The 50406-nt window shown below is 39.5% G+C and carries 39 protein-coding genes and 3 pseudogenes; 21 read left to right on the forward strand and 21 right to left on the reverse strand.

The window, feature by feature from the left end; all coding sequences use genetic code 11:
* Positions 1–1833, reverse strand: a pseudogene (locus CV014_RS17485) (ABC transporter ATP-binding protein); the annotation flags it as partial.
* 73 nt (positions 1834–1906) lie between these two features.
* Between CV014_RS17485 and CV014_RS17490 the strand changes: the two are divergent.
* Positions 1907–2440: a GNAT family N-acetyltransferase gene (locus tag CV014_RS17490; protein ID WP_236143192.1), complete on the forward strand. Its 534-nt coding sequence runs from the start codon at positions 1907–1909 to the stop codon at positions 2438–2440.
* A gap of 350 nt (positions 2441–2790) precedes the next feature.
* Positions 2791–4191, forward strand: a complete 1401-nt coding sequence (locus tag CV014_RS17495) for a hypothetical protein (protein ID WP_236143193.1) — start codon at positions 2791–2793, stop codon at positions 4189–4191.
* A 98-nt stretch (positions 4192–4289) separates the two neighbouring features.
* Here the strand turns inward: CV014_RS17495 and CV014_RS17500 are convergent, their stop codons facing one another.
* Both CV014_RS17500 and CV014_RS17505 read right to left on the reverse strand, forming a co-directional pair.
* Entirely contained in the window at positions 4290–4898 is a 609-nt protein-coding gene (locus CV014_RS17500) for a site-2 protease family protein (RefSeq protein WP_236143194.1), read from the reverse strand.
* 524 nt (positions 4899–5422) lie between these two features.
* The gene (locus tag CV014_RS17505) at positions 5423–5572 is read right to left on the reverse strand and encodes a hypothetical protein (protein WP_236143195.1); all 150 of its coding nucleotides are present in this window, start codon (positions 5570–5572) and stop codon (positions 5423–5425) included.
* Positions 5573–5922: 350 nt separating this feature from the next.
* Here CV014_RS17505 and ntrB point away from each other — a divergent pair, with 350 nt between their 5' ends.
* From ntrB to CV014_RS17525, 4 genes are all read left to right on the forward strand, one after another.
* Complete coding sequence (gene ntrB, locus CV014_RS17510) at positions 5923–6747, forward strand: nitrate ABC transporter permease (protein WP_236143196.1); 825 nt, start codon at positions 5923–5925, stop codon at positions 6745–6747.
* Positions 6748–6888: 141 nt separating this feature from the next.
* Entirely contained in the window at positions 6889–7716 is an 828-nt protein-coding gene (locus CV014_RS17515; RefSeq protein ID WP_236143197.1) for an ABC transporter ATP-binding protein, read from the forward strand.
* A gap of 94 nt (positions 7717–7810) precedes the next feature.
* The gene (locus CV014_RS17520) at positions 7811–9097 is read left to right on the forward strand and encodes a CmpA/NrtA family ABC transporter substrate-binding protein (protein WP_236143198.1); all 1287 of its coding nucleotides are present in this window, start codon (positions 7811–7813) and stop codon (positions 9095–9097) included.
* A gap of 155 nt (positions 9098–9252) precedes the next feature.
* The gene (locus tag CV014_RS17525) at positions 9253–10887 is read left to right on the forward strand and encodes an alpha/beta hydrolase (RefSeq protein WP_236143199.1); all 1635 of its coding nucleotides are present in this window, start codon (positions 9253–9255) and stop codon (positions 10885–10887) included.
* 514 nt (positions 10888–11401) lie between these two features.
* Here CV014_RS17525 and CV014_RS17530 read toward each other — a convergent pair.
* The gene (locus CV014_RS17530; protein WP_236143200.1) at positions 11402–12256 is read right to left on the reverse strand and encodes a GGDEF domain-containing protein; all 855 of its coding nucleotides are present in this window, start codon (positions 12254–12256) and stop codon (positions 11402–11404) included.
* A 940-nt stretch (positions 12257–13196) separates the two neighbouring features.
* On the opposite strand from CV014_RS17530, the gene CV014_RS17535 reads away from it, so the two are divergent.
* Entirely contained in the window at positions 13197–15053 is a 1857-nt protein-coding gene (locus CV014_RS17535) for a GGDEF/EAL domain-containing response regulator (RefSeq protein ID WP_236143201.1), read from the forward strand.
* 17 nt (positions 15054–15070) lie between these two features.
* Here the strand turns inward: CV014_RS17535 and CV014_RS17540 are convergent, their stop codons facing one another.
* The 6 genes from CV014_RS17540 to CV014_RS17565 all read right to left on the reverse strand — a co-directional run bounded on the left by CV014_RS17540 (position 15071) and on the right by CV014_RS17565 (position 26615).
* Positions 15071–18616 (reverse strand): hybrid sensor histidine kinase/response regulator, encoded by a 3546-nt coding sequence (locus CV014_RS17540; protein WP_236143224.1) that lies wholly within the window; start codon positions 18614–18616, stop codon positions 15071–15073.
* Between the two features lie 192 nt (positions 18617–18808).
* Positions 18809–22657, reverse strand: coding sequence for a GAF domain-containing protein (locus CV014_RS17545; protein WP_236143202.1), 3849 nt, complete (start codon positions 22655–22657; stop codon positions 18809–18811).
* Between the two features lie 73 nt (positions 22658–22730).
* Positions 22731–23213, reverse strand: coding sequence for a chemotaxis protein CheW (locus tag CV014_RS17550; protein WP_427159337.1), 483 nt, complete (start codon positions 23211–23213; stop codon positions 22731–22733).
* Positions 23214–23232: 19 nt separating this feature from the next.
* Positions 23233–23595: a response regulator transcription factor gene (locus tag CV014_RS17555; protein WP_236143226.1), complete on the reverse strand. Its 363-nt coding sequence runs from the start codon at positions 23593–23595 to the stop codon at positions 23233–23235.
* Between the two features lie 207 nt (positions 23596–23802).
* Positions 23803–24999: a response regulator gene (locus tag CV014_RS17560; protein WP_236143203.1), complete on the reverse strand. Its 1197-nt coding sequence runs from the start codon at positions 24997–24999 to the stop codon at positions 23803–23805.
* A 1001-nt stretch (positions 25000–26000) separates the two neighbouring features.
* Positions 26001–26615 carry a CPP1-like family protein gene (locus tag CV014_RS17565; RefSeq protein WP_236143204.1) on the reverse strand — a complete coding sequence of 205 codons (615 nt, stop codon included), beginning with the start codon at positions 26613–26615 and terminating at the stop codon, positions 26001–26003.
* A 678-nt stretch (positions 26616–27293) separates the two neighbouring features.
* Here CV014_RS17565 and CV014_RS17570 point away from each other — a divergent pair.
* Positions 27294–28010: a response regulator transcription factor gene (locus tag CV014_RS17570; RefSeq protein WP_103138223.1), complete on the forward strand. Its 717-nt coding sequence runs from the start codon at positions 27294–27296 to the stop codon at positions 28008–28010.
* Positions 28011–28255: 245 nt separating this feature from the next.
* On the opposite strand, the gene CV014_RS17575 is transcribed toward CV014_RS17570, so the two are convergent.
* Positions 28256–28453: a DUF2811 domain-containing protein gene (locus CV014_RS17575; protein ID WP_103138224.1), complete on the reverse strand. Its 198-nt coding sequence runs from the start codon at positions 28451–28453 to the stop codon at positions 28256–28258.
* A 95-nt stretch (positions 28454–28548) separates the two neighbouring features.
* Here CV014_RS17575 and CV014_RS17580 point away from each other — a divergent pair, with 95 nt between their 5' ends.
* The 3 genes from CV014_RS17580 to CV014_RS17590 all read left to right on the forward strand — a co-directional run bounded on the left by CV014_RS17580 (position 28549) and on the right by CV014_RS17590 (position 29769).
* Positions 28549–28839 carry a hypothetical protein gene (locus CV014_RS17580; protein ID WP_236143205.1) on the forward strand — a complete coding sequence of 97 codons (291 nt, stop codon included), beginning with the start codon at positions 28549–28551 and terminating at the stop codon, positions 28837–28839.
* A gap of 144 nt (positions 28840–28983) precedes the next feature.
* Positions 28984–29568, forward strand: a complete 585-nt coding sequence (locus CV014_RS17585) for an MFS transporter (RefSeq protein WP_236143206.1) — start codon at positions 28984–28986, stop codon at positions 29566–29568.
* Between the two features lie 30 nt (positions 29569–29598).
* On the forward strand, positions 29599–29769 hold the full coding sequence (locus tag CV014_RS17590) for a hypothetical protein (RefSeq protein WP_236143207.1): 171 nt from the start codon (positions 29599–29601) through the stop codon (positions 29767–29769).
* Here the strand turns inward: CV014_RS17590 and hisIE are convergent.
* Both hisIE and CV014_RS17600 read right to left on the reverse strand, forming a co-directional pair.
* Positions 29749–30399, reverse strand: a complete 651-nt coding sequence (gene hisIE / locus CV014_RS17595; protein ID WP_236143208.1) for a bifunctional phosphoribosyl-AMP cyclohydrolase/phosphoribosyl-ATP diphosphatase HisIE — start codon at positions 30397–30399, stop codon at positions 29749–29751. The genes CV014_RS17590 and hisIE overlap by 21 nt on opposite strands.
* Positions 30400–30495: 96 nt before the next feature.
* Entirely contained in the window at positions 30496–30690 is a 195-nt protein-coding gene (locus tag CV014_RS17600) for a ChaB family protein (protein WP_236143209.1), read from the reverse strand.
* Between the two features lie 109 nt (positions 30691–30799).
* On the opposite strand from CV014_RS17600, the pseudogene hemL reads away from it, so the two are divergent.
* The 4 genes and pseudogenes from hemL to CV014_RS17620 all read left to right on the forward strand — a co-directional run bounded on the left by hemL (position 30800) and on the right by CV014_RS17620 (position 35492).
* Positions 30800–32097 (forward strand): annotated as a pseudogene (gene hemL / locus CV014_RS17605) (glutamate-1-semialdehyde 2,1-aminomutase).
* Positions 32098–32125: 28 nt separating this feature from the next.
* Positions 32126–32287: a hypothetical protein gene (locus CV014_RS17610; RefSeq protein ID WP_236143210.1), complete on the forward strand. Its 162-nt coding sequence runs from the start codon at positions 32126–32128 to the stop codon at positions 32285–32287.
* Between the two features lie 496 nt (positions 32288–32783).
* Entirely contained in the window at positions 32784–34403 is a 1620-nt protein-coding gene (locus tag CV014_RS17615; RefSeq protein WP_236143211.1) for a serine/threonine-protein kinase, read from the forward strand.
* A gap of 351 nt (positions 34404–34754) precedes the next feature.
* On the forward strand, positions 34755–35492 hold the full coding sequence (locus CV014_RS17620) for an FHA domain-containing protein (RefSeq protein WP_236143212.1): 738 nt from the start codon (positions 34755–34757) through the stop codon (positions 35490–35492).
* A 211-nt stretch (positions 35493–35703) separates the two neighbouring features.
* Here CV014_RS17620 and recA read toward each other — a convergent pair whose 3' ends face one another.
* Both recA and CV014_RS17630 read right to left on the reverse strand, forming a co-directional pair.
* On the reverse strand, positions 35704–36780 hold the full coding sequence (recA, locus tag CV014_RS17625) for a recombinase RecA (RefSeq protein WP_236143213.1): 1077 nt from the start codon (positions 36778–36780) through the stop codon (positions 35704–35706).
* 223 nt (positions 36781–37003) lie between these two features.
* Positions 37004–38023, reverse strand: a complete 1020-nt coding sequence (locus CV014_RS17630; protein WP_236143214.1) for a tRNA dihydrouridine synthase — start codon at positions 38021–38023, stop codon at positions 37004–37006.
* A gap of 286 nt (positions 38024–38309) precedes the next feature.
* Between CV014_RS17630 and CV014_RS17635 the strand changes: the two genes are divergently transcribed.
* Positions 38310–38471 carry a CopG family transcriptional regulator gene (locus CV014_RS17635; protein WP_103138235.1) on the forward strand — a complete coding sequence of 54 codons (162 nt, stop codon included), beginning with the start codon at positions 38310–38312 and terminating at the stop codon, positions 38469–38471.
* 666 nt (positions 38472–39137) lie between these two features.
* Positions 39138–39656, forward strand: coding sequence for an O-acetyl-ADP-ribose deacetylase (locus tag CV014_RS17640; protein WP_236143215.1), 519 nt, complete (start codon positions 39138–39140; stop codon positions 39654–39656).
* Between the two features lie 79 nt (positions 39657–39735).
* On the opposite strand, the gene CV014_RS17645 is transcribed toward CV014_RS17640, so the two are convergent.
* Positions 39736–40110 (reverse strand): DUF4870 domain-containing protein, encoded by a 375-nt coding sequence (locus tag CV014_RS17645; protein ID WP_236143216.1) that lies wholly within the window; start codon positions 40108–40110, stop codon positions 39736–39738.
* A 511-nt stretch (positions 40111–40621) separates the two neighbouring features.
* Between CV014_RS17645 and CV014_RS17650 the strand changes: the two genes are divergently transcribed.
* Positions 40622–41695 carry a transposase gene (locus CV014_RS17650; RefSeq protein ID WP_236143217.1) on the forward strand — a complete coding sequence of 358 codons (1074 nt, stop codon included), beginning with the start codon at positions 40622–40624 and terminating at the stop codon, positions 41693–41695.
* A 122-nt stretch (positions 41696–41817) separates the two neighbouring features.
* Here CV014_RS17650 and mutL read toward each other — a convergent pair whose 3' ends face one another.
* Both mutL and ygfZ read right to left on the reverse strand, forming a co-directional pair.
* Positions 41818–43566, reverse strand: coding sequence for a DNA mismatch repair endonuclease MutL (mutL, locus tag CV014_RS17655; RefSeq protein WP_236143227.1), 1749 nt, complete (start codon positions 43564–43566; stop codon positions 41818–41820).
* An 84-nt stretch (positions 43567–43650) separates the two neighbouring features.
* Entirely contained in the window at positions 43651–44634 is a 984-nt protein-coding gene (gene ygfZ / locus CV014_RS17660; RefSeq protein WP_236143218.1) for a CAF17-like 4Fe-4S cluster assembly/insertion protein YgfZ, read from the reverse strand.
* A gap of 127 nt (positions 44635–44761) precedes the next feature.
* Here ygfZ and CV014_RS17665 point away from each other — a divergent pair, with 127 nt between their 5' ends.
* Both CV014_RS17665 and CV014_RS17670 read left to right on the forward strand, forming a co-directional pair.
* Positions 44762–44968: a type II toxin-antitoxin system HicB family antitoxin gene (locus tag CV014_RS17665; RefSeq protein WP_236143219.1), complete on the forward strand. Its 207-nt coding sequence runs from the start codon at positions 44762–44764 to the stop codon at positions 44966–44968.
* Positions 44969–45030: 62 nt separating this feature from the next.
* On the forward strand, positions 45031–45720 hold the full coding sequence (locus CV014_RS17670) for a hypothetical protein (RefSeq protein WP_236143220.1): 690 nt from the start codon (positions 45031–45033) through the stop codon (positions 45718–45720).
* A gap of 130 nt (positions 45721–45850) precedes the next feature.
* On the opposite strand, the gene CV014_RS17675 is transcribed toward CV014_RS17670, so the two are convergent.
* Entirely contained in the window at positions 45851–46336 is a 486-nt protein-coding gene (locus CV014_RS17675) for a hypothetical protein (protein WP_236143221.1), read from the reverse strand.
* 167 nt (positions 46337–46503) lie between these two features.
* On the opposite strand from CV014_RS17675, the gene CV014_RS17680 reads away from it, so the two are divergent.
* Positions 46504–48441, forward strand: a complete 1938-nt coding sequence (locus CV014_RS17680; protein WP_236143222.1) for a serine/threonine protein kinase — start codon at positions 46504–46506, stop codon at positions 48439–48441.
* 246 nt (positions 48442–48687) lie between these two features.
* Here the strand turns inward: CV014_RS17680 and CV014_RS17685 are convergent, their stop codons facing one another.
* Positions 48688–49338, reverse strand: coding sequence for a heterocyst differentiation related protein (locus tag CV014_RS17685; protein ID WP_236143223.1), 651 nt, complete (start codon positions 49336–49338; stop codon positions 48688–48690).
* A 244-nt stretch (positions 49339–49582) separates the two neighbouring features.
* Positions 49583–50381: pseudogene (gene trpA / locus CV014_RS17690) on the reverse strand (tryptophan synthase subunit alpha).
* Positions 50382–50406: the final 25 nt, after the last annotated feature.

Below are 50406 nucleotides of genomic sequence, written 5' to 3' on the forward strand. Positions count from 1 at the left end.
TGTTTTTAATAGTTCCTCGTGGCTACCTTCTTCAATTAATTCGCCTCGCTTCAACACAAAAATTCTGTCTACATTGCGAATTGTCGATAAACGGTGAGCAATAATAATTGCTGTGCGTCTTTTTAACAACTCATTTAATGCTTGTTGTACTAATGCCTCTGTGCCAACATCTAAACTAGCTGTCGCTTCATCTAAAACTAAGATTTGGGGGGTTACGAATGGCTGCACGGGCAAAGGCTAAAAGTTGCTTTTGTCCGCTAGAAAGATTTGTCCCTCGTTCTCTTAATTGGGTGTTGTAACTAGCTGGTAATTGTTCAATAAATTCGGCAATATTGGTTTTTTCAGCCGCCGCTTGAATTTCTTCAAAGGTGTAGTAATCACCCAACGTAATATTACTTTTGACATCACCCGCAAACAGAAACCCTCTTGTAAAATTACCGCCATATAACGCCGCAGTTCGGCTTGGGGTAACTCTCGAATATCTACACCATCTACCAGAATGCGTCCTTGAGTGGGTTCATAAAGGCGACACAACAGCCGAATGATTGAACTTTTACCTGCACCTGTCGGCCCGACTAGGGCGATTTTTTCACCAGGACGAATGACAAAGTTTAAGTCTCTAATGACGTAATCATCATCTTTGTAGGCAAACCAAACGTGTTCAAACCGAATTTCTCCCAAGTTGGGTTGAGTGTCACTGTCTTGAGATTCTAAATTAGCGATGATTTCATCGATGTAACCAAATTGAGCATCTAAAACAGATATGCGAGGATTAATGCGATCGCTAATTTCTATCGGTTCATCTAAAATATCACTCACACGCTCCATTGCTGTAAATCCAGACTGAATCACGGTGAATTTCTCGGCAAAATCCCGCAAAGGATCAAATAATCGCTGGGCATACAAAACAAATGCAGATAAAGTACCGAAAGTCAAGTTATTTCCTAGCAGTAACCAACCACCCAACCCCAGAACTCCAGCGATCGCAATTAACCCAATCCATTCTAAAGTTGCAGAAACGGCGGAATCGTAAAAAATAGTCTCATCTACTAGTTTGTTATACCGTTGGTTAGTGGCGCGAAATAAATCGGCATTGTATTTCTCTCGCCGAAACAACTGCACCACATTAATCCCCAGTACGTTTTCCTGTAACTGGGAATTCAACATTGATAGTTCTTCCCTAGCTTTGTAATTGGCTTTGCGATATCTTCGTTGGAAGGAAATCGTTAACCAAGTAATGGGGATTAACATCACCAGTAACAAACAAGCCAATTGCCACTGGATAGAAAACATTAAACCCACAATTACCAGCATTGAGAAGATATCAGAAACAATACCTATTGCCCCAGTGGAAAATACATCACCTAAGACTTCTACATCACTAGTGAGTCGAGTGACTAACTTACCTACGGGTGTACGGTCAAAAAACCGCACTGCTAAGGATGTAACGTGATGGAATAAATCTTGACGAATACCTGCGGTGATATTTTGTCCAATCTTCTGAAGTATGTAGCCTTGAACACCAGTGAGAATTAACCGCAGCACAATCATCGCCAATAGTAAGCCTTCCAGAATTTGTAATCCTTGAAGTAAGGGACGATTCCTCAAAAACTCGTAGGTGCTGGGTTCATTGCGAATCAGAGACACAGCCTGTCCAATTAATAAAGGCTGTACTGCATTAGCTAAAGCAATAGGCAATAGTAGCAAAATTGCCACGAACAGCAATTTACTGGTACGGCGCGCGTAAGGTACTAGACGGAGAAATAATCGCCAGTCATTGTTACGCCAACGGTCTTGTCTGTAGGTTTTGGGGGATGGTTGGTAGATGCTCATAGATGAGCATTATATTAATTTTTAGAATTCTGCAAACACTTGTTTAGGGACAACATTATGAGGTTTTGTGACTATGCCTGAGATAGAAACTGCAAGATTAAAATTGAGGCATTTTACGCTGGATGACTTCGGTACCTTATTTCGTCTTTACTCTGATACTGAAGTTATGAGGCATCTATCCCTCAGAACCCAAGAACAAACTCAAGAGAGTCTCATTAAGCATATCCAACATTGGGAAAAACACAATTTTGGGATGTGGGCAGTAGTTCATAAGGATAGCTGTAAGATGATTGGTCGTTGTGGACTCGGTTTTTTAGAGGACACCCCAGAGGTTGAGCTAGGCTATGTATTGGATAAATCCTATTGGAACATTGGCTTAGGTACAGAAGCATCTCAGGCAACATTAAAGTACGGTTTTTTGACAGTCCAGCTAGATCAAATAGTAGCGATCGCCCGTCCCGAAAACATAGCCTCCAGGCGGGTAATTGAAAAATTGGGGATGAGGTATCAAAAACACACTCATCACTACGGTGTCGATGTTGTATATTACAGCCTCGCTAAATCAGAATGGCAACCAGATAATAGCCTTTCATCTGTTGACAGATGATAGAAAGACTAGATGCAAATGACTTTTCGCTGCGTTACTCTGTATTAACATTTCCAAAACTTACACAAAAAAGTATTGTTGCCAGTGTGTAAGTTGACATATTTATGATACAATTGTACTATAAACAGGTGAGCTTGTACGAAAATAAATCTCCCGTTAGTGCTGATAGTCAAAGTTTCGGGAAATAACAGCAGATTGCAAGTACATGAGGCACAGATTTTCACAAAAAAGCAATATATAGAAATCGTGGTTGATTTTTAAATCTGTTCACTATCAACAGACTGACAACCCTGTTCTCTACTGTAACGACCAACTAAAAGTTGATTGTCTTTTATCCGCGAGGAAGCAGTATGACAAATAATGTTCAGATTTCTCTGCTCAAAATTATTGAAATTCTCACAGCTAACAGCAAGCATATCATTATCAATCTCAAACATTTACAAGAACACTATCAAAGAACAGGGGTTAAAAAAATTTATGGTGTCCGAGATATCAACGGAAATCTGATTCAACCTTGGTTGCGAACAGAATATATCGATAATTCTGAATATGTTCGTATGGGTAAGTTTGTATTTAACCGCAATACTGCCACAGTTAATCTGCTAGTAAAACGCCAAGTTAAGCTAGTAAAGTCTGATGATCAAACCCCGATTTTAGAAGTAGCAGGCTTGTTAGTTAATGACTTGCATACATTCAACAATTACACAATTGTTAGCAATGGTAAGATTAATGTGCCATGCTTAAAAATCAAAATCAGCAGCAAAAAAGCTTTTGATTTAACCAAGGAAATATTAGATTCACAGGAATTTGATTGTCATCGAGAATATACTTTACCACTTGATACATTGCCTTTAGTCACCAACGATGTTAAATATCCCAGCATTGATGGCTTATTTGATGAATTAGCAAAAATCAAGGTGATTACTAGCATTATTAATGCTCATCTTAAAGGTGAATCAGATATATTTTTAGATTCACAAATGGATGAGTTGAAAACTCACTATATCTCTAATAATGTCTACCTCAATTTCCCCAAGACTAACGCATACCAAAATCATCAACAAGGGTTAGCTGATGGCTGTATTGATATACAGGATGTCTATCATATTGACATCGGTAGTCAAGACATTTTAAATCTCAGCAAATTTTATTCTGCCAACAAATTCCTCGATAAAATGTATCGGCTTTATGACAAAGATACCGGTGAAATTTTCCCTAAGCCCAACTGCTCAATGACTTGGCAAGACAACATTGCTGTGAGATATAAATTCTTGTCATCGCGTGTCAAAATTACTAAAGTGGATGAATTCATGAAAGTAATTTTTGATGATTTTTTGGGAATCGAAAATTATGGCATAGTTGCGGCGATGCTAGCAAAAGTGGGTGCTAACAGCTTAGGAGAGTGGTTACAAGATAAATATTCTGGTCAGATTGTAAGTAAAGAAATCATGGTGACAGCCTTAACGGAAGCAAAAACCAAATTAGAACAATATGCAGAGAAGATTTATCAAGAAAAAATTTCTCCACTAGTGTTTTATATTGGTGTTACTGGTATGCTTCCTGAAGAAATCTCTGCTCCTGCGATGACGGCGACGGAATTGGCTAGAAAATATCCCCATTTACAGTTTTCTAAATATGAAAAGACTGGTCAATTTTTTGTAGTGGGTGATAATGTGATTAGCATCTATGTTCAACCCGCCTATTATTCTAGACAAACGAATGTCAGTGAGCAAGTTGTGGTTGAGAAATAAATATTTGAGGAAATTTATCTCATTGTTGTTCAATAGATAAAGAAATAGGGTGCATTAGCAAATATGTAACGCACCCTTGATTATAAGAAGATGAATGATTAAACTCCAATGGTTGCAGAAATCATTAAATCTGCAATCATCCCTAAACTCCTACCGACTCCAGGAACTGTAAATAAAAGCATCATGGCGAAGATGCCAAAATTTGTATTTTGTAATGGTTTTAATTGGGGAAATATTTCACTAAAAACATGAAAACCATCCAGAGGAGGAATAGGTAACAGGTTAAATAGAAATAATGTCAAATTAATCCGACAAGCTAAGTAAAGAAACTCAAAGCTGAAAATTCCTTGGCTATCAAAGTTAGCAAACAGTTTGATTAAAATAATAAAGAAAATACCTAAAGCTAAATTAGACAAAGGGCCAGCCGCAGATACGATAATATTGCTCAGTTTAGGAAAGCGGAATTTAGCGGGATTAACTGGCATTTGTCCCCAAGCTATCCCTGTAAAGCAAAGAAAGATCAGGGATTCTACTCCCATATGAACTACAGGGTTAAGAGTGAGGTGTCCTTTTTGCTGTGGTGTATTATCTCCCTGACTGATGGCAGCCCAGCCGTGGGCTAATTCATGTAGGGTAATAGAGAATATGACAATGACAACTATGCGGAAAAAAAGAACTGGGTCTGTGATCAGTGTTTGAATAAACATGATTGTCCTGTAGTTTGATTTTCTTGAGGGGGTGCATCATCAGTCACCCCTAGAGGATAGAAGGGGTAATTTAGCTACAATTAAGTAAACAGTCGATATCGAGTAATTTCCAAATCTACAAGTAAACCATTCTGCGATCGCTTATGCCTTCACTGTTGTCTCATACATAATTACTATATGTCTGGTGATTACCCACATATGCAAAACTGTAAATATTATACAAATATTAAGAAAAATAATACTGAAGCTAACAGAGTATTTTTTGGTATATTTTTATCTTTTTTCTCTGAAAAATAGATTTATCAATAAGATTATTTTGTGGTCTATTTGAGTGTAAATACGCAATATATATACCGATCATACTTAAATAATATACATGAAGAATTAATATCAAAAATATACAGATATCCTTTAGGTAGTAAATAGAGCAATTTATCGATAACAGGACTTACGCAAAAATAACGTAAATTTTTCTTGTTTACTACTCCACCTTACATAAGACGTAATATTTTAAGTATAAACTCTTACGCCAATCCTACAGTATCACCATCATAGGTTTCGGCTTTATATTCTGATGTGTCAGATATTTCGGTAAATGCCGAGATAACTTTTGGGTTGCTGTTAGGAAAAATAACCCACGCTCTTGTAGAAATCCCTAACAGACTAACTGACATAAATTCCGTGACACACAATCATCTGTCAATCACCTGCATATATTACCTAGTAATCTCTGATAAATAAAACGAATCAATTCGTCTCCAAAATAACCACATATAGAAACTATAATTTGATGGATGAAAACACTGATGCAAACTCTGATTTTCTTATTTACACATCCCCTTTTTCTCATTCAGATTTACCTACTTCAGTAAAATCATTATATTTCTCAAATAAGGTTCCTATATCTGATACTTAGAAACTATGAACACTGGCAAGAATATTTATCAAGCATTGCCGTTTGTAGTTAAAAATGCCAAGATTGTTGTTAATTTTAATGGCCAGTAAATTCAGGGAATTTAACCATATGGTAACATCCTCCCCAAGACCACTAGCTCAAAATCAAAAAACCAAACAATTATTGTTGAGAATCTCCCAGCGAATTTTTGCCCCTGTATGCGGTATTACCAGCATTTTAATATTGTGGCATTTAATGAGCCTTGCTCCTGATACGTCTTTACCTTCTCCTTTGGAAGTTGTTAGCAATACGTGGGAGTTAATTATTAATCCTTTTTTTAATAAGGGAGGCTTAAACAAAGGTTTATTCTGGTTGATTTTAGCTAGTCTTAAACGTGTGATGTTTGGCTATTTGATAGCTGTATTAATTGGGATTCCTATTGGCTTTTTGATTAGCCTCAATAAATTTTTAAGAGATGCGATAGACCCCATAATTCAAATTTTGCGTCCCGTTGCGCCTCTAGCGTGGCTACCACTAGCGCAGGCGATATTTCTCAAACCTAATCCATCAGCTATTTTCGTAATCACTATTACTGCCATTTGGCCAATTATTATTAATACCGCCTTGGGAGTCAAGATGGTTCCTAAAGATTACACTAACGTCTCCAAAATATTAGAACTCTCATTCTTTGAGAATTTTTACAAAGTTTTAATTCCAGCAACACTACCATATATTTTCACGGGTTTGAGAATAGCGATTGGTCTTTCGTGGTTAGCTGTAGTTGCAGCCGAAATGCTCCTTTCTGATGATGGACTAGGATTTTTCATTGTGAATGCTTACAACAATTCAAACATCAGTGAGATTATATTAGCGATTATATATTTAGGTGTCGTAGGTTTAATTCTAGACAAAATTATGTCTTACATTGCTTTCAAAGTTACGCCACAGGAATAGTCAATAGTCATTAGTCAATAGTCATTAGTCATCAGTCATTAGTTTCTTCTCCCCTGCTACCTTGTCTCCCCTGCTACCTTGTCTCCCCAATCCCCAATCCCCAGTCCCCAATCCCCAATCCCCAATACTAGGAGAATCCATATGCAGAATTTTGTTGCTATTCACGGTGTCAATAAGGAATATCCTGCACCCAATGGAGAGAAAAATAGTATTCTCAAAGATATTTACTTAGAAATTCAGCAAGGAGATTTTATTTCTCTGATTGGTCATTCTGGCTGTGGTAAGTCTACTTTACTAAATATCATTTCAGGGATGGAAAAGGCTTCTAGTGGTTATGTGGAAGTAGATGGTACACGGGTGAAAAAACCAGGTGCGGAACGTATGATGGTGTTTCAAAACTATTCGCTGTTACCGTGGTTAAGTGCTTGGGATAATGTGGCTTTAGCGGTGGATAAAGTGTTATCGCATAAGCCAAAAGTGGAACGCGATCGCATTGTTTCTACTCACTTAGAAATGGTAGGTTTAAAAGATGCAGTACGGAAAAAACCAGGACAACTTTCCGGGGGAATGAAGCAACGAGTCGCCCTCGCCCGTGCTTTAGCTATTAAACCAAAACTATTACTGTTAGATGAACCTTTTGGGGCTTTAGATGCACTCACCCGCAAATCTTTACAAGCAGAATTGATGCAGATTTGTAATCAAGCTCATATCACAACTATTATGGTGACTCATGATGTGGATGAAGCACTTTTACTTTCTGATCGCGTGGTGATGTTAACTAATGGCCCTGCTGCTCATATTGGTCAAATTGTCGATATCCCCTTTGGTCGTTCTCGCGTTCCTTCGGAGATTATCGATCATCCCCTGTATCATGAACTGCGCCACGAATTACTGAATTTCTTACATCATCAGCAGCAAGTTCAATATCAAGAAGCTGAAAAAATACCCAGTTTGAAGTCTGTGGCTTGAAGCAGACTAAAAAGGCAAAAGGCAAAAGGTAAAAAGTTAACATAAACTTTTACCTTTATTTTCTAGTACCTATATTTTAATTAATTGTTGATGTATGACGAAATTTACTAGAAGAAATTTTCTAGCAGCTAGTAGTGCAGCATTTTTATCTACAACTTTGACACATCGCTCTACTGCTGTTCCATCTCCTACAAGTCTGTATGCTGCTAATGGTGATACACCAGAAGTCAAAGGCGCGAAACTGGGCTTCGTCCCTGTGACTAGTTGTTGTCCTTTAATTGTGGCTAAAGCAAAGGGCTTTTTTGCTAAACATGGAATGCCTAATGTAGAAGTTTTAAGACAACCATCTTGGGCAATTATCCGCGATAAAATGATGTTAGGTTCAGGTAATGAAGGATTAGACGGGGCGCATTTGCTGTTTCCAATGGTGCATTTAATGGCTACTGGAGAAATTAGCTATGGACGCAAAATCCCAATGCACATTTTGGCGCGGATGAATGTTAACGGGCAGGGTATTTCTGTTACTAATGCTTATAAAGATTTAAAACTTGGGCTAGATAGTTCTCCCCTCAAATCGATATTTGCTAAAAAAAGTTTGAGTGGGGAAAATGTGCGTTGTGCAGTACCTTACCGCCGGGTAACTGGTGACTTTTTTATGCGCTGGTGGTTAGCGCATGGGGGTATTGACCCCGATAGAGATGTATCGTTGATTGTAGTTCCACCGCCACAGATGGTAGCTAATATGCGGGGTGGTTCAATGGAAGCTTTTTGTGTGGTAGATCCTTGGCATCATCGTTTAATTAAAAAAGGCATTGGTTATTCTACCGTCACTAGTGGCGAGTTATGGAATAATCATCCAGAAAAAGCCTTTGGCGTGCGTGCAGAATTTGTAGATAAATATCCTAAAGCTGCAAAAGCTTTATTAGCGGCAGTTTTAGAGGCGCAGATGTGGTGCGATCGCCCCGAAAATAAGCCAGAATTATTTGAAATCTTATCACAACGTCAATGGATAGGTATCCCTAGCGAATTTTTGCGCGATCGCCTCATGGGTAAGTTCGACTACGGCACAGGCCGTATAGTCGAAAATAGCCCCCATATGATTAAATTCTGGCGGGAAAATGCCTCCTATCCCTATAAAAGTCATGATTTGTGGTTCTTTATCGAAGATATGCGCTGGGGTAATCGTCCCCAGGATTTTGACCCCCAACCCGTGATCAATGCAGTCAATCGGGAAGACTTATGGCGAGAAGCTGCTACACTCATCGGACAAGCAAACGCTATCCCCCCCAGCACCTCACGGGGTGTAGAAAAATTCTTTAACGGTTTAGAATTCGATCCTCAGAATCCCCAAGCCTACCTCAATGCTCCTAAAATCCAGTAGTTTGAGATAAATTCGGTTTTAGTTCACCATCAGATACCTAAATTTCCATTTAATAATGTAGCTTGAGTGTCGTTCTTGGCATTTTCCTAGTCAACAGTAGCTAAATACACCAATATCCGCTATATTCCCCTTGGTAGCTATTGGTGAGGATGTTTATGGGAAGAAGGGGAAAAAATCTCAGCCTGATTGCTGGTTGCTTGAGCGCGCTGACTCTGAGCCAATTTTTTGGGTTAAACACCTCTGCACAGGCAGCTGATACAGTGGTGGTGCGTTATGGTTTGTTTGCAGAATCTGTTCCCCTAGCGGATTTACAAACCGCCGCTACAACTGGGGAATTCCCTCGCAGTCTAGACTGGTTAACCAAACGATTATCAAAAGAGCAACGTCGCTCCCTTTTGGGGACGCTGAGAATGAGAGTACCTCTGAATGTGGTGACTCTCAGTAGATTACTCAATACCCAAATTGGTACAACTATTCTCAATGACCTCTCTACAGCCTTAGCGCGCAAGGATAAAGCAGGTGCAAATGCTTTGAGAGCAGCTTTAGTTCTAGGTGCAAATTCTCCCCAAGGCTTATCTGTGCTGAGTTTTATTGCAGCTTATCCAAGTCAACGTTTGGAAATTAATTTACCCCAAGCTGTGACTGTCATGGGCAGTTTGAATAATGATTTTTGGCGTACCCAACAATTAATGCTTTCCCTGTCTCCCCAACTTGCGCCTCAAGCTTCCCAAATTAATTTACCCTTTGACCCCAGCCAACCAGGTAAGGCGAATGTACAGGTTGAGAACTGGAATTTAAATGATCAAAAACACAACCGCAAAATCCCTGTTGATATTTATTGGTCAACTGCTGCGGAGTCCACTAAACCACTAATTGTATTTACTCATGGTTTGGGGTCAGTTCGCACAGAGTTACGTTACTTAGCAGAACATCTAGCTTCTCATGGTTATATAGTTGCAGCTATAGAACATCCTGGTAGTAATCAAAATCATGTTAATTTAGCTCTTAAAGGTAAAACCAGAATTGTTGAACCCCAAGAATTTTTAAACCGTCCCCAAGATATTAGTTTTGTTTTAGATGAGTTCACCAAGTACAATCAAACCGCAAAAACTCCTCTAGCTGGCAGAATAGCCACCGATAATGTCATGGTTGTAGGTTATTCTTTTGGTGGCGCGACAGCTCTCGCACTAGCGGGTGGTGAATTTCAAACAGCCGGACTCAAACAAACTTGTCGGAATCAATTAGCGAGTTTGAGTGTTGGGACAACTATCCAATGTATTGCCCAAGAACTACCAGAAAGCAGCTATCAACTGCGGGATAATCGAGTTAAACAAGTTATGGCTTTGAGTCCCACAACTTCACGAATTTTTGGTGAAACGGGTTTAACTAAAGTCCAAGTCCCGACGTTAATTTTGGCGAGTTCCGCAGATAAAAGCACACCAGCTTTAACAGAACAAGTTATAGGATTTAGCAAGATTTCTGCTCCTAAATGGTTAGCAGGTGTGATTGGTGGAACTCATTTAAGTGTCAAAGACCCCAGCACCACTTTAGACCAAGCAGATCAACCCAATACGGCTTTAAGCGGTGGCGAAATTGTCGGTGAACAGGCTGCTGATGTACGAAAATTTGTCAAGGCGATCGCGCTAGCAATGGCAGCACAACTCACCCCAGAAGCTGATACTTATCAGGTTTTCCTGACTCCAGATTATGCTCAGGCTGCTTCCACCCCAGTCTTCCCTTTTCGCATAGTCCGAGATATTCCTCCAGGATTAATTTCAATGGAGAAATGAAAGTTCATAGATGGGGGAAAATCTGATGGTCTTTTCCCCTACTTAAATAACAGCTAAATTTTATACTTTTATGTGTTTTCCTTAAATGTGAAAAGATAACCCCAAATAGACCAATTTATAAGACTTAGACCTATACAAGCACCACCCATAACACCAAACTTTCGTAGAAAAATATAGTAAAAATAATACATATAATAAAAATTTATATTAAATATTTACTTTTTTGTGTCAACAATAGTTGACCAAATCGTTACAAATTTGTTACATTTATTTATATAAGGCAATAAGCTGATCTAACCAACCAAACACTAAGCCTCACTGAATTGCTCATCATGGTTAAACAGTGAGAGACAAAAGGCCGAGTAGAAAGGGTTATCAACTCAGTCTTCATCACTACTAGTAACGTTTTTTGTTTAGTTAGCTCATAAAAGCTGAATTCGGTATCGGTATCTTCCATTGACATTTGGACTTCTCCTAATCACCTCGGTAAAATTGCCGGGGTTTTTTATTAATTTCATATAGCAGGGTGTTTTGATAACTCATGTTGCAATAGGTTTTTACCTTTCTTTTTCGCCACGTACATTAAAGTATCAGCTTGCTCTAGAATTTCGTTCACCGATTGCGGCGGATGATAAAAAGTAATCGCACCGATGCTGACAGTGACTGATAGTCCTTCCTGCTGCATAGACATGACAAGCATTGTTTTTAACCTATGCAACACTACTTCTGATGCTTCATAACCAGTGCGTGGTAATAAAATCGCAAATTCATCGCCGCCAATTCTCGCAATCACATCACTTTTACGCAAAGTTACTGTAGCTTGAGTAGCTACTAATTGTAATAAGCGATCGCCAGCCGTATGTCCATACTGATCATTGATTTTTTTAAAGTCATCTATATCAAAATAAGCCAACGTTAGAGGTTCTTGATATCGCACAGATTTCACAATCTCATTATTAACTATTTCCATAAAAAATCTGCGGTTATTCAAGCCAGTCAAATTATCTTTTTGTGCTAATTCTTCCAACGATTTCAAATTGTTTTTAAACTCCAATAATAGAAAATTAGTAAATAAGAAAAACACCAGCATTGTCAGGGCATTCCAATAATAATTGGCAGGATTTAAATGGTATTTATTCTTCATTTGGCTGAAGATGAGATTAATGAGGTCGCTAGCCAATATAATTAACAAGCTTATGTATTTATCAGTACACCATGTAGAAATCCCAACAGGTATTAAATATAAAAACGACACAGAAATTTCTGTAGATACCAAGTAGTCAATTACACTTATAACTACCAGCATCAACATACTGATGAGAATCGAGGTAAATTTAGGTTGATTTTCTAGCTGTTTTAGTAAATACATATTTCCCTAGCTTAATAGCCGTTTTAGCTACTATTTATACTTTGTTCAAGTCGTTGTTAAGTAATAAATTTACGGCTATCGGTAAAATTTTAAATCAGAGTCATCGCAAAATCTCTTATACAAATAAAACTTTGTCAGTAAATTAAGTAAATACATACTTTTAATTTCTTTGTTTGGAGAAATTAGGGCATCCTAATTAGCGGAAGAGACTGATGAAACTTGATGTTTCTGATGTCTCCCAGAAAATTAGGCATTGAGTTTTACAAAACAACTAGCTCAAAAAATTACTGACAACCCAGTATTTTCCAGTAAATTCAAGGTTAGGAAATGATGGCTTGTTAAAAACCATACATTAAACTTGTGTATTTCCTCTTTAGTAGAATATTTTTTCTGTTTCTTACCCAAAGTTTTAAAGCCTTAATGAAGATTCAGTTTGACGCAAACGATCAGTGATAAGTTATGAAGATTAATAGAGAAATTTACCAATAGTAATTTTTGGTAGAAATACATTCAAGACCTATGATTGTATCGGTCTGATATTTGATATTTGCACAACGTTATTTCCAGTTTTTAGTTCCCTGTTTAAGTGCGTAATTTTAGTAATCATATCGGATGATTATCTTAGTACCGCTTAACTTTTAAATACGGTAAATCTTTAAGTTTTAGAAATATAAATTTTACAATAATTCCTTCGCTACATCTGGAAATGATAATTCTCTTCTTGTAGTATTTATATAGATGTATTGTAAGTAACTGGATCAATCAAATAATCATACTTTTAGGAAAAGCAATGAATATCTCAATCTTGCTCATTATTGTCCTCTTGTTTTAAGTTTGTCCTGATCAGTGCAAAATAATAGTGAAGCCATTATTTATCACTCTGTTAATACGCAAGTCCTAGAAGCGTTGCACAAAAGTTAAGAGTTTTATACATAAATATATGCAAACAGAGCCAGTAGCACTGATTTTAATTGTGGATGATGATCTAGAAAATTTAGGAGTTCTGTCCACTTTATTAACAGACTCAGGATTTCGAGTTGCAACAGCTAATAGTGGACAAGATGCTTGGCAAAAACTTGGTCAAATTACGCCTGACTTAATTTTGGCAGCAGGGATGATGTCTGGAGTGGATGGCTTTGAACTTTGTCGTCGCATTAAAACTCAGCCAGTATTGGATAAAATTCCAGTTATATTAATGATTGCTAGAAACGAAAATCAAAATAGACTAGCACAAGTAAATTTAGAATCAGTTGACTATATTACCAAACCATTTTTACCAATAGAAGTTTTAATTCGTATCCGCTTGAACCTGCGACTGCTAAATTTAACTCGTTCTCTCCATGAAAGTAATACCCAACTACAACAAGAAATTATTGCTCGTCAAACTGTAGAAGCCAAGTTATATCAGCTTAATCAAGATTTAGAGCAGAAGGTAATTGAACGGACTCAAGGACTGACATTGGTACTCAATGAAATACAACTAAGAGAAGAAAAACTTACCTATGAAGCTTTTCATGATTCATTAACAGGCTTATTTAATCGTGCTTGGTTAATGCAGTATTTATCAGAAATATTTGCAAAACAGCAGCCACAAATAGGACAAGCAATTTTATTCTTAGACCTAGACCATTTCAAGAGTGTCAATGACCATCTAGGACATATAGTAGGTGATAAATTACTGCAACAAGTTGCTAAAAGATTGAAGAACTGTATTGCAGTCTCACATAAAATTGTGCGATTGAGTGGTGATGAGTTTTTAATTTTCCTGAACAACCACGATGGAATTCACTCAGTCGAAATCATTGCTAGTGCGATCCTCCAAGAATTACATACACCTTTTGAGATTGACAAGTATCAAATTTCTATCGGTGCAAGTATTGGTATTTTACCTTCTACACTAAATTATCAGCAGCCAACAGATATCCTCAGAGATGCTGATGCTGCAATGTATCAAGCTAAACGTGCTGGTAAAGGTTGCTACATAGTCTTTACCAATGAAATGCAGTTACAAACCTTAAAGCGGATTCAACTAGAAAGTGAACTCCGTCAAAGTATAGAAAAAAGCGAGTTTTGCCTTTACTATCAACCTATATTGTGTTTATCTTCTCAGAAAATAGTCGGTTTAGAAGCATTAATTCAATGGCAACACCCACAAAGAGGACTAATTTCACCAGATAAATTTATTACAATTGCCGAAGAAAGTGGGATAGTACCTTCTCTAGATTTACTAGCATTAAAGTTAGCTTGTCAACAACTACATCAGTGGCAAAAAAAATTTAAATGTGCTGAATCCTTAGTAATTCATATTAATATAGCTGCCGCACAATTACAGCACTTAGATTTAGTAGAAAAAATTCAACAAATTCTAGCAGAATATCATATATCCCCTTCGGCTATTAGATTAGAAGTAACAGAAAATGCTCTGATCAAAGGTTCCCACACTGTTACTCAAGTTATGGACAAAATTCATAATCTAGGGGTCAAACTCTGTATAGATGACTTTGGCACTGGATATTCTTGTTTTAGCCAATTGTATACATTTCCTGTTGATACTCTCAAAATAGATCGTTCATTTACCAAAAATGTCAATGTTAGTGTAGAGTCTGCGGCACTCGTCCAGACTCTAATTAATTTTGCTAATTCTTTAGGGATTACCGTAGTAGCTGAAGGAATTGAAACACAAATCCAATTAGAAGATTTACAGAAATTTGGTTGTGAATTTGGCCAGGGTTACTTATTCTCCCATCCTGTGCCGATCGCAGAAATCACAAATTTTTTACAATTACAAGATGGGTGATTTTTGCAGTTGAGCAATTAAACAGTAGTCAAGTGATTGACATTGGTTATTTCTGCATTTATCAGTCGCTCAACAGTCGCTAGCAATTCATGCTCTAAATATGGTTTAGTTAAGTAACCTTGCGCGCCTAATTCTTGAGCTAGTTGTCGATGTTTCTCTGCACTACGAGAGGTCAGAATAGCTACTGGTAGCTTGGCAAATTTTGGCTGATTACGAATATGAGTTAGCAACTCAAAACCATTCATTCGCGGCATTTCTAAGTCTGAAATTACAACTTGGATTTGGGGATATTTTTGTAATTGCTCTAAAGCTTCTATACCATGTTGAGCTTGTATGACTTGATAACCAGATTTTTGCAGGGTTAAAGAAACAGTTTGCCGTAGACTAATGGCATCATCGACTACTAGAATTAGTCCTTGTGATTTTTTCTGTGCTTCCACATATTGACTAGGTGGCTCTTCTTGATTATTTTTAGGTTGAGAAGCAGTTAATAATGGCGTTGATTTCAGGTTAGAGTCTGATGATGGCAAAGATATATTATTATGAGTATTACTTGCTGGTAATGTCCCTACATCCAATGTAGCCTGCATCTCAACAGACTGTAATAATAAAGCACCATCAATCACTAATATGAGATTTCCATTAGCCAAACTAGTGCAACCATAAATATATTTTGGTGGTGCGATCGCATTTCCTACAGGTCTAATTACTAGTTCTTGTTCACCAATAATTTGGTCAACTTCTAAGGCAAACATTCCATGATGATGTTTAAGTAATAACACAGGATTATTCATAACTTCTGTGTTATCCTCAGCCAATAAATGCTGAATACTAACATTCTGATTTAAGGAACTATTGTAGGACATTAAATCTGATAATTGATAAAGACTCAGAAGAGTTTCATCATCATCTGAGTGCCAATGTAATACTCTTTTATCTTCAAACTCTTGAATTTGTTGTTGTGAAGGAATCACAATTTTCTCGATACTGTCTAATAGTAAAGCGTAAACAATACCACCAGACTGCACTAACATTAATTGGTCAGTAGTCATAGAAAAAGGAATTTTTAAAATGAACGTTGTCCCCTGATTTGGTTGAGATTGTACTGCAATAGATGCGTTCAAGTTTTGTAGTTGAGAACGCACAATATCTAATCCCATTCCTCGTCCAGAGATTTCACTTACCTGATCAGCAGTGGAAAATCCGGGTGTAAACATGACATCTAACAAATCAGACTCATCCCATTGAGCATTTTGTGGACGCAGATTAAGTGCGTCAGCTTTTTTCTGAATTTTCTCTAAATTTAATCCCTGTCCATCATCGCGGACTTCAATCACTGTTTGACTACCTTGATGGTAGGCGCGAATTTCAATGATACCTAGTTCTGGTTTCCCTTTGGCTTGACGAACCTGTGGCGACTCGATACCGTGATCAAAAGCATTACGCACTAATTGTAGTATGGGGTCATAGATTTTTTCTGCGATCGCCTTATCTATGAGTAATCCTGTACCAGTTAATCGCAATTCCACCTGTTTTTGATAGACATTACCCAGTTGCTTCACCATCTGAGGAAAGCGATTCAAGATATTACCAAAAGGTAACATTCTGGCGGTAACTAAATTATCTAGCAAATTTAAAGCTAAACTGTGTTTTTTATCACTAATTTGGCTGGCTTGTTTTAATAGTAAGTCTATTGATTCTGTCGTTTCTTGCAATTGCAGTGTTTCTTCTAACGCCTCATGCAAATTGAGATGAAATTCCGTATAAACATCCATTTCTAATGAATCAAATTTCACAGATGCAAAGTTTTGTGTGTTATGGGATAAAAAACTCTGCATCTGTAAAGGTAAATCACGTAATTGATTTAAGGTTTCTTGGTGTCTACTTAATTGCTCAGATAATCTATCGAGAATCTCTTGTAGTTGTTCATCACTTAAGGTGCGCCGTTTTTGATAAACTAATATTTCTCCAGCCAAATAGTTAATGCGTTGTAATCCTTCGACTCCTACGCGCACAAAAGAATTAGATTGGTTCTTTTTATTATGAGTAATCTGAGATTTTTCTGATGGTGATTCATTGACAGCATCAATTACTCGTTCTGTAATCTCTGTATTGACTTCTTGAATATTAGCTAAGGCTTGATTAATATTTTGTGTTGCTGATGGTGCTTCTTCTTGTTCATCTGCTGGTTCTAGTTTGTTTTCCCCTCCCCAGATTGACTCTAATAGATTAGAGTCTACATTAGTAGTTATTTTTGGTATTTGCTTAACAATTAGTAATCCCTGTAGCTTGGGACTATCAGACCAGTTTTTGGCTTGGGAATTGACAGGGGAATGTTTTTTATATTCTGCGGCTAATATACTAATTTTATTTTGGAGAGCTTTAATAAATGCCAACCGATTCTCAGATTTTTGTTGAAAATATTGAAATTTAGCTACAGCCATAATAATAATTAAAATGATGCCTTGACGATATAGACAAAGGCTATCACTATCATGATCCTCACGAATGAAATCTAAGAATTTATTTAACCAGCTTTCCACATAATTGAGATAGGTTTCATCTTCTTGATTGGAAATTAACATATCCAGATACATTTCTGAAACGGGTATATCTCTTTCATGATTGAACCAACCAAATATATAATGTAAAACCTTTAAATAAAATTTAGCAGTTGCAGGTTGAACACAATTATTAGGTTGATTATTACCTGTAATTAAAAATTGATAAAATTCCTGATCTAAACTCAAAAATTGGAGGTTGAGAGTTTCTGTAGCTGGGGATGTCAGCTTAATTAAATCATGAGAAGGATTACCACCGCGAGAGCGATCGCCTGCCAACACATCTTTTTGTGCTTGCTGTAAATCAGCTAAAGCAATCTTGGCAATTTGATTGGCTTGTTGAGGATTAGCTTGTAATGCTTGCAAAATCGCTTGAGCAATTTCGCCAAAACCTGGTAAGTTTAAAGATTCCCCTAATCCCAGAAAAACTTCAGCTTCACCATTTAAAAAGTCTCTTAATTCTAGACTGTCTGCAATATTGCTAATGGCATTACTAATTTTTTCTAAACGCTGTTTGACTCCGCTTTCAAATATAGATTTAACAATATCAAATCCTAATTCTTGAGAAGTTGGAATATGAGTATTTTCTCCGAATTTATCTCCTAGCTTACTCTGAATTTGAGTAAATATATCAGTAGCTCTTTGTAAAATTTCCTGGTCATTGATTACATGACCATTGATTTCTGAGCTTAACGCTAAATTTAAACATTCATAAGCTTGATATAAAAGTGTATTTAAATCAAAATCTATGATAATATCTGGATTGTATAAAGACTTAAAAACATCTTCTAAATAGTGGGCAATTTTATTAATTAATTCTAAGCCAACAGTAGCTGCTCCCCCTTTAATTGTGTGCGTAGCTCGCATTAGGCTATGCACTTTAGTGGTGCTGTGACTTTCTGATAAATTCAACAGTTCTTGTTCAATAGTTTGTAATAAATCAGGGGCTTCTGCAAGGAAATAAATATACCCCTGTTCACGAATTTCGGCATCTGTAATCATAACTTTAAGGGTGTAATGGTTTAGGGTGTAAGGGGTGGAAAAGTTGAAGTCAAGCATTAAGAGGAGTGATCAATCTCCTCTTAACGGTCTATCCTTCTTGCCTCTTGACCTTGGAATTTTAGATTTGTGATTTTAAAGTTGTATTTTTATTTCCCCATCTCAAATCTAAAATCATTTAGCCTCCTACTGCATTTAACTAACTTTGAACTTACTAGCAGTTGTTAATAAATCTTGTGCCATGTGAGATAAATCCTGGAAAACAGCTGCTATTTCTTGAGATTCACCAAAAGTTTGGGTAGCAATTTCTGCAACATCTTTCATGGAATTAGTTACAGATACTGACTGCCCCATTTGTTTTTGAGTCGCATCAGTAATTTGGTTAATGAGTTGACTAATTTCCGCAGTGGCAGCCACGATCGCATTTAAGTTTTGTCGAGTTTCATTAACGAAATTTGTACCTTCTACCACCTGCTGAATACCAGTTTCCATTGCTACTGCAACTTCCCCAGTTTCCTCTTGAATCTCTTGGACTAACTTTTCAATTTCAATAGTGGCGGCGGCAGATTGGCGAGATAAAGAACGCACTTCATCCGCCACCACCGCAAAGCCTTTACCATACTCTCCAGCGCGTGTAGCTTCAATGGCAGCGTTCAAAGCTAGTACGTTGGTTTGAGTAGCAAAGTTACTAATCAAATTCACCACCTTGGAAATTTTTTGTGAAGACTCACCCAGACGTTTAATCTTCTTGCTAGTTTTAGCCACAGTTTCACGAATTGCTTGAATTGCTTGCACAGTCTGATTCATCGCCGCATCGCCAGCCTCAACAGTTTGGTTGGCTTGTGTGACTGCTACTTGCACCAATTCCGCACTACCTACCACGGCTTGGGTAGCATTCAGCATCTGTTGAATTTCACTCAACGCCAGATTGATTTCGTCAGATTGTTGTTGAGCTAAATGATTCAGTCCTGCGAGGGAAGCATTACTGGTACTGGAAGTTTGGGCAACTTTTTGGGCAGATGTTTGTACTTGCAATACGATTTGCCGTAGTGCTTGCAGAGTATTGTTATAAGCATCGGCAATTGTCCCCAGTTCATCTTCCGTAATAGGCGCGCGTACTGTTAAATCACCGTTGAGGGCTGGTCTAACTGCCGTTAGTAGCTGAATGGAACGTTGTTGCAGTAATTCTTTAGCAGCTTTATCTCGTGCTGCTGCTTCTGCTAGTTGAGCTGATTGGGTTTGGAGTTTTTGCAAATATTCGGTTTGTTGTAAAGCTAATCCTAATTGGTCGCCAATTCTCGCTAACAAACCCACTTCCGATTCTTCCCACTCGCGTGTACCGGAATTCTGATAGGCGGCAAATAGTCCCCACAATTTGTCCCCAAAGAAAATCGGCACTATCACATAGGCTCTAGCTTCAAACTGCTCTAAAATCTCTAGGTGGCAGGGAGCATGGCCTGTTTGATAGATATCATTCACCACAAAACTTTCACCCTTGACATAGCGACCCCCTTGCGTTTCTTGAAGGAAGGTATCTTCCCAAACGGTTTTGATATCAGGGCCGACTAATTTCACCCAATTATGACCAACAGACTCAGCCACAAATAACCCACTCCAGTCAGGATTAAAGCGAAAAACAACTACGCGATCGCATTTCAATAATTGCCTGACATCTTGGGTACTAATTTTGAAAATTTCTTCCAACTCTAAAGCTTGTCGGATACGGTTGACTATCTTAGTAAAGGCTTTTTCCTGTTCTGTAATCTGAGTTAATTTTTCAGTTTTTTGTCTCACCTCTTCTAGATAATCTAACTGCGATTTAGCTAGACTAAATTGTGAGGCAATTTGATTTAAGAAACCGGCTTCCCAGTCTTGCCATTCGCGAGGCCCAGAATTTTGGTAAACTGCCAATAAACCCCACAGTCGGTCACTAAAGAAAATCGGGACTATGATGTAAGCCTTCGCATCAAATGTTTCTAAGATTTCTATATGGCAAGGTTGAAAACCTGCATGATAGATATCATTGACAACAGAATATTCACCCCGGATAAACTTCCCGCCTTGCTGCTCTTGGAGGAAGGTATCGTTAAGAACAGTTTTTACCTCTGAGGTAACTAGCTTTGTCCAACCTTGACTTACAGATTCAGCGATAAATTTGCCTCCCCAACAATCGGCATCAAAATGATAAACCGCAGCGCGATCGCACTTGAGAAATTGGCGAATTTCTTGAGTTGTAGTTCTGAAAATACTTTCTACATCTTTGGCTTGACGGATGCGGTTAACGATTTTGGTGAAGGCTTTTTCTTTTTCTGCAACTTGAGCCAGCTGCTCAGATTTGAACTGTAACTGTTGTAAATACTCTAATTGTGATTTTGCAATACTAAATTGTGAAGAAATCTGGTTTAAAAAGGCGATTTCCCACTCTTGCCACTCACGGGTTCCAGAGTTCTGATAAATTGCTAGTAAACCCCATAATTCCTCTTGCAACATAATCGGAACTATGACGTATGCCCTAGCTTCTAATGAACCCAATAGTTCTAGATGACAAGGATTAAACCCTGCGGTGTAAATATCATTAACAACGCAATTCCTACCTGTAAAATAATCACATGATTCAGTATCTTTAAGGAAAGTATCACTGATTTCCGTGCCGATAAATGGTGTCCAACCGTGACCAACTGACTCAGCGACAAATTTCCCGCCTACTTCTGGAAGGAACTGATAAACACCCATGCGATCGCATTTGAGAAATTGCCGTACTTCCTGGGTAGTAGTTCTAAAAATACTTTCTACATCTTGAGCTTGGCGAATGCGGTTCACTATCTTGGTAAAAGCTTTTTCTTTTTCCGCAATTTGCACTATTTGCTCAGATTGCATCTGCATTTGTTCTAGAGATTCTGCATAAGCAATAGAAACACCCAGTTGCAAACCAATCTGACTTAAAAATCTGACTTCCCAATCTTGCCAATTCCGAGGGCCTGTATTTTGATAAACTGCCAATAAACCCCATAATTTCTCCCCTGTAAATACAGGAATAATTACGTAGGCTTTGACTTCAAATTGTTCTAAAACATCTAAATGGCAAGGCGAATGAGTTGATTTGTAGACATCATGAATTATAGAAGATTCATTATGGCGATAACGTCCACCTTGGGTTTCTTGGAGATAAGTATCTTCCCAAATTGTTCTGATTCCTGGGCCTACTAGTTTTACCCAACCATTACCTACCGACTCAGCTATATATTCCCCACTCCAGTCTGGATGAAATTTATAGAGACTGACGCGATCGCATTTCAATAATTGTCGGACTTCTTGAGTAGCAACTTGAGAAATTTTATCAATGTTTGACAACCGCAGAATTTTATCGATGACTTTGCTTAATGATCTTTTAGAATGTTCCTGGAGTTGGGATTCTTTATGAACTTCAAATACCTGTACTCGATAGGTTAATTCCGTGGTGACTTGAAATAAGAGCGTCGCTTCTACTTCTTGCCAATGTCTAGTATCAGTACAACTATTAACAGCTAGTATGCCCCAGACTTTACCTTCAACAATTATGGGTACGCTTAAGCTAGTCTGAATCTGAAATTTATCTAGCAGTTGCTTTTGATAGTGAGTGAGTTGTATTTGATTGCTCTCGTCAATGGCTACTGGTTCTACATATTCGTGATTACTATGTAAACCAAACATAATTCCTGGAAGAACTTCACCCAAAGTAGGTGTCCAGCCCAAAGCCCTAGATTCTGCTAAAACTGTACCAGCATCCACAGAATTGAATTGATAAATAAAGACGCGATCGCATCTTAGCTTCTCCCGAACTTTCTCCACCGTCGCCTTTAAGACTGCATCTAAGTCATTCGCCTGACGCATATTGACGATGATGTCCTGTAACTGTTGTCGCCAGTCTCTAAAAGCTTGTGCGATCGCTTCTGATGTTTCTTGATTATAATCACCAATTAAATCAACTTCTTTAACTTTTTCTACTGCTTCTACTTTAGAAATTGAATTCCCATGATCGTGATTTTTTTGATATGTAATTGCCATTGGATCACCCTTGATTGAATTATGACCTAAAGAAATGAGTTAGTTTTGCTGACAGTGTTCACCAAGATTTACATTAGTTATGATGAGCATATACTGGAGAATGAATAATAGCCTCAGCATCTAAATTAAAAATCATCTTTTCCTCATCATTAATAAAGTATCCCTGTAAAAAAGGGACTATTGATGGAGAAAATAATTCTGCCGATGATTCCTTCATCTGATGAATATTTAAAGACTCAATATCCATCAGTTGTCTAACTAATAAACCTAAATATTTACCATTCTCTTCCAAGACAATTACCATCATTTTAATCAGCACATTTGCTGTCTGTAACAATGGTGGATAACCAAGCATTTCATCTAAATCTACTAACCACAGCATTTCATCACGCCAGTTATAAACACCCAAAATATAACTAGGCATTTGCGGCACAGCACATATCTCACTTAAAGATACTTGCAAAACCTCTGTAATATGATCTAAAGAAATGACTGCTGTATCTCGAATTCCTAAATGAAAGCTTAAAAATTTACCCTGATTTTCCAAATTCATCATCCTTTTAATGCCAACAATACTATTTAACGAGTTTCTTCAATGTTGATACCAACTCTTCTTGGTTAATTGGTTTAGAAAGATAAGCTTCTGCACCTAGCATATTTCCCCAAATCTTATCTACATCACTATTTTTGGTAGAACAAAAAACTACTGGTATCTTACTAGTATCTGGATTATTTTTTAATTCTCGGCAAATTTCAAATCCACTTTTACCAGGTAAAATCACATCGAGAAAAATTAAATCTGGCTTATTACTGTCTATTTTGCTTTGAGCTTCTTCACTGCTCGTAGCACTAATTACAGAACAACCTGCTTGTTGTAAATAACGACTCAGAACTTCCATATCAGTTAAGCCGTCTTCAATCACTAAAACAGTAGTCATAGTAATTCCTTCTGTTAAACTTTCACCTAGTAATTTGTAGATTTCTGCCATTGACGGCATTTAAAAATAGCTTTCCCATTTTGTTATTATTTTGGTTTGTTAATGCTAAATATGGCTCAGAATAAATACCTATGTTTACTTAGGCTTATGAAAAAATATTGTGTGTCTGATGCTATATTTAGCAGTAATTCAAATCAGACTTTCTTGTTAAGCTATATCTTTAGGGACAGCCTCTAGGCGTGATTCACCGTGAATTGGAGAAGCTATTTTAATGGGTAAATACTTACGTAAAATACTCATTACTTTATCTGTATTCACTGGCTTAGTCAGGAAATCTGTCGAGCCAACAACTTTAGCACGCACTCTATCTAATAACCCGTCATTACCTGTTAAAATAATTACTGGAGTATTGTTAAAAGCTGAAATTCGCCGCAACTGAGTACAAATTTCATAGCCACTGGCAACAGGCATAATCAAATCTAAAAAGATTAAATCTGGTTTCTCTTGAATGAGAATCGGTAATGCTTGTACTGCATCTTGAATCTGGACAAATCTCAATCCATGAGCAGTAATAATCTCTTCCAGCATTTTACAAACCTGGGGACTATCATCTACACAAGCAATTAAGGGTGTGTAAACTTTTTTCGGTTGTGCAGAAATAGAGTTATTTGGTAGCTGTGTGACAACTAAAGGTAAATCTGGTACTTTTACTAATTCAATTATGCCTTTGAGGACATAAGGAAGTAGAGAACGAGATACAGGTAAAACATTCTGCTTCATTTTGGTGGCTAACTCTCGCAGAGTCAGTTTGCCATTAAATAGCGTGACAAAATTTTTATATACTGGTGGACTAACTAGTTCCTGTAACTGTTCTGGTCTTCTAATTATCGGTGCTAAGTCAGGAAAAACATTTGCTAAACCAGCTTGTGTCCAGAGATTCCATGAGTCTTGCATTTGTTTCATAGAAATATCTGCGCTCGTGAAACTCATGGGTGCTTCTAGAATAACTTCTTGATTGCGTTCACACTTAACAGCTATAAAGTTCGTTTGCTGGGCTAAATCAAATAAAAGTTCTGCCAAGGTGTTCTCGACAATTGCATTAATTTGCTCTCTTTGAATTCTTTGTTTTTTATACAGAATTTCTAAAAGTCGGTAATCCCAGTAACTCATTTCTACATCTTGTTGGCGCAACTGTATTTTGTCCACATTAATTTGTGGGCAATACTGAGCCATTAATCGCCGCCATCTCCTAAAAGGATGTGTTCCTCCAGATGCCCAGACTATTCTTCCTAAACGATAGTAGAAAGTCCACTGATGTCCTTTTTGGCTGCTCAAAATTAACTGCCCATTGTATTGCAGCTGCGTACAAGTCCTAAATTCATCAAGAATGTTATTGGATTCCATCTTTTTCAAGCTATTTCTACTTGTTTTATCCCCACAAGCCAGTTTCTTCATCACAAAATCTGAATACTTACTGAGCATTCTTGATTTTGTAAATAGTTATTTCGTTTATTATGTTAGTAATAGCGTTTTTATGGTTTATATTTTGGAATGTAGTCTTCTGAATTGGGAAATCCGCAAAAATATGGTAATCGGCAGATATAATTAAGACAATTTTAATTGAGAGTTTTTTATGTCAAATCTTAATTTTGATTCTCAATTTATGAGTAGAAATACCGTTACTTCTGGATGCTCAAATTAGATAACTACAAATCAATGTACACTCCCATATTCACAGGCTTCTTTTTGATGTAACTATTTTAGAGATTGTCAAATTGATTTATATCCGTGGAAATTCTGATTTTTAATTACACTAAAAATAGTATTGGTCAGGAATTTTTGTGATTCGTATAGAATAATTAACATAAAGTTAAGTTAGTCAGGCTCTATAAACTTAAATTAATGAATATTTCTACTACTTCACAGCCCACATCATATCTGAGTCGGAGATTTATGGGATGATGCCCGTACCATTTTTTTATCAAGCTGTATAGAATTTGATTGCCTTAAAACCATGCCATTTGCTTTCATCGGGTAAACTAAGCAACGTCATAATTTGTGTGGTGGACTACTACGGTTGTTTAATTAGGTATTGCCGATATATCAGGTTTATAGCTGACTGGCTCAACCACAAATCCTTGCGTGAAGTGAAACGGAATTTGGGTACAGTCAATACTACAGCTATTTGCCGCTTCGATATATCCAGTGATTTATTGTTCTTTTAAACCAATTCTTGAGATCATCCTTTTTGAGACGATCCTATTACCTGTGTCTTAGGTTTCAAAGTCGTACTTATCAAAATTCCCAGTCTCAGATTTGAGTATCTTATTTGATGGTTAACCTAAGAAGTAGGTAATGGATCATTCTGTTCAAAAAGGGTTTTAACTAGTTAGCTTGTTAGAGCTTTAGCGGAGAAAACTGCTAATTAACCACAAAAGTACGAAAGTCAGCACAGTGGAAAACTGATTACCGCTTATCATCAATGGTACTTGTGACAAGAGCCAGGCCGCAATTAGCCCTCCAGTAATTAAGCCCACTATCAGTCCTACAAGAGTGAGTAAAACTGATCTGCCAAATCTACCTTCTTTACGATTGAGGAAGAAAACACTAACCCCTATGCCAACCACTAAGACTAACTGCAACAGCTGATCGCCTGTAAAAATGCTGATTGTACTTAAACCCACGTACCAAGCTCCGGGTAAAAGTATATCTGTCATTGTGGGCTGATCCAGGAAATTTTGCAGCCATGCAGGTGATTGCTCACGAGAAGTTGAACTTTCTTTAGGTGGTGATTGTATCCTTAATTCTGGAAAGCGGATACGTTCTGGCACTTTGATTTTTCCTTCCTGGCGCATCCGTAAGCGATCCATTAAAATCGCATCGTAAGCAGCTTCAACGGTTTCTACGCTTTTAGCATCGCCACTACATTGCTCCATCAGGCGATTGCGAGCGTCCTGAATTTCGTCAAAGCTAGCATCTTCTGATACCCCAAGTTTTTCGTAGGGATTTTGATCGCGCATGGGAGTTTATACTTCAGCCTTTATCAGTGGCAATTTTTTGTTAGAGAATAACAATTGTAGATTTTAATTTGATCGAAGACAAACGTATCGACCGAATTTTATGCTCTACCAGGATAGTAGCACGCGTTAGCCCAGTTGACCCAGGAATTTCAACTACTGCAACTTTAACATATTGTTATAACTCCGTGTATACCCCCATGTCGTTGACCAATTCTAGCTCTAACCTAGAATTTGAACCGGGAGTATCTGTCACACTATTTTTTTGTGCTTCAGACTTGGTGATTTATCATAATATGAGGATATCCTAATGATTTAGCTTTCACCTTAAGTAGTGGTATCAATCCACATAAAGATTTAAAATGGAAAACTTTTCCATTCCCATCCAACTATTATACGGAAGTCTCCTGGAAAAATAAATTATTGGATGGCTCACGGACTAGCATTGGGTAGTTAGACACATTAAGTTTCTTATGACGGTATTGCAATTAAACTGTAATAATAGTTATCTAAATTCTCTTAGTGTGTTTGTCCAGCGTTTTGACTTCACTATCCTTGAGATAATCAGGAAATATATTTCTGATGCCTGTAGTTCCTTAAATAATTCATAGGTGGGAACTGCGTTTTACGCAATACTGCTGTTAATCTTGAAGAAATTTATTTTTGTGTAAAGAGATGGTCATGGCTCCTGCCAAGATTCTTGTAGTTGATGACGACCCGGCGGTTCGGAATTTAATCCAACGCTTTTTATTGAAACAAAGCTATCAGGTAGAAGCGGCTGAGGACGGTAAGACTGCCTTGTCCTTGTTTGAGCAATTTAACCCGGATTTGGTCATTCTTGACGTTAATTTGCCAGATGTAATAGGCTTCAACCTCTGTCAAGAGATGCAAAGTCGTAATGGCGTTTTTGTTCTCATGCTGACTAGCCGTGCAGATGAGGCTGACAAGATTCGTGGCTTTGCTAAAGGTGCTGATGACTATCTCACAAAGCCATTTGGCTTGGGAGAACTGGAAGTCAGAGTTGCAGCGATTTTAAGGCGACAGAGAGTGGTGACTAACGCCGAACAAAAACGCTTGCAATTTGAGAAGTTGATGATTGATCCTGTGCGGCGAGAGGTGACACTAAATAGTCAGCCTGTGCCGTTAACGGCTTTAGAATTTGATTTGTTACATTTTTTAGCTAGCCATCCTGGTCGAGTCTGGCGACGTGCAGAGTTGATCCAGGAAGTTTGGGATTATGAATATGTTGGTGATCAGCGAGTTGTAGATGTGCATATAGGTCAAATTCGCAAAAAGATTGAAGTCGATGCTAGTCAACCAGCATTAATTCAGACTGTGCGTGGGGTGGGTTATAAATTTGAATGTCCAACTCATTCCCAATTAGAAACAAATCCTTGATAGCTTTTTAATACTCGCAATTTATTTATTAGTAGTGGGCATGGTATACCATGCCCAAATTTGTAGGAAAAAATTTGCTGTTAATCTCACAATTTTGGCGATCGCTCAACAATTTATGCCAAAATATTGTTAATTGATTTTTAATTTTAAATGATTTTTTCAGACGCAGGAAAGAATTTATGCTGGCCAGTACCAGCACAGCGTCTGGTACATCAAAGCCAATACATACAACACATCATTGCAAATTAGCAATTGTGAAACAAAGTTTCTAAATAAACGCGGGCAGCACGGCGATCGCTATCGCCATTTTGCAGTAAAAACAATGATAGGGCTGCTGTTAATACCCGATTTTGATCCCAATCGGGGTGAGTCTCTAAATAAGTTTTCAGTGATTCATGAAGAGTTTCGGGGATTTCTGTAAAAATACTAACTGTTGCGTTCATGGTATTTTCCTTGTGGGAGTTCAGCTAAAACGAACTATTGCTTGGAGTGAGGCTGCTTTAGGCAACATCTACACTGACCTCTAAGGTAAGTTTTGATGTCAACGGTTGCACAAAATATAAAACCCGGCCGCATCATTGTGCGACAAGAGGGGGTGGGTTTGTCAATGCTGCGAAATGTTAAAAACAATCGTACTAAAAATAAATGTGAACGCAATCATCAATGTTTCAAGCTAATTTTTGTTACATTACTTAATAAAAACTCAGTCCTTGGTACTGAACTAGACTCTAGATCAGAAATCCCCAGCAACCCTGCAAGTGCTGATCCCCTCGTAGAACATCTGTGGAAAACTGGGAAAACTCCTGTGGAAACTCTGTGGAATAAGTGAGGAAAATATCAGCCAATGATAAGAATTACAAAAACGTGATCTTTTAATGACATTGTTACCCATGAAAATTGCTTCCCTATCCCAGTTATCTAGTTTGTTACCCTCGATACATCCTCAAATTAGGGTTTTAGCGATCGCCGTTTCTTGATTTACATTGCAGCCAATATCCTGTTCACCATATATATTCAAATCCACACAATTCTTCCCCTGTATTTAAAAAACTTCATTTCCGTGGGAGAGACAGCCCAAAGTTTTAGCGAATCTACAATTAGCAGATTATTTTCTTGGCACTTAGTCTTAGTAATTATCTGTCAACTACCTCTGACCAACCTGTTAAAACTGTACTCCCACTCAAACGCACTCACAGTTTCGGCTATTTTGTGGGCTATTGGTTTTAGTTTAATTTGGGTGACAGGTAACTTCTCATGCTATCAATTAATTTGGGCGACATTGGCATTAACAGTATTAGCGATGGCATCTGTAGCGTACAATCCATCAGCCGCCTCTCTAGTCACCGATTTAGCCCCCGAATCCCACCGAGGAATATACTTTTCTATTAATTCCCTGTGCTGGGCTTTAGGTGGATTTATCGGCTCACCCTTGGGAGGGTGGGCTTTAGATCAATCACCCCTAATTACTCATCATTTTTGGTTGGGCTTTGTTTTGAGTGTAGCGATCGCCATCACCATTTTGCAGTATTTAAATTGGGTTTTAGTCAATAGTCATTAGTCATTAGTCATTAGTCATTAGTCATTAGGCATGGGGCATGGGGCATTGGGCATGGGGCATTGGGCATGGAACAAGGGAAGAAAACCGATAATTAATAAGTGTTACACTTCCCACTCACTACTCACTACTCAGCATTCACCACTCAGCACTCACCACTCAGCACTCACTACTCAGCACTCTCTACCGTCGCCGTTCTTGTAGCTTACGATAAACTGCTTTTAAATCTACTTGATGATGCGCTAAGGCAACTAGTGTGTGGTAAAGCAAGTCTGCAACTTCACCGGCGATCGCATCGTGTTCATCATCTTTAAATGCCATTACTACTTCGGCTGATTCTTCACCGATTTTCTTTAAAATCTTGTTATCGCCACCAGCTAATAACTTACAAGTGTAGGAACTTTCATTGGGATGATCGCGGCGATCGCATATTACTTGAAACACCTGAGATAAAGTATCCCCAGGTGGTGCAATGATTTGTCCTTCGATTTGATGAAAACAACTACGTTCACCTGTATGACAGGCAATATCTCCTATTTGCTCTACACCAACTAGTAAAGCATCACTATCGCAATCATATCGAATACTTTTTACCTTTTGGGTATGCCCTGAAGTCCCGCCTTTGTGCCACAATTCTTGGCGGGAACGGCTCCAAAACCACGTTTCTTTTGTGTCTAAAGTCTTTTGTAAAGATTCCTGATTCATCCAAGCCATCATCAGTACAGTACCATCCAAATAGTCTTGGACAATTGCTGGTACTAAACCACGTTCATCGTAGCGAATTTTTTCAACGGGAATGGCATTATGTAGTGATGGGGAATCGGGGGAAAACATACCAGCGAATTTATTCTAGTAAAACTAATCATGTCTGGTTTCACGATACCATTATCAATAGTGCAACTGGCATGATTTTTCCACACCCTCTATGAATCATCTTTGTAAAACTACATTCCTTTCCATTGCTGATTGGATTCTGACAGCACTTAACGCCACATGGTGAGCCTTAGTATCTTCACCATACCAATGCAAAGCTGAGTTAAAAGCGGCGCGATACAGGTCTTGGTATGCCTCTGATAATTCAGTACGGATTTCTAAAGGCAAGTCTTGGTTGGACTTGTATAACATATCGTTATTTTTTTGGTTCTGTTAATTTTATACGATATAAGTTCTAGGCGAAATTTAACCCTATCCTAAGATAGAGCTTTTTTTGAATGCCCACTGTTAGGAGAGAACCTTGGTAAACACCACAATTAAAACCACTAAATCACAAGAAATTTTTGCTGCTGCTCAACATCTCATGCCAGGCGGTGTTAGCTCACCAGTTCGTGCTTTTAAATCTGTAGGGGGACAACCTATAGTTTTTGATCGGGTCAAGGGTGCATATATTTGGGATGTAGATGGCAACCAATACATCGACTATGTAGGGACTTGGGGGCCAGCTATTTGTGGTCACGCCCATCCAGAAGTGATTAGCGCACTCCATGAAGCTTTGGAAAAAGGTACTAGCTTTGGTGCGCCTTCGGTGCTAGAAAATGTCCTGGCGGAAATGGTAATTGCTGCCGTTCCTAGCATTGAAATGGTACGATTCGTCAACTCCGGTACAGAAGCTTGTATGGCTGTGCTAAGGCTGATGCGTGCCTTCACTAACCGGGAGAAAATCATCAAGTTTGAAGGCTGCTACCACGGCCACGCTGATATGTTCTTAGTCAAAGCAGGCTCAGGTGTCGCCACCCTTGGCTTACCTGATTCCCCTGGTGTGCCTAAGTCAGCAACCAGCAGCACCCTAACAGCACCTTACAACGACTTAGAAGCTGTCAAAGCTTTATTTGAAGAGAACCGTGATCAGATTGCGGGTGTAATTCTTGAACCTGTTGTGGGTAATGCCGGGTTTATTACCCCCGATGCTGGCTTTTTAGAAGGTCTACGGGAACTGACTCATGAGCATGACGCATTGCTGGTGTTTGATGAAGTCATGACTGGTTTTCGCATTGCTTATGGTGGCGCACAAGAGAAATTTGGCATCACACCAGATTTAACCACTATGGGTAAAGTTATCGGTGGTGGCTTGCCAGTGGGTGCTTATGGCGGTCGCCGCGATATCATGTCTATGATTGCTCCGGCCGGCCCTGTGTATCAGGCTGGAACTCTTTCCGGTAATCCTCTGGCTATGACGGCGGGGATTAAAACCTTGGAATTATTGCAAAAGCCTGGTAATTACGAGTATCTAGAGCGCATTACCAAAAGACTTGCTGATGGTTTACTACAAGCAGCTAAAGAAACTGGTCATGCAGCTTGCGGCGGTTCTATTAGCGCGATGTTCGGCTTATTTTTACCTCTGGCCCTGTGCATAACTATGAAGATGCCAAAAAGTCAGATACAGCGAAATTCGGACGTTTTCATCGCGGTATGTTAGAACGCGGCGTTTATTTAGCACCTTCTCAATTTGAGGCTGGCTTTACTTCTTTAGCTCACACTGAAGCTGATATTGACCAGACGATCGCGATCGCTCGTGAGGTCTTATCTAGTCTGTAAGTGGTGAGTGGTGAGTGCTGAGTTGTGAGTGCTGTTAACAGTAGTGCGGCGTTTAGCCTGTGCTGAGTTAATTCTTGAACTCAGCACTCGTTACTCATCACGGGCGAAACGCCCCGCTTCCGCTAACAGCACTATCAACACCTCAACAGTTACAGCCTTTGTGGTTGCACCCTGGGATAGTTTTATCTAACTTGCTGTGAAGACCCCAAGTGGAAGTAGTCATAATTTTTGCTGCCAATATTACTGTCAATAAAATATAATACATGAACATATATTCATCTATTTTTACGAAATTTTAATGTAGATTTCGTCTCAGTAATTGTGTTTCTGGAATGAATCAACCAGTTCACAAAAGTTAGGGTAGTCCAGAATATCAATCTAGTAAAAATACTGGGTATTACCAATTTTTAGTAATTAAAACTATCATTTTTGTAATTTACTTACGTATAAAAAATTAAATAGCAATCGCTGACGTTATTACAGCAGCAAGACTCGACACTGTTTGCTAGCATAGGTATAATAAGTTGTTTGACATCATAATTGCTTTACGTAAATCAGATCCAACTTTAGCAACTCTTCAAGGGATTTACCGCAAAACTGACCTAGCAGGAGTTGATTTTGGATCTCAATAATTGAAGAAGAGTCTCACTCTCACCGTTACTATTCGTGCAGCGAGTTCACAGTGCATGAGCTATTGCATAAATCCGACCTGTCCTAACCCAGAGAATGTAGCACATAGCCGAAGATGTGAAGCTTGTGGCTCACCATTACAGTTGCGCGATCGCTATCTAGTTTTGAAGCCATTGGGTCAGGGTGGCTTTGGCGCAACCTTTTTAGCCCGCGATGAAATTTTACCAGGCGCGCCTAGCTGTGTCATCAAGCAGCTACGCCCTTCTGGAACATCTCCACAGGTGTTACAAATGGCGCGGGAACTATTCGAGCGAGAAGCCAAAACCCTGGGTACAATCGGGAATCATCCCCAAATACCCCGATTACTTGACTATTTTGAAGCGCAAGAACATTTTTACTTAGTTCAGGAATATATTAGCGGTTCTACACTCCAGCAAGAAGTAAAACTCAACGGAACTTTTAGCGAAGCTGGTGTTAAGCAATTTCTCAGTGAAATTTTGCCTTTACTGCAATATATTCATGATCAAAAAGTTATTCACCGTGACATTAAACCAGCTAACTTAATTCGCCGTTCTCAAGATTCCAGAATGGTGCTGATTGACTTTGGCGCAGTCAAAAACCAAGTTACCCAAGCCACAACTAATCAATCAGGACATACAGCTTTAACCGCCTATGCTATTGGTACTCCTGGTTTTGCACCTCCAGAGCAAATGGCAATGCGTCCTGTTTATGCCAGTGATATTTATGCCTTGGGAGTCACCTGTGTTTATTTATTGACAGGTAAAACGCCCAAAGACATGGAATATAATCCCAGTACAGGGGAAGTCATGTGGGAACACTTAGTACAAATCAGTGACCATATGATTCATGTCCTCCGAAAAATGTTAGAAGTCTCAGTTCGTAGTCGCTACCACTCAGCTAAAGAAGTCCTCAAAGCCTTAGAAATAGAACCATATTTAGAAAGTTTAGCTGGTGGATTGTTAGTCAAATCAGATTCTAATCATAAAGAAGGAACATACAACCGACCAGATGATTCTGCCGTTCTTTGCAGTAACCCTTCGGCTGCGGCTACAGGTTTAGGAGTAGCACAAGTAGCAGCAGCCATTCGCGCTCGACGAGCTAAACTCGGTGATGGTACTCGGTTAGATGCTGGAGGGACGCGACAAGGAGTTTCCGGTGCTAAACCATCAACGACAGCTAACAGTAATGGGAATGGTTCTCATAACTTAAAGTCGAAGGTGGGGCGCAGACTAGATACCCAAAGTTTACTCACCGCCTATGTGAAGGGAAGACGAGATTTTGCTTTACACAATCTCAATTTACTTAATCTTCAAGGTGCGGATTTATCATCTACCAATTTCCACTCATGTCAACTACAAAATACTAATCTTCAAGGGGCTAATCTCCAAAATAGTGATTTTGGTAGAGCAAGTTTAACGCGTGCTAACTTAAAGGATGCTAATCTCACTAAAGCTTACTTCAATCATGCTGATTTAGAAGGGGCAGACCTACGGGGTGCAGATTTGACTAATGCTTATCTTAGTAACGCAAATTTGCGGGGTGCTAACTTATGTGGTGCTAACCTCACGGGAGCGAAAATTTCCGATGAACAATTAGCATTAGCTAAAATCAATTGGATGACGATACGACCCAACGGTAAAAGAGGTTTATTATAACTTCCTCAATATCTAACGCAGAATCAGCAACGGGAAATTGTGTAATTCTCGTTTGACGATATTTCTCAAATAATTTGTTTAAAAACAGCATAAGCGAAAAATTTTCTAAAGTTGCTGTATTTCTGCAAAAAATATGAGTTTTTTTAAAATTAAATAAAAGTGCATGACTCAAGGGAATGATTTTTTTGGGGAAACCCTTGATATTGGTGTTATTTGAGTATAAAAATCCGAAAAAAGAGCAGTTTGTAGAATTGCTGCTTATGAGAATTTGCTACAATTGAAAATAGCATTAACTTTTCTTAAGTTTAAACATTTTGTCGAATTTAAAATACTTTGTTAATTCCATTAGTTATGAATAGAAATTTCCCAAATTATGAGCTAGAAAGACGCTTAAGTTTATATCATGTATTTCTGGCTTTATATGAAAGACATGGCGATCTTCTAGATAGAATTCTCCAACTAGAAAATCTCTATCAGCCATCCTTGAAAGGTGAAAATTTGCGTTATGTCCAAGGCGTTGTAGAAGATTCATCGGTTTATCTGATTACTAACTTATGTGACAATCAGACACAAACCCTGGAACAAATGCAACATATTTGGACAATAGGACGCGATCGCAGTAACGGTATATGCGCGGATAATCGACATTTATCCCGTTGTCATGCTGCGATTCAGTATATTGAATATCAAGGTTTTTATCTAGTTGATTTCCACAGTACCAACGGTTCTTTTGTGAATGGAGAATCTATTTATCAACCCACCAAACTCCAAGATGGCGATCGCATTCGGTTAGGAAGTTTAACTTTTGATTTTTTCCTCAATCACCAACACCGTGTTTTACCAGCATTACCAGCCGATTTAGTCACCCAACTCATTCCCTCAATAACAGATATTCAAGAGCCAGAATTAGGTAGTCACAGTGCTACTCAACAAACAAATGATCTCGTCAACCCTGACGAAACTGTACAAATTTCTCTAGAATGTGCTTGGGGTAGATTAGAATATGGGCGAGATGGTTTACAAGAAAAACAAAAATCTGACATTTTAGACAGGTTCTTCCAGCAATCCACAAGGACTGATTGTCGATAATTTCTGACTTGAAAAAGGGGTGTAGGGGTGCAAGGGTATAAGGGTGTAAGGGAAAGACTTTTTCATGTGTTCTGGTGTACGCAATTCATGACGGCTACTTAAAACTAAAAAGATTACTCCTGTTAAGAGTAATCTTTTGTAATTTATAGCTGTGATTTTAGATTCATACTGGTGATGGGATAAATTTGTTTATGCACCATCAACGCCAGTTTTACTCTTCTTCTAAATCAACGTCTTCGTCTTCATCTTCTTCATTGACTTTAGCTACTGAATTAGCAGATACAACAGCACCTTTATCTAGCTTTTCTCGTACCAGTTTCTTAATTTGTTCTGTAAATTCTGGCTTTTCTTCTAGATACTTAATAGCATTATCTCGTCCTTGAGAGATGTTATCACCGTTGTAACTATACCAAGCTCCTTTACGAACCAAAATCCCTGTTTCTTCAGCTAAATCTACTAAACAACCGATAGTAGAAACGCCCTTACCAAAAATAATGTCAAATTCTGCCACTCTAAAAGGTGGAGCAACTTTATTTTTAGCAACTTTCACTTTTACACGGTTGCCAAATTCGTCTGAACCTTTTTTCAAGGTTTGAATACGACGAATATCTAGACGAACTGAAGCGTAGAATTTCAAGGCGTTACCACCGGTGGTGGTTTCAGGACTACCGTAGGTGACACCAATTTTTTGGCGGAGCTGGTTAATAAAAATAACTGTGCAGCCTGATTTACCAATATTACCAGTAATTTTACGTAGAGCTTGGCTCATTAACCTGGCTTGCAAACCAACGTGAGCATCTCCCATATCCCCTTCAATTTCCGCACGGGGAACTAACGCCGCCACTGAGTCGATAACTACAATGTCAACGGCGGCGGAGCGTACTAATTGATCAACGATTTCCAAAGCTGCTTCACCGGTGTCAGGTTGGGAAACCAACAGATTGTCAATATCGACACCTAAAGCCGCCGCGTAGGTAGGATCAAGGGCGTGTTCAGCGTCTACAAAAGCAGCAATACCGCCTTCTCTTTGTACTTCTGCGATCGCGTGCAGTGCTACAGTCGTCTTACCGGAACTTTCCGGCCCATAAATCTCAATCACCCGTCCCTTGGGTAAACCTCCACCCAAAGCCAAATCCAAAGTCAATGCCCCAGTGGAGATTGTTTCTACCCGCATTCGAGTAGCATCACCCAGGCGCATAATTGCTCCTTTACCGAAGCTGCGCTCAATTTGGTTGAGTACCATATTGAGTGCTTTTTGCTTGCCGGAAGTATCGGTATTAATAGCCATTCGTGCCTCTATCAGTATATGGATTTTAGGTGTGTAGGGTTGAGAATTTTAGTAGAACAGATATACTATTTTAGCCGGAAATTTCTAGAATAGGACTTCTCAAATTAAAAAGTGACTGTGACAATATCGTAACGCGATCGCTACTACGTGTAACTAGTACAAAACAACTATAGTTTCGTCCCTTGTCGGGCAATTTGGGATTTTGGATTAGGTAAAACAATCGTCATGTACCACTGTAGGGTGCTAAGGCTAGAGTTTTCGTCAAATCGGTAAGCAAAAAGCGATCGCAAACTTGAAACAGTTCTACTTCAGAGGCGGCTTGTCGCATCAGTCGCAGGAAATGACCTTCAGCGTCCACACTGAGGGCAATATAGTTAAGAAACATTTTGAGGTAGCCTACGCGCGCTCGTTCGGGGATATTGGGGGCGGCGGGGGTTTGCCATAAACGCTCAATATAGTCGCGCACCTCTATTAAAGGAACAGGTTTGATCATTTCACCACGCAAAGCTTGACGAATTTGATGAAAAATCCAAGGATTGCCGATTGCCCAGCGTCCTACCATTACCCCAGCAGCACCTGTTTGCGCCAACACCGATAAAGCAGTGGCGGCTGAGTCAATATTGCCGTTAGCCAACACAGGACAATTCACGCAGTTGACAGCTTCGGCAATCAAATTGTATTTCACTGAACCATGATACCTATCTGCAACTGTGCGACCATGCAAACTTAACAAATCAATGCTATGACGATTGATCAGATTGAGGATGGTGTAAAAGGTATCAGTATTTTCAAAGCCTAAGCGCATCTTGACTGTTAAAGGCCGATCATTGACAACCTGTCGCAGTTCTCCCAAAATTCGATCTACTTTATCAGGAGTGAGCAACAATCCACCCCCGACTTGTTTGCGGTAGACTCTGGGTGCTGGACAACCCATATTCAAGTCAACTCCAGCAACATTGTAACTACATAGTTCCTTGGCAGTTCTGACTAAGTTGGGAATGCTCTCCCCAATCATTTGAGCAAAAACAGGGCGACCTGTATCATTTTCGGTGACGGCTGCCAAAATGCTGGGATTGAGCCTTGAAGTTTCATTTACACGAAAATATTCGGTGAAAAAGTAGTCAGGACTGCCGTAGTGAGCAATTACCTTCATAAACCAAAGGTTAGTCACATCTTGCATAGGTGCCAGCGCAGTCAGAGGTAAGTCTTGGGATAGTGCTTGGGGGAGCGATATCTGGAACATAAGAATGCCAGTGTTCGACAAAGAATTACTGTATCAAAAATTGGTGATAGAGGGTTTGGTAAATTTTGGGTATAATCATCAACTCTAACTGCAATGCTTCAGATTTCAGTAACTTTCTCGATAATTTGGTATGCAGTTTAAGTACCGATTTTTCCAAATATGAATTTTTGAAATTTATCATTTTTTCTTTACAGCAAATTGATATTAATCTCGTTATATTTATCGTGGTGATAACAGTTTAGATGATTGATAGTAGAGGAGTATATCAAACATAGGTTGTTCAATTATGAATAAGAAATGGGCTGTGAAACGACTGACAATCAACCTGACATCAGGTGAGGTAGAAAAGTTAGAGACATACTGTTCCAAGACTGGAAGACCAGCTACAGACGTAGTTCGGGAGCTAATTCGCTCTTTAGCAACTGAAGAAGCACAAAATGCCAGTTGAACTGTTGTGTAAAGTGCGATCGCTTGATTTATATCTGCTGCAAAGCTGTATGATACGTTAAAGAAACAAGACCAGTTATCCTTGCTACTGCAAAACAAACAGGCAGTCATACATAGATTGCCAAGAGCAGCAGCCATGCTTACAAAGTTTTTATCGCTGCTTTCTAGAATATTAACTCTATCCGTGATTCATTCAAACTGGTAATGTAGGGGTTTAGCAATGCTAAACCCCTATACAATTTTGCACAAAAATTTTGATATTTTCCTGCACACACAAGTATGCTCAGTGAGCAAATTGAATTCCTATATAGGATGCCTATTTGATTTTTGAATAGACTCAGTAAACTATTTCTTCGCTGTTTCTGTGATTGTATTTTTCGCCTAACTCTAATCTAACTCTAGGCGTAATTCATCAATCAAATCGGATTACTATATTATTGCTTTTGTGGGCAAATAATTCGGGAGTTCAGGGGATATAGGGAATGCTTAACCATAAAGAACTAGCTAAAAATATAAAATAGGGAGATAATTTAACTTACAGCAGAGTTACTATCTCTCATAAATGAAATTCAAAACCGATAACAGCTTATAAGGTTGCGTATTTTTTAGTATTCGCGCCTAGCCCTACTTGTCAAAAAGTTAATTATTATATAGAAGTTTAAATATTATGCAGAGAATAGAAATTATTCAAGGTGATATTACTCAGTTACTAGTAGACGCAATTGTGAATGCTGCGAATAGTTCTTTATTAGGTGGCGGTGGGGTTGATGGAGCAATTCATCGTGCGGCGGGAAAAGAACTGTTAGCAGAATGCAGACAGCTAGGAGGCTGTAAAACCGGTGAAGCAAAAATTACTAAAGGCTATAATCTTCCTGCTAAATGGGTTATTCATACCGTCGGCCCTATTTGGCAAGGTGGTAATCAAGGAGAAGATGAATTACTAACAAAATGTTATGATAATAGTCTAGCTTTGGCAGCACAGTATCAAATTAAAACTATCTCTTTTCCAGCTATTAGTACGGGTGTGTATAGATTTCCTGTAGAACGTGCTTGTAGAATTGCAATTTTGACTGTTCAAGAATTTTTAAAGCATCATAGGGAGTTAGAACAGGTGTTTTTTGTGTGTTTTGGACAAAGTGCCTACGATGCTTATATAAAAACAATGTCAGAAATTGCTGAAAACTAGTCTAGTATGATGCTATTTTTAGAGACAATATTTCTCTTTGATAGACGCAAGTACATACTTTGAGGATGAATCAACCTAATTAAAATACTCGAAAGATAAACGGATAACGGAAAGGTTCATCAGGCTGAGTTAAACAGTGAAATAAAGCCCAAATAGTCAATCCCCAATGGAGAGCAAAACCGAAAGCTACCACGGGGAAAAATATAATTCCGCCTATACCAAAGGTAAGCCAAGATAGCAATCCTAAAGGTACACCTATAACTGTTGCCCAAAACCACACATTCAAGTGAAAATTCATTGATTCTTTGGCATTACTTTTCACTACTGGGTCATCGGAAATTAAGTTAATTACAAAAGGCACACCGATGGAAAATAGTATGGTACTAAAAAAAATTGATCCATGACATAGAGACGATAGTAATTTACGTTTATCAGAATCGTATGTTACTTGCATTCTAATGACTCCTCATATATCTTTTCTGTCTTAATTTTAAAGGATACTTTCTAGCTTGTGTTTTATCGTTTACCGTACTCAACAATAAAAGTGGTTTTTCCTGATGATATATGAGTGATGGTCATGACTAAATACAATTTCAGAGATGAGGTTTACCGAACTGGTCATTAGTCAATAGTCAATAGTCAATAGTCATTAGTCAATAGTCAATAGTCAATAGTTCTTCTCCCCCTGCCCCCTGCACCCCTGCCCTTTCAAGGGTAGGGGTTTAAGAAAGGGGCAGAAAAGCAGGTAAAATATACAACTGTTATCAAACCGCAAAAATCCGCAAGTCAGATAAAGCGAAGAATTGAGGGTGTCAGGGAGAATGCTGTTAGGAAAAAATGAGGAATTAAGGCAATGGACTAGAACAGTGATAGAAAAGATGCCCCATCTGTCCAAGTCGCAAGCATTGATACTAGCAATGTGGAGTTTTGGGATAGTGATGACCCAATCATGTGGACTGACAACAGTGTCAGTGTTCTTAGCAGAGTTATTGGGAAAAAAGGAAAATACAGTACGTCAGCAACTCAGAGAATGGTTAAGAGATGGGGAAGATAAAACAAAAGCAACAACAGGACGGGCAACACTAGATGTGACATTGTGTTTTAGACCTTTGTTGTTATGGATTCTGAGTCTGTGGCCACAAGAGGAAAAACGGTTGGCATTAGCAGCTGATGCCACAACATTGAGTGATAGATTTACAGTCTTAGCGATTAGTGTTGTTTATAGGGGTTGTGGAATTCCCATAGCCTGGAAAATAGTGGAGGCAACTAAACCAGGAAGTTGGAAACCGCACTGGCAAAAATTATTAAGCGACATCAATGAGACTGTACCAGCAGATTGGTTTGTCATAGTGACAACAGACCGTGGACTGTATGCTGACTGGCTATATCAACAAATTCAATCCCTGGGTTGGCATCCATTTATGCGAATTAACCAAATTGGACAGTTCAAACCTCAAGGAACTGAATCTTGGCAACCTTTAAATACTTTGGTCTCGGAAGTTGGTCAGTCGTTCTCTGGTTTAGTTACTTGTTTCAAAACTAACTCTGTCAAATGTACTTTGGTAGCTCGCCATGATGAGGGTTATGCTGACCCTTGGTTAATTCTCACCGATTTACCACCGGAAATTGCGGATGCTTGCTGGTATACCATGCGCTGTTGGATTGAGTGTCTGTTTAAAGATGGCAAACGCGGCGGTTTTGGTTGGCATCGCACCAAAATTACTCACCCCAAACGCGCCGAGAGGCATTGGTTGGCGATGGCTGTTGCTACTCTGTGGCAAGTTAGCGTCGGTGGAGAAGTTGATGCCAATCTACCCATTAGTAGTTTAGATGAGCTACCACCCACTCATGTTGCTCGACGCAATTTCAAACATAGTGTTTTCCATCGTTGCTTGAGTTGTTTTCGGCGTGGATTTTTAGTCATTAAAGCTGCTGTTCTTAATCGAGAACCTTTACCCATCGGTAGCTTTTTCCCTCAACCTTGGCCTAACTTGACTCCACAACTTCATGTCTTGAAAATCACTCTCTCTACTGCCTGATTTTTAAACCCCTACCCTTAAAAGGCACCCCTGCCCCCCTGCCCCCTGCACCCCTTGCCCCCTGCCCCCCTGCCTCCCCTGCCCCCCCTGCACTTCAAGCGATGCTTTTTGGTTGGGAGTTATTAAATACCGTGACTCTTGCCAATTACCCAGTGACGGCGGAAAAATCGGGATAAGGCTGATTCATCTAATGATAAGTAAATTGGGCGACCGTGGGGACAGGTGCGGGGGTTACGGGTGCGTTGCCAATTGTCTAGTAACTGCTGCATTTCTGGTAAACTCATCGGTGTGCCGTTGCGGATAGCACTGCGACAGGCGACGGCAACTTGGGCTGTTTGTAAATCGCCGCCCCAACTGAGTTCTAGAATTGCGTCTGCACAATCTTCACGGTTTTGTAACATAGCGGGAAGGTTACGTACCGCCCAAAGTTGTTCACCAAAGGGTTCGATGTCGAAACCGATGCGTTGTAGTTGGGTGACTTGGGCAGGTGATAATTGATAAAGAATGATTGGTGTTTCTACTGGAGTTAGTTGCCAGTTATCACACAATTGTTCGTACAATACTCGCTCATGGGCAATGTGTTGTTCTACTAACCACATTCCGCCCGGATGTTCAGCCACGATGTAGGTATTGCTGACTTGGGCGACGGCTTTGAGGAAATGGGGACACTTCGACAAGCTCAGTGCTTCGCTGGGGGCTGGGGATTGGGGATTGGGATTAAGATTGTAATTACCTTTTTCTTCTGCGGCTTTGATGAGTTGGCTGACTCTGGTGGTGTGGACTGATTCTTTGATGTTAGCGGAACTTAGACGCAGTGCTTGGTTAATGGCTTGGGTGATTTGTTCTTGCCAATAGGTTAACTCGTTGAGGTAAATTTCAGTTTTGGCGGGGTTACGATTCCAGTTGATTTGGTCTGGGGAAATTACTAGATGGAGAAAACAAATCGGATAGCGATCGCGTGGTAATGTACGATGAAATGATCCCAGAATCGCCTGTTCTAATTCCGGTGATTTTACCATCCTGCCATTAATCGCTACCCTCACCCAGTCGGGACGATGGCGGTGACATCTATCTGGTAAGCCTACCACTAGGGTGAGTGCTGAGTGCTGAGTGCTGAGTTGTGAGTGCTGAGTTGTGTTAGTGGTAGCGCGGGGTTGATCTGGTGGTGAGTTTTCTGGGTTGGGAGGGATTTCTTGTGTTACTTGTTGTAAGTCGCCTTGTCTGACTTGGGGTAAGAGTTGCGGTATGAGTTGTCCGACGGTAGCGGCTGGGGAGATGGTAAACCATTGGCGGTCATCTTGCCAAACTTGCCAAGTTACTTGGGGATGACAAAGGGCAATGTTGTAAATTGTGGCTTGTACAGCTTTCATTTGCTGTGCTGTGGAGGGTAAACCATGACGACGTGCTGCACAATTAGCAAATAAATTCGAGACCGTGACTACTGTACCAGGAGCGATCGCTGTCGCTTCGACTTGAATAGCTTTCCCCCCTTCCCCATAAACCACTCGCCATCCCACGTTCCCATTGCTAGAACGGCTAAAAATCTCCAAATCTGCCAATGTCGTTAAACTGTGTAATGCTTCTCCCCGAAATCCCAGACTGTTAATTTTCCACAAGTCGTCACTAGAGTGGATTTTACTGGTGCTGTGAGATGTTGCTGCTTGTTGCAAATCATCTAAATCCATCCCGCAACCATTATCTGTGACACGGATACGCCACTGTTGTGGCCAAAGTGCAATCACAATTCTAGTTGCACCCGCATCTAAAGCATTTTCCACCAATTCCCGTACCACAGATGCAAAAGAATCAATTACCTCACCTGCGGTAATTAGATGTACGACTTCTTTTGGTAAAGCTTGAATAGATGTCATGGGGAATTGGGAATTGGGAATGGGGCATTGGGCATTGGGCATGATTTTTTCTACCTTGTCTCCCTCCACCTCCCCTGTTCCCTCTTATGGATATTCGTGAGACACAAAGGGGATGGCGATGATTTCGCCTTCGGTGTTGCCTACTTGTATTTTTAACCCTACACCACCGGCTTTGCTTTTCACGTAACCTAGTCCAAAATAACCATCGGGTGTTTCGGTATAACTGGTGAGTTTACCGATTTTCTCGTCGCCAATTGTAATAGTTTCACCTACTGCGACTGGACTATTCAGTTTAATTCCCCAAAGATATTGTTTGACACCTTTATATGTATTTAACCGGGCAATGGTTTCTTGTCCGATGTAGCAACCTTTATTAAAGGAAATGGTCTGCCATAGACCGACTTCTAAGGGATTAAAATCATCTGTGAGTTCTGCGTCTGGGGCTGGTCTACCTTGGATGATGCGTAAATGTTCCCAACCGCGATCGCTTAATTCTACCGCCCCTAAGTCTAAAATTTGCTGCCATACTTGCTCTTTGACGGACGCAGGCAAAATTACTGTGTAACCAGGGGACGCTAAACCACTACCAACTGCAACGATGATACTGTCATCTACTGTTATATGATTACCGTGGGGTTGACCGATAATTGCCCCAGCACCAAGTTTTTCAACTACCGCGTCACTTCCTGTACCAATGAGACTAAAAGTTGCAGTTTCTTCCGTCACATCTGCTAATTGCACCTTATCAGCAAAGAAGATATAACGATCTAACCATTGCATTAAAAATTCACGACGGTTAGGCGATACTAAAAGCAACACTGCGTCATCCAACACATAAGCACTGACTAAATCTATCGTGCGGGCTGTGGATGTTACCATCACCGTGTCACAGCCTTGTCCTGGCTTGAGACTTTGGAAATCGTTCGTACTTTGATTGTGTAAAAACCTGATACGGTCATCTTCAGAAACACGGATGCGTCCCCAAGAAGAGCGATCGCATACAGCAACCCCTGCGGTTGCGGCTTGGATAGCAGCTGCGTCTTTACCGTCAAGTGCAGATGTTGGCATAGTAGTCAAGAGTTGCCCTGTTTCAATGTTTTCGCATTGGTGATTTTAGCAAATCCTGGTTAACGGCTTCAATGCACCTTTGAATTGTTCAAGACATATAATCAAAGAAAAAGTGCGAACAAAACTTATGAAACAAACCTTTACTGCAAGTCTATGCCAAGAAGGTAATTGGTTTGTGGCACAGTGCTTGGAAATTGATATTGCTAGCCAAGGCGAAACTGAAGCTGAGGCCTTGTCTAATTTAGAGGAAGCTTTATCACTGCATTTTGAGCCACCAGTTGCTACCATGACTCCTCAAATTAAAACTATTCAGGTGGAAATAGGTGTCGCTTAAGCCATTACCTTATCGTGAAGTGAAGCGTAAAGCGGCAAAAAAATCATCAATGTAAACCAAATATGGGAATACGTTATTCCAACATCATGCTACAGGGAGTTTCCCAAAATGAATTAGTTAATTACCTATCTAATATTAAATTTGATGCTTACGTTTCTCCTACAGTCAATGAGTACACTGTTTTATATGATTTAGCATCAATCGGTTATCCCAATAAATTACCGAAATATATCCAACAAGAATATAATTTCTCATCTTTATACAAAAGATATTTATCTCCCCAGCAAGCTATTATGGCTTGTTTATGCTCTCATCTGTCTAGGAAATTTAACTGCTCTATTTTGGCTATTTATGTTATTGACGGCATTACATTTTGGTATCATCTTTCCCAAAATGGCTATCTGTTAGATGAGTATATAACAGATAACTATTCACACAGTAAAATTGCAGTATCATTAACTGATAGAAATGCCACCAACTCTGCGGAAAAACTATGCAATGCTTTTAGTAAAGAATATGCGATTGCTCAAGTAGAAACAATTCTTAGTGAACCTGTAGAGAAGTATGATTCCATGACACGCCATGAACTACTCGCTAAAGCTTTAGAGATTCGCCCCTGCTGGGTAGTGGGGATGAATTATCATTGTTTTACGGGAGAAGAAGATTTTGAGGCACATTATGAATGTTATCGTGAAGACTGTGAGCCTAGCTATGAAGAAGCGTTACAGATGGTGACAAAGACTACTCTATAGTTTTGATTGATATGACTCGAAATATATTATAAAAATAGCGATCGCCTACTTCATTCTTTACCAAAACAGAGTTTATTGATATAGCCCCAGAATCATATTCTGAGGACATTTACAGTTAATTAGCACTTAATTATTCAGGTAAATTAGCAAACACCTGTTCAACTAAATTCTTAGTTTTATCTTCTAAATGTTGCCAATCTACTTCCCCAAATTCATCAATTAAATTAGTATCAATATCAACATTTTCACTTTCTGGGTGGTAATTTATAAAACATACTTGATAGCATAATTCCCACAAATCAATACTGACATTTTGGTCTTGACGTTGCAAACATAAGTGATATCCTGGATGGGGCATTGGCAATCTCGCAAGTCTTTCTCTGATGGCTTCTGCTTGTTCTAAAGTTGCATCTTCCATCTCTTGCAATAACTGTGTCACCAAAGCTTTAGTCTCATCAGTGACGTTAGCTGGCCAAATCAGCACATCTTGGTAAGTTCCCTTCCAAGCAGATTCTTCTAACTGTTTGCGAAGATTATCAATTACGCGAATGAAAGCAGGCTGCATCAGCAGTTCGGCCTGCTGCCATGTATTTTGGTCTGTTATTCTAGGTGGCATTGGTAATTAACGAAGGCACTAAAAGGAAAATTTACAGTCTGTATTTATTAAAAGAATTGCGTATGGAGTTCAAATCTTTTATCAAGATAGCGGATTTCACTACCAAAAATTTGGAGATATTAATTACCATCGGGAAAATCTAGGTGATAACTGTGGGGAGGGATTTTATGATAGGCAAGCTACTAGACCATCGTTACCAAGTCGTTCGTGTCTTAGCTGTGGGAGGCTTTGGTCAAACCTACATAGCCCAAGATACCCGCAGGCCTGGAAATCCCATATGCGTTGTGAAGCACCTCAAACCCACTAGTTCTGACCCGAAAATTTTTGAAACAGCCAAGCGTCTGTTTAACAGTGAAGCAGAAACTTTAGAAAGGCTGGGTCATCATGACCAAATTCCTCGGTTATTGGCTTATTTTGATGAAAATCAAGAATTCTATTTAGTCCAAGAATATATTGAAGGTCATACCATTACAGAAGAACTTATCCCTGGTAAGCGTTGGAATGAAACCCAAGTGATGCAATTTTTGCAGGATGCGTTGAGTATTCTGGAGTTTGTTCACCAGCAAGGGGTAATTCACCGCGATATTAAACCTGATAATATTATTCGCCGTACCTCAGATCATAAGTTAGTTTTAGTAGACTTTGGTGCAGTTAAGCAATTACGCACATCAATGGTGACAGTTGGGGGACAACCCACTGCGACAGTCGCTATTGGGACTCCTGGTTATATGCCCACAGAACAGGGACAAGGTAAACCCCGACCGAATAGTGATATTTATTCTCTCGGTATTATCGCCATTCAAGCTTTAACAGGACTACCAGCCGCCGAACTGCAAGAAGACCCCAACACAGGGGAAATTATCTGGCTGCATTTAGTCAAAGTCAACTCTCGTCTGGCAGAAGTGTTAACTAAGATGGTGCGTTATCACTTCAAAGACCGTTACCAAACCGCTACAGAAGCCTTGCAAGCTTGTAAAGATGCTGCTAACCCTTTGCCTGTGGCTGTATCAGCTAAGGCGGAAAAATCTATTAATAGTTCTCACTACCAACCTACTACACTACCATCTCAGATAACTCGACAAAAAACTGTAGCGGTTGCGCCAGCTAACCCAATTAAACCTCAACCATCGCCTCCCAAATCCCCCAAATCTGACCCTTGGCCATTATTAATTGGCTTGTTTTTAGCCGGTGGTGCGGCGGCTGTGGTGGCTAATGTCTATCCCAACGTGAAAAACTTTGCCTCTAATTTCTTAGGGAATGATGCGACAACTGCCAATAAATGTTTAGCGGTGGTAGCGGGTAATTCTAATATCCGTTCTGAACCGAGTTCGATTAATTCCGATAATGTCTTACAAACAATTGGCGAAAATAGCAAATTTGAGGTAACTGGTAGACGCACTAAGCGGGGTTGGGTGGAAATTAAATTTAATTCCCGGCGTTTGGCTTGGGCGCACTCAGATGTGATTATCAATAATCAGGAATGGACTGCTTGTCTGCGTAATAAGGGTATTGCCATTCAGACATTCACTGATAATCAATTTATTGCTAGTAAACCAGTACCTCAACCCAAAGAAAAATCTCCAGAGATAATTACCCCATCCGCATCACTCGAACCAATAATTTCCGCCACTCCTACCCCTGCCAAATCTCAAGAAGATCCTGCCAAAATTATCGCCAAAGCTAGACAAAAGTATGATTCAGGTGATTTACTAGGTGCGATCGCTACACTTAGATCCGTTCCTGATAGTGCCTCTGCTGGCATTAAAGAAACAACCGCCATGATTCAACAATGGCAACAAGATTGGGAAAAAGCAGACGCACTATTTAAAGATATCAACCAAGCTTTAGATGATGGTCAGTGGGATAAGGTTTTAGACTACCAAAAGCATCCTGAAAAATTACCCAACATTAAATACTGGCGAGACAAGTTAGAACCAGTCTTTAAACAAGCTGCCGAAAACCTGGAGAAACAAGTTACTTCCCACACCAAGAATCAAGACAGCGAAAACCACTCCCAGCCAGAAACCTCCGAGAGTGAACAATCGACAGATTCAGATGATTCAAATATTATCAGTCCCGAAAAACTACCGCAAAATGGATATTGAACCAATTCGCAATTCGCAATTCGCAATGGACTAACGTCCCGCTACGCTAACGCAATGGACTAATGTCCCGCTACGCTAACACAATTAAGTGTTGTGACTGGGACTTAAAGCTCTAAATTTTAGTAAGTTAATGCGAGTTCTATTACCTCTCCCCAAACCCCTCTCCGACACGGAGAGGGGCTTAAATATGTCAAAAAGTAAAAGTCGAAAGAAATATCTTTTGCCTTTTGCCTTTTGCCTTCTCTCTTACCTCATTTCGTCATATTCGTGAGTTTCAATGCGTCTAGCATCCACACCACCAGGGGGTAGAAATTCTGCACGCCGCACAGGAACTAAAGGCTGTGTAGGGCCGTGGTAGGGGTGAATTACTTGAACGGTGCGACTAGAATTTTGTCTTGAAGAAAATAAAGATAACACACCAGCAACAACAATACCGCCACCAATGGTGATAGTAGCACCGCCAACTGCCCAGACTATAGGTGAAGACCACCAAGGTGTGTCTGCTTGGAATGCTGCTGTCGCCAGCTTTTGGCTATTTTGCTGTGCTAATTGCAGTTGTTGATTATTGTAGTTTTGGAATTGGAATTGGAGTTGTTGATTTTGCGCTCTCAATTGCTCGTTGTCGGTTTTGAGGCGTTCCAAATCCATTTTTAGCCGTTCTAATTCTATTCTTTGTTCGGCGTTAGGCGCGGTAGGGGGCTGACTATTAGGGTATTGTGTTTGCCCGTAGGGAGGATAATACGTTGGGGGCTGGATTTGGGGTGCTACCACAGTGGACGGAATTTGAGGACTAACAGCGAAATTAGGCTGTAGGGAAGCACTTGTCCCCCTCAGTAATAAAAGAGCGGCCAGTCCAGCTACAGCGACACCGCCAATAAATGCCATACTCTCACTCATCGCCCTTTAACCTCACCTGCGATGTAAATATTTGTAATCTCTAACTGACTCACACACACACTCATAATCTGTTAAGCCTACTTAATTTCACATAATACCCAAATCATAGATGACTGTATCATTTGTTTTTTTACAGCCCAGTATTGTGATGTTAATATTCAAGACCATAAATATGGAATTGTCCACTATAGCTGGGTAAAAAAAACTTCCTTGTCATACTTTTTAATCTAGTGTATCTTGCTCATCAAGATATGGTGATGGCTGTTTTAAGATTTTGGCAAAATTCGGCGATCGCACTGAGTCCTTGTGCTGGTGTACCTTCGGCTAACCGTTTCACAAAGGCACTGCCCACAATGGCTGCATCTGCTCCCCAGGCTTTTACCTGCGTTGCTTGTTCTGGTTGAGCGATGCCAAAGCCTACACCAATGGGTTTATCTGTGAATTGACGAATCTTTTGTAATAAATCAGACACACGACTTTCCATTTGCGATCGCATCCCCGTGACACCGGTAACACTCACTAAATAGATAAACCCTTGGGAAGCTTGAGAAATGGCGGCGATTCTTTCGGCGGAACTAGTAGGGGCAATTAACAGAGTTAAATCAATCCCTTTCTCACTAGCGGGTTTTAATAGTCCGTCTGCTTCTTCTAAAGGCAAATCAGGAACTACCAAACCAGACACCCCAGCCGCCGCGATTTGTTCTAAAAATTGATCAATTCCCCGATGCAGAATCGGGTTGTAATAAGTAAATAAAATAATTGGTGCTTGCAGACTGGGAGTAGTAGCTTGGAGCATTTCTAGCACAGCTTCCAAAGTCGTCCCCCGTTGTAAAGCACGGGTAGCAGCCGCTTGAATCACAGGGCCATCAGCCAGAGGATCAAATAGGGAACACCTAATTCAATAAAATCAGCACCGTGAGCATCCAGAACCTTTAAAGCTTCGGCTGTGGTGGCTAAATCGGGATCACCGGCAGTAATAAACGGAATCAGAGCGCACTCTTGATTCCGTTGAGGGTTTGAAAGCGATCGGTAATAACGGTCATTAGTCGATAGTCATTAGTCATTGGT

Origin of the sequence: Nostoc sp. CMAA1605, from assembly GCF_021596505.1 — a bacterium.
GTDB lineage: Bacteria > Cyanobacteriota > Cyanobacteriia > Cyanobacteriales > Nostocaceae > Trichormus.

Excerpts from the sequence above, each read along its gene's own strand:
- CV014_RS17615 (WP_236143211.1), top strand. The coding sequence starts at position 32,784 with ATGAGCTATTGCATAAATCCGACCTGTCCTAACCCAGAGAATGTAGCA.
- hisIE (WP_236143208.1), bottom strand. The coding sequence starts at position 30,399 with ATGTTTTCCCCCGATTCCCCATCACTACATAATGCCATTCCCGTTGAA.
- CV014_RS17540 (WP_236143224.1), bottom strand. The coding sequence starts at position 18,616 with ATGATTACAGATGCCGAAATTCGTGAACAGGGGTATATTTATTTCCTT.
- CV014_RS17555 (WP_236143226.1), bottom strand. The coding sequence starts at position 23,595 with ATGACTACTGTTTTAGTGATTGAAGACGGCTTAACTGATATGGAAGTT.
- CV014_RS17580 (WP_236143205.1), top strand. The coding sequence starts at position 28,549 with ATGTCAACGGTTGCACAAAATATAAAACCCGGCCGCATCATTGTGCGA.
- CV014_RS17490 (WP_236143192.1), top strand. The coding sequence starts at position 1,907 with ATGCCTGAGATAGAAACTGCAAGATTAAAATTGAGGCATTTTACGCTG.
- CV014_RS17535 (WP_236143201.1), top strand. The coding sequence starts at position 13,197 with ATGCAAACAGAGCCAGTAGCACTGATTTTAATTGTGGATGATGATCTA.
- CV014_RS17685 (WP_236143223.1), bottom strand. The coding sequence starts at position 49,338 with ATGAGTGAGAGTATGGCATTTATTGGCGGTGTCGCTGTAGCTGGACTG.
- CV014_RS17495 (WP_236143193.1), top strand. The coding sequence starts at position 2,791 with ATGACAAATAATGTTCAGATTTCTCTGCTCAAAATTATTGAAATTCTC.
- CV014_RS17520 (WP_236143198.1), top strand. The coding sequence starts at position 7,811 with ATGACGAAATTTACTAGAAGAAATTTTCTAGCAGCTAGTAGTGCAGCA.
- recA (WP_236143213.1), bottom strand. The coding sequence starts at position 36,780 with ATGGCTATTAATACCGATACTTCCGGCAAGCAAAAAGCACTCAATATG.
- CV014_RS17600 (WP_236143209.1), bottom strand. The coding sequence starts at position 30,690 with ATGTTATACAAGTCCAACCAAGACTTGCCTTTAGAAATCCGTACTGAA.
- CV014_RS17560 (WP_236143203.1), bottom strand. The coding sequence starts at position 24,999 with ATGGAATCCAATAACATTCTTGATGAATTTAGGACTTGTACGCAGCTG.
- mutL (WP_236143227.1), bottom strand. The coding sequence starts at position 43,566 with ATGACATCTATTCAAGCTTTACCAAAAGAAGTCGTACATCTAATTACC.
- CV014_RS17565 (WP_236143204.1), bottom strand. The coding sequence starts at position 26,615 with ATGCGCGATCAAAATCCCTACGAAAAACTTGGGGTATCAGAAGATGCT.
- CV014_RS17590 (WP_236143207.1), top strand. The coding sequence starts at position 29,599 with ATGGGGCATGGGGCATTGGGCATGGGGCATTGGGCATGGAACAAGGGA.
- CV014_RS17545 (WP_236143202.1), bottom strand. The coding sequence starts at position 22,657 with ATGGCAATTACATATCAAAAAAATCACGATCATGGGAATTCAATTTCT.
- CV014_RS17640 (WP_236143215.1), top strand. The coding sequence starts at position 39,138 with ATGCAGAGAATAGAAATTATTCAAGGTGATATTACTCAGTTACTAGTA.
- CV014_RS17670 (WP_236143220.1), top strand. The coding sequence starts at position 45,031 with ATGGGAATACGTTATTCCAACATCATGCTACAGGGAGTTTCCCAAAAT.
- CV014_RS17550 (WP_427159337.1), bottom strand. The coding sequence starts at position 23,213 with ATGATGAATTTGGAAAATCAGGGTAAATTTTTAAGCTTTCATTTAGGA.
- CV014_RS17675 (WP_236143221.1), bottom strand. The coding sequence starts at position 46,336 with ATGCCACCTAGAATAACAGACCAAAATACATGGCAGCAGGCCGAACTG.
- CV014_RS17505 (WP_236143195.1), bottom strand. The coding sequence starts at position 5,572 with ATGTCAGTTAGTCTGTTAGGGATTTCTACAAGAGCGTGGGTTATTTTT.
- CV014_RS17635 (WP_103138235.1), top strand. The coding sequence starts at position 38,310 with ATGAATAAGAAATGGGCTGTGAAACGACTGACAATCAACCTGACATCA.
- CV014_RS17500 (WP_236143194.1), bottom strand. The coding sequence starts at position 4,898 with ATGTTTATTCAAACACTGATCACAGACCCAGTTCTTTTTTTCCGCATA.
- CV014_RS17525 (WP_236143199.1), top strand. The coding sequence starts at position 9,253 with ATGGGAAGAAGGGGAAAAAATCTCAGCCTGATTGCTGGTTGCTTGAGC.
- CV014_RS17570 (WP_103138223.1), top strand. The coding sequence starts at position 27,294 with ATGGCTCCTGCCAAGATTCTTGTAGTTGATGACGACCCGGCGGTTCGG.
- CV014_RS17680 (WP_236143222.1), top strand. The coding sequence starts at position 46,504 with ATGATAGGCAAGCTACTAGACCATCGTTACCAAGTCGTTCGTGTCTTA.
- CV014_RS17530 (WP_236143200.1), bottom strand. The coding sequence starts at position 12,256 with ATGTATTTACTAAAACAGCTAGAAAATCAACCTAAATTTACCTCGATT.
- CV014_RS17630 (WP_236143214.1), bottom strand. The coding sequence starts at position 38,023 with ATGTTCCAGATATCGCTCCCCCAAGCACTATCCCAAGACTTACCTCTG.
- CV014_RS17665 (WP_236143219.1), top strand. The coding sequence starts at position 44,762 with ATGAAACAAACCTTTACTGCAAGTCTATGCCAAGAAGGTAATTGGTTT.
- CV014_RS17620 (WP_236143212.1), top strand. The coding sequence starts at position 34,755 with ATGAATAGAAATTTCCCAAATTATGAGCTAGAAAGACGCTTAAGTTTA.
- CV014_RS17645 (WP_236143216.1), bottom strand. The coding sequence starts at position 40,110 with ATGCAAGTAACATACGATTCTGATAAACGTAAATTACTATCGTCTCTA.
- ntrB (WP_236143196.1), top strand. The coding sequence starts at position 5,923 with ATGGTAACATCCTCCCCAAGACCACTAGCTCAAAATCAAAAAACCAAA.
- CV014_RS17575 (WP_103138224.1), bottom strand. The coding sequence starts at position 28,453 with ATGAACGCAACAGTTAGTATTTTTACAGAAATCCCCGAAACTCTTCAT.
- ygfZ (WP_236143218.1), bottom strand. The coding sequence starts at position 44,634 with ATGCCAACATCTGCACTTGACGGTAAAGACGCAGCTGCTATCCAAGCC.
- CV014_RS17515 (WP_236143197.1), top strand. The coding sequence starts at position 6,889 with ATGCAGAATTTTGTTGCTATTCACGGTGTCAATAAGGAATATCCTGCA.